We start from the raw sequence: 48,323 nt of genomic DNA on the forward strand, positions 1-48,323 counted from the left end.
TCGATCCTCCTCGCGGCGGCGTACCCGCGCGGCTGACGCAGCGAGCCTCTAGGGGGCTGGTGAACCGGCCGTCGTCAGGGTCGAAAGGTCCGCCCCCCTGAGAAGCGCCCAGATCCCGACTGCCGAACCTCAACTCGACCGGCAGACGTCGATCGAAGTCTGCCGGTCGGGTTGACGTCAACCGGTGGGCGACGGTGCCTCACCAGGCCTCAGAGGCTCGTCGACTTCGATACGCTCCTTCGTCGCTACTCAGCCCAGCGGCTTGCGCTCCTCGCACATCAGGGAGCAGAGGCGACGCCCTCACCATGACGCCCCGCGCCACCGGCGAAACGGGTGGCTCCCGCGACGGTGTCGGAGGCCAACGACTTCATCCCGTGGCGCAGTTCGTTGCTCATCGCGGCGACGAGGTCCTGGCCGTGTTGCTCGAGAACAGACATCCGGTCCTGGCGTAGGCACGTTTGCGGGAACTGGGCGATCTGAGTCGCGAGTTCGACGGCAGCCTCGAGCGCGGTCCCCGATGGCACAACGCGATTCGCGAGTCCGATCTGCAACGCCTCGTCGGCTGCGACCGCACGACCGGTGAGGATCAGGTCCATCGCGCGACTCTCCCCGATCAACCGCGGAAGCCGCACGGTTCCACCGTCGATCAGCGGTACACCCCAGCGCCGGCAGAAGACGCCGAACACGGCATCCTCCTCGACGACGCGCATGTCCGCCCAGAGGGCGAGTTCGAGTCCGCCGGCGACGGCGTGACCGGAGATCGCCGCGATCACCGGCTTGGACAGTTGCATCCGGCTCGGGCCCATCGGGCCGTCACCGTCGGCCTCCACCCGATTCGGGGTGCCGTCGGCGATGGCCTTGAGATCGGCTCCGGCGCAGAACGTCCCACCCTCGCCGTAGAGCACCGCCACCGACGCCGACTCGTCGGCCTCGAACCGACGGAACGCATCGGCCAGGGCGTCGGCGGTCGCGCGGTCGACGGCGTTGCGACGGTCGGGACGATCGATCCCGATGATCCGCACCGGTCCCTGCGACCGTTCGATCACTCCCGACACGCCCATCGCCCCCGATCAGTCGTCGAACACCTACGTGTTGAAGTACTTGGCTTCCGGATGGTGCAGCACGAACGCATCGGTGGACTGCTCCGGATGGAGCTGCAGCTCCTCCGACAGCTGGACACCGATCCGCTCCGGCTCGAGCAACTCGATCATCTTCGCGCGGTCCTCCAGATCCGGGCAGGCGCCGTAACCGAAGGAGAAACGCGCACCACGGTATTCGAGGTCGAAGAATCCCTGGGCATGCTCGGGATCCTCGCTGTCCATCGACCGGTCGCCGAACTTCAGCTCGCTGCGCACACGCTGATGCCAGTACTCGGCGAGTGCCTCGGTCAGCTGCACACCGATGCCGTGCACCTCGAGGTAGTCGCGGTAGGCGTCCTCGGCGAACAGCTTGTTCGCGAAGTCGGCGATCGGCTGTCCCATCGTGACGAGCTGGAACGGCATGACGTCGACCCGGCCGGCGGCCTTCGCTGCCTCACGCGACTGGATGAAGTCGGCGATGCACAGGAACCTCGAGCGCTGCTGGCGCGGGAACGAGAAGCTGAACCGCACCGGCGCATCGGGATCCGGCTCGGTGAGCACGTGGACGGTGTCACCCTCGCTGACCGCCGGATAGTAGCCGTAGACCACCGCGGCGTGCTGCAGGATGTTCTCGGTCGCGAGCCGATCGATCCAGTAGCGCAGCCGCGGCCGGCCCTCGGACTCCACGAGCTCCTCGTACGACGGGCCGTCGCCGCCACGGGCGCCACGCAGGCCCCACTGGCCGAGGAACAGCGCACGCTCGTCGAGCAGCTGCAGGTAATCGGCGATCGGCACACCCTTGACGATGCGCGAACCCCAGAACGGTGGGGTCGGGATCTCGTTGTCGGCGGCCACATCCGAACGCGCCGGCACCTCGACGGGCTCCTCGGCGGCCTTGCGCTTCGCGGCGATGCGCTTGGACCGCTCGTGGCGTGCCTTGCGCTCGGCCGTCTTGGCCGCCTCGGCCTTGGCCTCGTCGCTGTCCGGGTCGGGTCCGCCGCCGCGCTTGCGGGCCATGATGTCGTCCATCAGTCGCAGTCCCTCGAAAGCGTCACGCGCATAGTGCACGTGGCCCTCGTAGACCTCCGACAGGTCGTTCTCGACGTACGAACGCGTCAGCGCCGCACCGCCGAGCAGGACCGGGTACTCCTCGGCGAGACCACGCGTGTTGATCTCCTCGAGGTTCTCCTTCATGACGACGGTCGACTTCACGAGCAGACCGGACATGCCGATGACGTCGGCCTTCTTGTCGGCGGCGACGTCGAGGATGGTCGTGATCGGCTGCTTGATGCCGATGTTGACGACCTCGTATCCGTTGTTGGACAGGATGATGTCGACGAGGTTCTTGCCGATGTCGTGCACGTCGCCCTTGACGGTCGCCAGCACGATACGGCCCTTACCGTCCTCGCCGGTCGCCTCCATGTGCGGTTCGAGGTGCGCCACAGCGGCCTTCATGACCTCGGCGGACTGCAGCACGAACGGCAGCTGCATCTGGCCCGAACCGAAGAGCTCGCCGACGGTCTTCATGCCCGACAGCAGGGTGTCGTTGATGATCGACAGCGGCGGGACCTGCGTCATCGCCTCGTCGAGATCGTCGGTCAGACCGTTGCGCTCACCGTCGACGATGCGTCGTTCCAACCGTTCGAACAGTGGCAGCTTGGCCAGTTCCTGGGCGCGCGACTCGCGAGCCGAGGCGGCCGAGACACCCTCGAACAGCTGCATCAACTTCTGCAGCGGGTCGTAACCCTCACTCCGGCGGTCGTAGACCAGGTCCAGCGCGACCTGCCGATGCTCCTCCGGGATGCGCGCCATCGGCAGGATCTTCGACGCGTGCACGATCGCGGTGTCGAGACCGGCCTGTACGCACTCGTGCAGGAACACCGAGTTCAGCACCTGCCGGGCGGCCGGGTTCAGGCCGAACGAGATGTTCGAGATGCCGAGCGTGAAGTGCACATCGGGATGCGACTCGTGCAGCCGGCGGATGGCCTCGATCGTCTCGATGCCGTCGCGGCGGACCTCCTCCTGACCCGTCGAGATCGGGAAGGTCAGGGTGTCGAGGATGATGTCCTCTTCGGCGAGACCCCAGTTGCCGGTGATGTCGTCGATCAGACGCTCGGCGACCCGGACCTTCCAGTCCGCAGTACGCGCCTGCCCCTCCTCGTCGATGGTCAGGGCGACAACGGCCGCACCGTGTTCGACGACGAGACGCATGATCTTGTTGAACCGCGAGTCCGGCCCGTCGCCGTCCTCGTAGTTCACCGAGTTGACCGCGCACCGACCGCCGAGCGCCTCGAGACCCGCGCGGATGACCTCCGGCTCGGTCGAGTCGAGCATGATCGGCAGCGTCGACGACGTCGCGAAGCGGCTCGCGAGCGCAGTCATGTCTGCGGCGCCGTCACGACCGACGTAGTCGACGTTCAGGTCGAGCATGTGCGCACCGTCGCGGGTCTGGTCCTTGGCGATGTCGAGGCACCTCTGGTAGTCCTCGGCGATCATCGCCTCACGGAATGCCTTGGAGCCGTTGGTGTTCGTGCGCTCACCGATGACCAGGAAGCTCGCATCCTGATCGAAGGGCACCGCGGTGTAGAGCGACGACGTCTCCGGCTCGTGCTGGGGCGCGCGCGTCGCGGGGGTGACCTGCGCGACGGCCTCGGCGACCTGGCGGATGTGCTCCGGCGTGGTACCGCAGCAACCGCCGACGAAGGAGAGCCCGAACTCGCCGACGAACTGGGCCATCGACTCGGCCAGTTCCTCCGGCGTCAGCGGGTACTCGGCACCCTTCGCGCCGAGAACGGGCAGACCGGCGTTCGGCATGACCGACACCGGGATGCGCGCATGCTTCGACAGGTAGCGCAGGTGCTCGCTCATCTCCGCCGGGCCGGTGGCGCAGTTCAGGCCGATGAGGTCGACACCCAACGGCTCGATCGCCGCCAGCGCGGCACCGATCTCCGAACCGAGCAGCATCGTGCCGGTCGTCTCGACCGTGACGTGGCTGATGATCGGGATGCGCCGGCCCACCTGGTCCATGGCGCGCTGCGCCGCAATCACCGCGGCCTTCACCTGCAGAAGGTCCTGCGACGTCTCGACGAGCACCGCGTCGGCGCCGCCCTCGAGCATGCCGATGACGCATTCCTGGTAGGCGTCGCGGATCGCGGCGAACGTCGTGTGCCCGAGGCTGGGCAGCTTGGTGCCGGGACCCATCGAGCCGAGGACGTACCGGTCGGTGCCGTCGGCGGACGGACCCATCTCATCGGCCACACCGCGTGCGATCGCCGTGCCCTTGAAGGCCAGCTCACGGATGCGGTCGGCGATGTCGTAGTCGCCGAGGTTCGACAGGTTGCAGCCGAAGGTGTTGGTCTCCACGGCGTCGGCGCCGGCCTCGAAGTAGGCACGATGGATGCCCTCGAGGACGTCGGGGCGGGTGTCGTTGAGGATCTCGTTGCAGCCCTCGAGCTGGTTGAAGTCGTCGAGGGTCAGGTCCGCGGCCTGGAGCATCGTGCCCATCGCCCCGTCGCCGATCAGGACGCGTCGCGACATCGACGACATGAAGGTCGTGTCGAAGTCGCTCGGTCGATGGCCGGAGTTTTCGAAGGACATGGTTGACAGCGTAGTTCGCCCTCTCTAGGTGTTCGGTCGTAGGCTGGTTCGGTGAACGCTGAGCAGATGTCGAACCTTCCCCAGCTGCGCAGACCCATTCTGCTCGCGGCCTTCGAGGGATGGAACGACGCCGGGGACGCCGCCAGCAGCGCCGTCGAGCACCTCGCCCTCGAATGGGACGCTCGTCCGCTCGCCGACATCGACTCTGACGAATACTACGACTTCCAGGTCAACCGGCCCACTGTCAAGCAGGTCGACGGCGTCACCCGGCGTATCGAGTGGCCCACGACGTCGATTTCGTACTGCAGTCCGCGCGGCGCCGACCGCGACATCGTGCTGGTCCGCGGCATCGAACCGAACATGCGGTGGCGTGCGTTCTGCGCCGAGATCGTCGAACTGGCCCAGGAGCTCGAGGTCGAGACCACCGTCATGCTCGGCGCACTGCTCGCCGACACCCCGCACACCCGGCCGGTGCCGGTCACCGGGACGGCCTACAGCAGCGAGTCGGCGGCCCGGTACAACCTCGCGGAGAGCCGCTACGAGGGCCCCACGGGCATCACCGGCGTGCTGCAGGACCTCTTCGTGCAGGCGGGCCTGCCCGCGGTGTCCTTCTGGGCCGCGGTGCCGCACTACGTGTCGACCCCGCCCAACCCGAAGGCCACCGTCGCACTGCTGACGCGCGTCGAGGAGGTGCTCGACATCGAGGTCCCGCTCGGCACCCTGCCCGAACAGGCCGAGGAGTGGGAACGAGCGGTCACCGAGATGACCGAGGATGACGAGGAGATCGCCGACTACGTCCGCGGGCTCGAGGAGCGCGGCGACGCCGAGTTGGATCCCGACGAGGTGATGGCGAAGATCGACGGCGATGCCCTCGCCGCCGAGTTCGAGCGTTATCTCAAGCGTCGCGGCCAGGGGCCGTTCGGCGGGTGAGCAGCCACCGGTCGACGTTGGCGCAACGCGCCGGCGCCGGGATCGCGGCGAGTATTGCCGCGGTGGGGGCCGGTACGGCGGCGTACGTCGCGCGCAATCTCACCTACGACACCCGCGAGGCTGCCCGGCTCGCGTCAAGCGGGATGCGCCCGCGGGCGGTCACGACCCCCGACGGTGCCGTCATCACCTACGGCGAGGGACCCCGACACGGCCCTCCCCTGCTGCTGATCCCCGGCCAGCAGGTCTCGTGGACGGATTACGCAGCCGTACTGGGCGCACTCACCCGTGACTGGCACGTCTTCGCCGTCGACGCCTTCGGACACGGGGGTTCGGCCAAGACGCCGTCGCTGTATCCGGCCCTGCCGCAGACCGAGGCCCTCGCCTGGTTCGTCGAGGACGTCGTCGGCGCCCCCGTCGTCGTGGCGGGACATTCCTCCGGCGGCCTCCTGGCCGTGCGGCTGGCCGCCGACTTCGGAGACCGGGTGCGGGCCGTGCTCATCGAGGACGCACCGTTCTTCGGCACGGAACCCGACCGCGCACACGCGACCTACGCCTGGCTCGACACGTTCCGGAACATCCACCGCTATCTCGAGGCCGGCGCATCGGCGGATGCGGCCAACTGGACCCGGTTCTGGGTCCAGCACAGTCACCTGCGGACGATGTTCGGCGACCGCGCGTGGGAGGCGCTGGTCCAGGGTCCGCTCGAGCGCCGGCTCGACCGGGATCCGCACGTGATCCCGAAGCTGTGGTGGCTGCCGCCGACCCTCAACCGCGCGATCGCCCTCACGGCGTGCCTGCAGGACGGCACCGGCGACTACGACCTGCGCTACGGGGAGATGTTCTACGACGGCTCGTGGCTAGCCGGATATGACCAGGCCGAGACCCTCAGCCGGGTGCTCGTACCCACGACGCTGTTGCACACGACGACCCATGAGCAGGACGGCGTCCTGTTGGGCGCGATGACCTCCGACGACGCGGTCCGGGCGCACACGCTCATGCCGGACTGCCTGCTGATCGACCGCATCCCGTCGGGACACGACATCCACCGGCAGCGGCCGCCCCTGTATGTCGACGCCCTGAACGCGCTACGGGATCGGATTCGCGGCTAGCTCAGCCGATCTTCTCGATCGACACGACCGGCGTGGTGATCCGCCACGTGCGGACGTCGGGATCGTCGGCGGCCCGTACCCAGAACTGCGCGGACTCGCCGAGCCGGCAGGACTTGACCCCGAGCAGCGGGATGTCCTCGGAATCACGGCGCAGCCGACTGACGGTCCAGTCCTCGCTGTCCGTGCCGCCGACACCGGGGGCGCGCAGCAGCGTCATCTCCCCGAAGTCGAGCAGGTAGGTGGATGTCCGGGTGACCACGGTGAACACCCCGGAGTCGGTGTCTGGTCTGATCTCTTGCACGCGCGCCACGAGAGCACTGTACCCAGAGCGGTCACTCACCGTTCGTCCCGCACAACCCGGAGGGATCAGTTCTGCCGGGTCGCCGGGATACCGAGCAGCGCGTCCACCGCGGCCGCGAGTGCCGCGGGTGCCTCCGCCGACGAGCCGATCCCGCTGCGGACGTCGGCGCACCAGGCGTCCACTGCGGCAAGTGCTTTCGGGGTGTCGAGATCGTCGGCGAGATGCTGCCGGACGCGCGCGATCACATCTGTCGCGTCGGGACCGGTGGATGCGGCGAAGGCGGTGCGCCAGCGGTCGAGGCGTTCGACGGCGGTGTCGAGCACCGACTGGGTCCACATGCGGTCCCCGCGGTAGTGGTCGGCGAGCAGGGCGAGACGGATCGCGGCCGGGTCGACGCCCTCGCGACGCAGCACCGACACGAACACCAGGTTGCCGCGGCTCTTCGACATCTTCTCGCCGTCGAGGCCGACCATGCCGGTGTGCACGTAGTGTCGGGCGAAGCGCCGCGAATCCGTGAGCGCCTCGCCGTGGGCGGCCGAGAACTCGTGGTGCGGGAAGATCAGGTCGTTGCCGCCGCCCTGGATGTCGAACTCGATGCCGAGCCGGTTCAGTGCGATGGCCGAACACTCGATGTGCCAGCCCGGACGTCCGGGACCGAAGGGCGAGTCCCACGACGGCTCGCCGTCTCGCTTCGCGCGCCACAGCAGGGCGTCGAGGGGGTCACGCTTGCCCGCACGGTCGGGGTCGCCGCCGCGTTCGGCGAAGAACCGGGCCATGGTCTCGCGGTCGTAGCCGGACTCGTAGCCGAACTGCTCGGTGGCGTCGGTCCGGAAGTAGACATCCGGGTACTCGGCGTCGTCGACGGTGTAAGCGGCGCCCGAGGCGAGCAGCTTCTCGACGACCTCGATGACCTCACCGATCGACTCGACGGCACCGATGTAGTCGCGCGGCGGCAGCACGCGCAGGGCCGTCATGTCGTCGCGGAAGAGCTGCGTCTCGCGCGCACCGAGGTCGCGCCAGTCGACCCCGTCGCGGTCGGCGCGCTCGAACAGCGGGTCGTCGACGTCGGTCACGTTCTGCACGTAGTGGACGTCGTGTCCCTGGTCCCGCAGGACGCGGTTGACCTGATCGAAGGTCAGATACGTGGCGGCGTGGCCGAGATGTGTCGCGTCGTACGGGGTGATCCCGCAGACGTACATGGTGGCGGTCTGTCCGGGGGTCACCGGACGGACCGCACGGTCGGCGGTGTCATAGAGGCGAAGGGCAGGTCCCTCGCCGGGTACCTCCGGAAGTTCCACATCGGGCCACGACTGCATGGCGTCCACTGTATTGCCCACGGACCGCGAGGTGTTCACGGCCCGGTCGGAGCGGCGTCGTCCGGCGACGCGGATCACAGTGGGGCGTCAGAAGGGGGGCCACGGGATGGGCCGGTGGCCCGGCGGGAGCGGCATGGTCTCGCTCTCGGCGACCACGATCGCCCGGACCGTGAGTGCGTCGACCTCGTCGGCGGTGATGTGACGCAGCAGTTCGTCCCGCAGCGCACACCCGTCGGTCTCCAACTTCTCGGCCAGTTCGGCGACGTCGGCGACCAGGTGGCCGGGCACCTGCTCCCCCGCCCAACCCCACAGGACGGTGCGGAGTTTGTCTTCGGAGTGCAGGCAGATGCCGTGGTCGATGCCGTAGACCCCGCCGTCGAGGCCCTCGAGCACGTGGCCGCCCTTCCGGTCGGCGTTGTTCAGGACGACGTCGAGCACGGAGAGTCGCTGGAGTCGTGGGTCGTCGGCGTGGACGAGCACGACGGGTTCGCCGTACGGGTCGTAGGCCTGCAGGACGGCGAAGAAGCCGGTCGGCACCCGGTCGACCGGGCACAGGTCGACGAGGTCGACGCGGGGCTGGTTCTCGACGGGCGGGTGTTCGGTGTTGTCGGGCGTCTCGATCCAGCGCTGGACCATCCCCGGGCCGACCGGGCCGTCGCGGTGGATCGTCGTCGGGATGGCACCCCAGCCGAGTGCCTCCGAGATCAGGTACGACGCGACCTCGCGGCCGGCCAGCGTGCCGTCCGGGAAGTCCCACAGGGGGACCTCGCCGCGGACCGGCTTGTACACGCAGCGGACCGTCTGTTCGTCGAGCACTGCGTCGCACACGAGGGTGGCGTTGCTCGCCGACGGAATCCGACCGAGGATCGTCAGCTCACCGTCGCGGAGGATCTCGAGCGTCGACACCTCAGTCGGCACCGGGTCCGAGGGCTCGGGTTGCGGGCTCGCGGCCTCCGATGTCAACGACCGTGCCCCTGTCTCACGCCTGGGAGGGTCCGGACGCGCCCGGATCCTCGTCATCGGGTCCCTCCGGGTCGTCGTCGTCCTCGTCGACGAGGAAGCTCGGATCGGTCTGCGCCGCAAGGCTGTTGAAGACCTCAGGGTCGATGAAGTCGATCGACTTGCTCAACTCCGCATCGCGCTTGTAGCCGTTGGTGCGCACGCACAGGTGACCTTCGGGGTCGAGCGGTTCGCTGCACAGCGGGCACGGCTGGCGGCCGGCGGAGATGACCTTCGACGAGCGGGCGGCGAATTCCCGTGCGGCCGCGGTGGTCAGGAACACCCGCACCGCATCGGGTCCCTCGTCGGTGTCGTCGAGCACGACGCTCTCGTCGAACTCACCCTCGGTGATGGCGAGGAGTTCGACGACGACGGCCTCGGACTCGGCGTCCCAGCCCAATCCCATGGTGCCGACCCGGAACTCGGCGTCGACGGGCATGACGAGCGGGCTCAGGTCGCCGACCCGATCGGTGGCCGGCGGGATCGGGGTCCCGAAGCGGCGATGGATCTCGTCGAGGAGCGCACCGATCCGGTCCGCGAGGATCTGGACCTGCTGCTTCTCGAGCATCACGCTGATGATGCGGGTCTCGTGGACGGCCTGGAGGTAGAACGTGCGGTCACCGGGTTGCCCGATCGTGCCGGCGACGAACCGGTCCGGGCTGCGGAACACGTGGATCGCTCGGGACATCACACCTCCTTGATTGTTGTGTTCATTATCCCGATGTCGCCGGGACCGTCGCAGTCGCACCGGTGTCCCCGCCCACGACCGCGTCGTCGGAGGCCTGTTGGTCGTCTCCGGCGGGCGGGCGCGGGGTCGGTATCGAGAGTTTCTGAGTGTTGTTGACGGTGTGCACGTACGGGCGCGACGAGGCGTAGCGGATGACGCTGATCGACGCCGGCTCGACGACGATGCGCTGGAAGGCGTCGAGGTGGCTGCCCATGGCGTCGGCGACGATCGACTTGATGACGTCGCCGTGCGAACACGCGACCCACACCCCGGAACCGTCCGGCCCGCCGTAGATGCGGTCGAGGTCGCGGATGGCGCGCACCGCCCGGGCCTGGACGTCGGCGAGCCCCTCGCCGTCGGGGAAGACCGCCGCCGAGGGCTGCTGCTGCACGACCTTCCACAGCGGCTCCTTGAGCAGCTCGGAGATCGATCGTCCGGTCCAGCCGCCGTAGTCGACCTCGGCGAGATCGTCGACGACGACCTCCGGCGGGCGGTCGCCGTTGGTGCCGAGTGCGGCGAGCAACGGTGCGACGGTCTCCGCGCAGCGGTCGAGCGGCGAACGCACCACCGCCTTGATCTCGGCGAGGTGGTCGCCCAGACGGCTCACGAGGTCGTCGGCCTGTTCGCGGCCCCGGTCGTCGAGGTGGACTCCGGGGCTACGACCGGCGAGCACACCCGAGGTGTTCGCCGTCGAACGGCCGTGCCGGAGAAGGATCACGGTCATGCCACAACCATAAGCATGAGCGCGGGCGACCCGCACACGACGAGGACCGTCGGGAGCGTCAGGTCGCGGAGATGGCGCCGGTCGACAGCAGGATGATCAGCAGGACGCCGAGGATCACGCGGTAGGCGCCGAACCAGTTCATCGAGTGGTTGCTGACGAACTTCAGCAGCCAGGCGATGGCCGCATATCCGACGATGAAGGCGACGATCGTCGCGACGAGCAGCTGGGGCCCGGTGGCCTCCATGCCCTCGCCGCTGGGATTGAACGCATCCGGCAGGCTGAACAGGCCGGAGGCCGTCACCGCCGGGATGGCCAGCAGGAACGAGAACCGGAAGGCGGCCTCGCGTTCGAGACCGAGGAACAGGCCCGCACTGGCGGTCGCACCCGATCGGGAGACGCCGGGGACCAGCGCCAGGCACTGTGCGCCGCCCATCACCAGGCCATCGCGCAGCGTCAGCTTCTCCAGCGGACGCTGCTTCTTTCCGTAGCGCTCGGCCAGCCAGAACACACCCGCGAAGACGATCAGCATGATCGCCACCAGCCACAGATTCCGGCCGGTCGTGCGAATCTGGTCCTTGAGGACGAAGCCGATGATGCCGATCGGGATGGTCGCGAAGATCACATACCATCCGATCCGGTAGTCGAGGCTCCGCTCCTCTGCGTGGAACAGGCCACGGAACCACGCCGCGATGATGCGGACGATGTCCTTGGCGAAGAACAGCAGCACGGCCGCCTCGGTACCGAGCTGGGTGACCGCGGTGAACGACGCGCCGGCGTCCTCCCCGAACATGAGTTCCGAGGCGATACGGAGATGCCCGGACGACGAGATCGGCAGGAACTCGGTGAGACCCTGCAGCGCCCCGAGGACGATCGACTGGGTCCAGCTCATGGTGTCGGTCACGGCGCCCGATGCTACGCGGAGCCCCGACCGCCGACCCGGCTCGGTGACACGCGTCGACCCGCCTGAGCGTCGCACGCGAGCGGTCACGCAAGATGGGTCCATGCACTCGTCTCGACGACCGCGCCCCCGTCACCAGCCCCCGAGAGGTCTCGCACGGTTGCGGCGGCCGGTTGCCGCGGCGGCGACTCTCGCCGTGGGTGTGGCGATGATCACGGCGTGCGGGTCCGACGACTCGGGCACCCCTGACGTCGCGACCGTCGCCCCGGCGACCGCGGTCGAGGCACCCGCGACCTCCGAGCCCGCCGGTCTCACCGTCCCCACACCCACCGGCTCGCGGGCACTCGCCTCCTCCGGCCGCACGGTCGCCGTCGTCTCGCCGGACGGCAACCAACTGCTCCGCTTCGACGCCGCCACGATGACCGCGCCGCCTACCCCCGTCCCGGTGCCGGGCCTGACCGCGCTCGCCCCGGACACCGACGGCGGCTACCTCGGCGTCGGACCGGGATCGCTGGTCGTCGTCGACGCCGAGGGCCGCACCCGTACCGCCGAACTCGACACCGACGAACCGACCGCGGTCGTGCGTGCCGCGTCCGGCCGGATCGTCGTGGGAACCGCCGACGGTCGGGTCCTGATCTACGAAGCCCGGTCCGAGAACGGGGAGTTCGAGAAGAAGCACGACCTGCGCGAGTTCGTCCGCGTGGACTCCCTCACCGCGGCCCCGACCTCCGCCGAGGACCTCGACGGCCAGGTCGTCGTCCTCGACCGCGCGCAGTCGTCGGTGACCCCGATCGACCCGGAGTCCGGCGAGCCCGGTCCCGCGCTGCGGGCCGGCAACGGCGCCACGAACTCGACGGTCGACCGTTTCGGGCGCATCCTGGTCGCGAACACCCGCGACGGCGAGATCCTCGGATTCTTCGGGTCGCCGCTGGTCATGCGATTCCGCTACCCGGTGGCCGACGGCCCGTACGCCGTAGACTACGACGACACCCGCAACCTGCTCTGGGTGTCGACAACCGGGAACAACGAGGTGGTTGCGTATGACCTGGCCGACGGTGAACCCACCGAGGAGCAGCGGTTCGCGTCTGTCGTCCAGCCCGACACCATCACCGTCGACGACGCGGGCACCGTCTACGTCCTGTCTGCGCGCGACGGCAAGCTCCAGGTGGTCCCGCCGCCCGGCACTCCTCTGGGTGTCACGGCGGTCGAGCCGGGTCGGTGATCGATGAGCACTGACCGACGACCCCACACGCGGCATTCGCGGACCTTCGCCCGCGTCGGCGCCAAGTACCCCGCCGGCTGGGAGGTCACCTCGGAGGACGTCGAGTACATCCTGCTGAAGCTGCCGCCGGACGTCACCCGGGTGACCGCGTCGATGCGCCTCGCACTCGAGGCCGAGTTCGGCGGCTGGGAGCTGTCGCGGGTCCGCCTCTACTCCGACGGCACACGCAAGGTCCTGCTGAAGCGCAAGCGTCCGCCCCGCGGGGCCCGCGCACTCGACGAGAACCGTTCCACCGACCACGATCCCCGGAGCGCCCAGGCATGCTGACCGCACGAACCGCCACGAAGGTGCTGATCGCACTCAACCGGCGGTGCTATCCCCTGCTGCTCAAATTGATGTTCCTGCTGCCGCCGGAACGCATCCATCACATCGTCTTCGTGCTGCTGCGTGCGGTGAGCCGGTTCTCGGTGATCTCGTTCCCGGTGGCGAAACTGCTGGCCCACCACGATCCGGTCCTGCGCAGCCGGGTGTTCGGTGTGGATTTCCCGGCGCCCATCGGCCTGGCGGCCGGTTTCGATAAGACCGCCGGAGCCGTGAACGCGTGGGGGCAGATCGGTTTCGGCTTCGCCGAGATCGGCACCATCACCGGCCAGGGGCAACCCGGCAACCCGCAGCCGCGCCTGTTCCGCCTGCCCGCCGACCGTGCCCTGATCAACCGGATGGGCTTCAACAACCCGGGCGCGCACGTCGCCGCCGAACATCTCACAGAGGTTCGTCACGGGCCGGTGTCCGCACCGGTCGGAGCCAACATCGGCAAGACCAAGGTGGTCCCGCTCGACGAGGCCATCGACGACTACCGGCTCTCGGCAGGCCTTCTCGGGCCGCTCGCCGACTTCGTCGTGGTCAACGTGAGCTCACCCAACACCCCCGGCCTGCGTGACCTGCAAGCCGTCGACTCGCTGCGGCCGATCCTCGCCGCGGTGCAGGCCGAGGTCCACGTCCCGGTCCTGGTGAAGATCGCACCCGATCTCGTCGACGACGACATTGACGCGGTCGCCGACCTCGCCGTCGAGCTCGGTCTGGCCGGCATCGTCGCCACCAACACCACCATCGGCCGGGAAGGCCTGCGCACACCGGACGCCGAGGTGCGCGAGATCGGCGCGGGCGGACTGTCCGGTGCCCCGCTCGCCGACCGGTCGCTGGCCGTCCTCAAACGGCTCTACAACCGCGTGGGCGGGAAGATCGCCATCGTCAGCGTCGGCGGCATCGAGACCGTCGATCAGGCCTGGGAGCGCATCTGTGCCGGCGCCGATCTGCTGCAGGTCTACACCGGCTTCATCTACGGCGGACCGCTGTGGCTGTACGAGCTGCACTCCGGTCTCGCCGAACGGGTGCGTGCCGGCGGGTTCGCGTCGATCTCCGACGCGGTCGGCTGCGCCGCCACCCGGCAGCCCTAGCGAATCGCCCTGACGACAAAGGCGTCCCGACCTCCAGGGGTCGGGACGCCTTTGTCGGCGTGGGCTGCGTCAGACGTTCTCGCCGGGCTGCTCGTAGGTGCCCACCAGGGTCGCGCGGGCGATCGCGTGGGAGAACAGGTTGAAGCCGAGGTAGGCCGGGGTGGCCGCCTCGGGCAGGTTCAGCGACTCGGTGTCGACGGCGTGCACGACGACGAAGTAGCGGTGCGGTCCGTGGCCGGGAGGCGGCGCGGCGCCGATGTAGCGCCGCAGCGAGGCGTCGTTGGTGAGGGTCATGGCGCCGTCGGGCAGACCGGTGCCGTCCTCGTCACCGGCGCCCTCGGGCAGGCTCGTGACCGACACCGGGATGTCGGCGACGGCCCAGTGCCAGAAGCCGGACGCGGTGGGTGCATCGGGGTCGTACACGGTGACCGCGAAAGACTTGGTCTCCGCGGGGAATCCGGACCAGCTCAGCTGGGGTGACAGGTCTTCTCCACCCGCACCCATGATCCCGCTCACCTGACCGTTGGCCAGCGGCGAACCGTCCGTGAGGCTTTCCGAGGTCAGCGTGAAACCGGGCAGGCTCGGTAGCGGGGAGTACGGGTCGAAGGACGACATGTGTTCACCTTTCTGACGTTTCGCGCATCGGGACGATCTGGTTGTCACTCTATGTGAGCGTTCAGCTGTGGAGCAGGAAGTGTTCGAACACCTTGGTGCCGAACAGAACCGCGTCGACCGGGACGCGCTCGTCGACGCCGTGGAAGAGCGCCGCGAAGTCCAGGTCGGGCGGCAACTGCAGCGGTGCGAAGCCGAAGCAGCGGATGCCCAGTTTGGCGAACGCCTTGGCGTCGGTGCCCGCGGAGAGCATGTACGGCACGGTCTTTCCGTGCTCGTCGTGCGCGAGGATGGCGTCGTTCATGGCGTCGACGAGGTGGCCGTCGAAGCTCGTCTCGTAGGAGTCGAGGTGGGTGATCCACTCGCGGGTCACGTTGGGCCCGATGAGTTCGTCGATCTCCTTCTCGAACGCCTTCTGCCGTCCGGGCAGCACCCGGCAGTCGATGACGGCCTCGGCCTTCTGCGGGATGACGTTGGCCTTGTATCCGGCCTTGAGCATGGTCGGGTTGGCGGTGTCGCGCAGTGTCGCACCGATGATCCGGGCGAGGTTGCCCAGCTTGAACAGCGAGGTCTCCAAGTCCGGCGCCTCGGGATTGAAGTCCAGACCGGTCTCGGCGCTGACCTCGGCGAGGAACTGGCTGACCGAGTCGGTCATCACGAGCGGGAAGGTGTGCCGGCCGATGCGGGCCACCGCCTCGGCGACCTCGGTGACGGCGTTGTCCGAGTGCAGGAACGACCCGTGACCGGCCTGCGCGTCGGCGGTGAGCCGCATCCAGCCCAGGCCCTTCTCCGCCGTCTCGACGAGGTACAGGCGCTTCTGGGTGCCGTCGGGCCGGTCGACGGTCAGGGAGAACCCGCCGACCTCGCCGACCGCCTCGGTGATCCCCTCGAAGAGGTCCGGCCGGTGCTCGACGAGCCAGTGGGCACCCCAGGCGCCGCCGGCCTCCTCGTCGGCGAGGAAGGCGAAGACGATCTCGCGAGGCGGAACGGTGCCGTCGCGCTTGAACTGGCGCGCCAGCGCGAGCGCCATCCCGGCCATGTCCTTCATGTCGACCGCGCCGCGTCCCCAGATGTAGCCGTCCTTGACGGCACCGGAGAAGGGGTGGACGCTCCAGTCCGCCGGTTCGGCGGGCACCACGTCGAGATGGGCGTGGATCAGAAGGGCGCCGCGGTCGGAATCGGGCGGTCCGGCGAGCCGTGCGAAGACGTTCCCGCGGCCCGGACGACCCGATTCGACGTACTGTGTGGTGTATCCCACTTCTTCGAGTTGCTGCGCCACCCATTTGGCGCACTCTTCCTCGCCTTTCGTGGTTTCCGGCTCCCCCGTGTTGGAGGTGTCGAACCGGATCAACTGGCTGACGAGATCGACTACTTCAGTGGTCGCAGACTGTGAAGACACCCCTCACTCCTACGGGATTTGGGATACACGGGCAACCTCGGTTAGTGTTATCCCGCTGCCGCGAGATGGCGAGGAGAAATCCCCGCCGGAGCAACGCAGCAGAGTAAGTCCGAGTGGCGGAATGGCAGACGCGCTAGCTTGAGGTGCTAGTGTCCTATTAACGGACGTGGGGGTTCAAGTCCCCCCTCGGACACCGCAGAACGACGAGAAAACCCCCGGCTCCAGCCGGGGGTTTTCTCGTTGTCGGACCTCGATACCCCGGGCTCAGGTACCGGCGGTCTCCAGCAGTGATCCCCAGCGCGAGTACGGCAGAGCGATGTTGTTCTCCACGAAGGCCTGAAGGATCGCGCGTCGCAGCCGGCGCTGCACGGCCCACTGCCCGTTCGGCTTCGTCTTGACCGTCAGGCGCAGGACCACCTGCTCCGAGGACACCTCCTGGACCCCGAGCATCTCGATCGCTCCGAGGATGTCGGTGTCGTCCTCTTCGACGGCCCGACGTGCCGCCTCGGCCGCGACCTTCTGCGCCTTGTCGATGTCGGCGCCCGGTGCGACCGGGGTGTCGACGCGGGCGACCGCGAACTCCTGGCTCATGTTGCCGACGCGGGCGATCTCACCGTTGCGGACGTACCAGAGGGTGCCGTCGATGTCGCGGAGCGTGGTGACCCGCAAGCCCACGGTCTCGACCTCACCGATGGCCTCGCCGAGGTCGACGATGTCGCCGACCCCGTATTGGTCCTCGAGCAGCATGAAGACGCCGGTGACGAAGTCGCGCACCAGGTTCTGTGCACCGAAGCCGATCGCCAGACCGACGATGCCTGCGGAGGCGATGAACGGCGCGATGTTCACACCGAGAACGCTCAGCACCGACAGCACCACCCACACGAGCAGCACGATCGACACTGTCGACTTCAGCACCGAACCGATCGTCGCCGCCCGCTGGGCGCGCCTGGCGGCGATCTGGGCGCTGCGCTCGGTGGTCACCGTCTTGGGCCGCAGACCGCGCATGAGGGTCGCTCCGCGCGACTTCTCGCCGTCTCGGGACCGCGGACGGGTCGCCCGGTCGATGGTGCGGTGAATGGCGAAACGCACGATGAGCGCGACCAGGATGTAGGCCACGATCCGGATCGGATTCTCGATGATCCATTCGCGATTCGTCTCGGTCCATTCGAAGGCCAGGTTCTGAATGGTCATGACCCCGACCGTACGGACGATGAGAACGTTGTCCAGTCGTGATCGCCCCGAGATCGGGGCGGTCTACGCCGAAAACCGTTGTCAGCCTGCGCGGAACGTGACGACGTTCTGATCGAGGATCATCCGGTCCTGCTGTGTGGAGACGGTCACACCGGGCGCCATCTCGAGCGGGACGCCGGTGCTCTCCGAGGCGTCGAACGCCTCCGTGTCGTCGACCCGGCCGGTGATCATGAACAGGTCGGTGACACTCGGCACGCCTTGGGACATCAGGAACGAGGGCCCGTTCATGACGTGGACATGGAGATGGGGCGCGACCGAGTTGCCGGTGTTGCCGACCTTGCCGATGACCTCGCCGCGTCGTACCCGGTCCCCCGGCTCGAACCGCACCGAACCGGGTTGCATGTGGGCGTAGTTCACGAAGAACCCGTCGCCGATGTCGAGGACGAGGTTGTTGCCGTCGGCGTCGGCGATCGGCAGATTCGCGGGGAACTCCCCCGGCACCTGCTCGGGCAGGTCGTTGCGACTGGCGACGACGGTGCCGTCGGCGACGGCGAGCACGTCGTCGCCGTAGATCCGGTAGCTCGCCGGGTTCTTGGCGTCGCCGACGAAGATCTTCCCGTCCGGTCCGGCCTGTTCCCAGTCGACCGCGTACCGCTGGGCGACGACGGGGGTGCCGTCCAGCGGCAGGATCGCGCGTGTGTGACGAACCGCGTCGCAGCAGGCGTCGGCGGCGATGTAGTCCTCACCGATCAGGGGCGGACCGAGGACCGGGACGACGGCGTCGTTCACCTCGACCTCGGCGATCCGCTCGGTGGTCTCCCGCATCTGCGGCGGGGCCCCGTCGGCACGGACCGAGATCTCGTGAACGAGCTTCTTCGGGGCCTCCCCCTCGAACTGCAGATGCAGGAACAGCACCCCGTTCTGTCCCGGTGCTAGGACCTCGGAATAGCCCTCGGGCACATCGGGTCTCGGCGGGGCGGAGACCGCACCGGTGGGCTTGAGCCGTCCCGCGACCCCGGCCTGGTCGAGGCCGTTCAGCTCGGGCGTGCCCGCAGCCCCGGCGTCGAGGGTCTTGACCCCGGTGATCGTGACCGGGGTACGCATGAAGTTGGTCAGCGACACCTCGTAGACGAGGTGCTCGGACCCGTCCGAACCGGCGAACGGCGTCGGCGCGAACAACACCGACCCCACCACCGGGGTCAGGACCGGGTCGGGCGGCACCGGTACGGACGTACCACCTCCGTCGTCCTCGCCGCCACACGCCGACAGCAGGAGCGCCGCGCACACACCGAGGACTGCCCGTGGACGTCGTGGTCTGTGCATCGCTTCCTCCGCGCCCGCGCCGAAGGCGGTCCGCCCGGCTCTGCGTCGGATTCTAGGGATTCCCGGGGCGACATACGGGCCCTCGCCGCACACCCGGCACAATTGTGACGTGACCCAGCGCCTGTTCTTCGACTGCGACACCGGCATCGACGACTCGGTCGCGCTGCTCTACCTACTGGCACGCGCCGACGTCGACCTCGTCGGCATCGCCTCGACCGCCGGCAACGTCCCGGTCGACGTGGTCACCACCAACAATCTCGCCTGGCTCGAACTCTGCGGCCGTGCGGAGATCCCTGTGCACGTCGGGCCGATCGCTCCACTCGTCGCCGAACTCATGACCACAGAGGACACGCACGGGCCGCTGGGCGTCGGTCACGCCGAGCTGCCCACGCCGACCATCACGCCGAGCAACCTGGACGCGCCGGATGCGTGGATCGAGGCGTCGCGAACGCACGACGGAGAACTGGTCGGGTTGGTCACCGGGCCGCTCACGACGCTGGCCACCGCAGTCCGCCGTGACCCGGCCCTGCCCTCCCGTCTCCGACGCCTGGTGATCATGGGCGGGGCCTTCCACACCCACGGCAACACGACGCCGACCTCGGAATGGAACGTCGCCGTCGACCCGGAGGCCGCCGCAGAGGTCTTCGCCGCATTCGGAACCGCCGGCGCGCCGGAACCCATCGTGTGCGCACTGGACCTCACCGAGCAGGTCGTGCTGACCCCCGACCACGTGGTGCGCTTGGCAGCCGCATCGGGGAGCTCACCGCTGGAGTGCCCGGACCCGGGCGACGAACGGGGTCTGCGCTCGGTCGCGGACAACGAGATCATCCGGCATCTCACCGACGCCCTGCGCTTCTACTTCGAGTTCCACCACGACCACGACGAGGGCTACATCGCCCACCTCCACGACCCGTTCGCGGCGATGGTGGCCCTGAACCCCGATCTCGTCACGACCATCCCGGCACGGGTCGACGTCGAGCTCGTCGGCACCCTCACCCGCGGTATGACGGTCGCCGACGAACGCTGGATGTCGCCGCTGGGCCCCAACGCGCGGATCGCCACCGCCACCGACCTCGACGTCGTGTTCGACGACCTGATCGACACGATCGGCGCCTTCGCCCGTACCTTCGTCCGGATCTGAGGCGCGTGCCCGCCTAGGGTTGAACCGTGACCCGACTCGGATACCAGATCGCCAACTTCACCTACCCGGACGTTCCCGCGGATCAGCTGTTCCCCACCGTCGTCGCGCAGGCGCAGGAGGCGGAGAACTCCGGTTTCGACACGGTTTTCGCGATGGACCACTTCTATCAGCTGCCGATGCTCGGCGAGCCGCACGATCCGATGTTCGAGTGCTACACGCTGCTGTCGGCCCTCGCCCAGCACACCTCGACCGTGCGACTCTCGTCGCTCGTCACCGGCAACACCTACCGGAACCCCACCCTGCTCGCCAAGACGGTCACCGCACTGGACATCGTGTCCGGCGGACGGGGGCAGCTCGGGATCGGCGCGGGATGGTACGAGCTCGAACATGATTCGCTCGGCTTCGAGTTCGGCACCTTCACCGACCGGTTCGAGCGTCTCGAAGAAGCACTGCAGATCATCCGCGGCATGCTCGCGGGCGAGCGACCGAGCCTCGACGGCAAGCGCTACCAGGTGTCCGAGGCGCTGAATGTGCCTGCGCCGCTGTCGAGGATCCCGGTGATGATCGGCGGGGCCGGCGAACAGAAGACCCTGCGGATGGTCGCACAGTACGCCGACGAGTCGAACCTGTTGTGCCCGCCGAGCCACATCGCGCGCAAGCTCGACGTCCTCGCCGAACACTGCGACCGGCTCGGTCGGGACCGCTCGGAGATCACCGCGAGCATCCAGACCTACGTCTGCATGGCGCCCACGCACGACCAGGCGGTTGCCGAGTACGAGGCGTATGTCGAGCGAACGCCGGCAGCCGAGGCGCGGCGCCGGATGACCATCATCGGCGACCCCGACGAGGTCGCGGCGCGCTACGCGGACATGCTGGCGGCCGGTGTCGACGGTTTCACCGTCAACGCCGCGGCCAACGGCCATGTGCCGGGACGGGTCTCGCTGCTCGGCGAGACACTCGCCCCACTGATCGGCTGAGGGGGACGCCTCAGCGGTTGTCGAAGGCGTCGACGATGCGCTGTGCGGCGAGGGCCGGCGTCAGCACACCCTCGCGCAGCTCGTCCTCGACCTCGTCGCGGATGTCGCGCACGCCGGGCGACTCCGCGAGCCGGCTGAGCACGATGTCGTGGACCATCGACCACGTCCAGTCGATCTGCTGCTGGTTGCGGCGGGCGGTGAACTCGCCTGCCTCCCTGAGGGTCTGGTTGTGCTTGACGACCGTGTTCCAGAACTCGTCGACGCCGGTCCGCTCGATCGCGCTCATCGTCAGGACCGGCGGGGTCCACAGGGCGTCGTGCGGATAGATCAACCCGAGTGCGTTGCGCAGCTCGCGCGCCGCGCCCTTCGCCTCGTTGAGGTGCTTGCCGTCGGCTTTGTTCACCACGACCACGTCGGCGAGTTCCAGGACACCCTTCTTGATGCCCTGCAACGAATCCCCGGTGCGGGCCAGCGTCAGGAAGGTGAAGGTGTCGACCATGTTGGCGACGGTCACCTCGGACTGCCCGACGCCGACGGTCTCCACGAGCACGACGTCGAAACCGGCGGCCTCGACCAGCACGATCGACTCACGGGTGGCCTTGGCCACCCCGCCGAGCGTGCCGGAGGTCGGCGAGGGACGGATGTAGGCGTTCTTCTCCGTCGACAACCGGCCCATACGGGTTTTGTCGCCCAGGATGGAGCCGCGGGTGCGCGTCGAACTGGGGTCGACGGCGAGGACCGCCACCTTGTGCCCGAGTTCGACCAGGTGCATGCCGAGCGCCTCGATGGTCGTCGACTTGCCCACACCCGGGACGCCGGTGATGCCGACCCGGAACGATTTGCCCGCGTGCGGCGTCAGCTTCAGCAGCAGTTCCTGCGCCGCGGCCCGGTGATCGGGACGCTTGGACTCCACCAGGGTGATCGCACGCGCCAGGTCCGCGCGGCGATCGGCGAGAACCGCATCGGCCAGCGCGTCGACGTCGACCCGACGCCGAGTACCGTCCGCCATCAGTTCGCGGCCACCCCGGGCAGTTCCAGGCCGAGGGTGTCGGCCAGCTTGCCGATGAGCTCCACGGCCGAGTCGGCGATGACCGATCCGGGCGGGAAGATCGCGGCGGCGCCGGCCTCGTACAGCTCGGGGAAGTCACCCGGCGGGATGACGCCGCCGACGACGATCATGATGTCCTCGCGCCCGACCTCCTTGAGCGCCTCCCGCAGCGCGGGAACCAGGGTGAGGTGACCGGCGGCCAGCGAGGACACACCCACCACGTGCACGTCGTTGTCGGCGGCCTGCGCGGCCACCTCCTCCGGCGTGGCGAACAGCGGGCCCACGTCGACGTCGAAGCCGAGGTCGGCGAAGGCCGTCGCAATGACCTTCTGGCCGCGGTCGTGGCCGTCCTGGCCCATCTTGGCGACCAGCACACGCGGCTGGCGGCCCTCGGCCTCGGCGAACTGGCGCACTGCCTCGAGCGCCGCGTCGATGTTGCTCACCTCGCCCGCCTCATTTCGGTAGACGCCGCTGATCGTCTTGATCTCGGCCTGGTGACGACCGTAGACCTTCTCGAGCGCCTCGGAGATCTCCCCGACCGTCGCCTGATGACGCGCGGCCTCGATGGCCAGGGCCATCAGGTTGTTCTCCAGGCCACCCTCCGACGACGCCGCGGCGCGGGTCAGGTCGGCCAGGGCCGCCTCGACTGCAGCGGAATCACGCTGCGCCCGAAGGGTGTTGAGCTTCTCCAGCTGCTCGGCGCGCACCTTGGAGTTCTCGACCTTGAGGACCTCGATCTCCTCGTCGTCGGCCACCTGGTACTTGTTGACGCCGATCAGCGGCTGCTGCCCCGAGTCGATGCGGGCCTGCGTGCGGGCCGCGGCCTCCTCGATGCGCAGCTTCGGCAGGCCCTCGTTGATGGCCTGCGTCATGCCGCCGGCCTCTTCGACCTCGCGGATGTGCTTGCGCGCCTTCTGCGCCAGCTGGTGGGTCAGCGTCTCGACGTAATTCGATCCGGCCCATGGGTCGATCGGGCGGGTGGTGCCCGACTCCTGCTGCAGTAGCAGCTGCGTGTTGCGGGCGATGCGGGCCGAGAAGTCGGTCGGCAGGGCGATCGCCTCGTCGAGCGCGTTGGTGTGCAGCGACTGGGTGTGGCCCTGGGTCGCCGCCATCGCCTCGACACAGGTGCGCGCCACGTTGTTGAACACGTCCTGCGCGGTCAGCGACCAGCCCGAGGTCTGCGAATGTGTGCGCAGCGACAGCGATTTGGCGTTCTTCGGAGCGAACTCGGCGACGAGCTCGCTCCACAGGAGACGCGCCGCGCGCAGCTTGGCGACCTCCATGAAGAAGTTCATGCCGATGCCCCAGAAGAAGGACAGACGCGGCGCGAACTTGTCGATGTCCAGGCCGGCCTCGAGGCCCGCGCGGATGTACTCGACACCGTCGGCGAGGGTGTACGCCAGCTCCAGGTCGGCGGTCGCGCCCGCTTCCTGGATGTGGTAGCCGGAGATCGAGATCGAGTTGAACTTCGGCATCTTCTGGCTGGTGTACTCGAAGATGTTCGAGATGATCCGCATCGACGGCTTCGGCGGATAGATGTAGGTGTTGCGGACCATGAACTCTTTGAGGATGTCGTTCTGGATGGTCCCCGCCAGCTTCTCCGGCGGCACACCCTGCTCCTCGGCCGCCACGACGTAGAGCGCCAGGATCGGCAGCACCGCGCCGTTCATCGTCATCGACACCGAGACGTTGCCCAGGTCGATGCCGTCGAAGAGCTGACGCATGTCGAGGATCGAGTCGATCGCCACACCGGCCATGCCGACGTCGCCGGCGACGCGCGGGTGGTCGGAGTCGTAGCCGCGGTGGGTCGCGAGGTCGAAGGCCACCGACAGACCCTTCTGACCGGCCGCGAGGTTGCGGCGGTAGAAGGCGTTGGACTCGGCGGCGGTCGAGAAGCCCGCGTACTGGCGGATCGTCCACGGCTGGTTCACGTACATCGTGGGGTACGGGCCGCGGATGAACGGCGCAGCACCCGGGACCGAGTCGAGCGGGTACGGGTGCTCGGCGTCGTCGAGGATCGTGTTGCGGTCGGTGCGGGTGTACACCGGGGCCACGTCGATCTGCTCGGGGGTGTTCCAGGTGACCTGGTCGACCGAGTAGCCGTGCGCCGACGCCAGTTCCTCGGTGACGGGTGCGCCGGGACCGGCGGCCGCAGCGGTCGTCCCGTCGGTGAGCTCGACCCCGGCGAAGCTCGGGATCGACTGTGTCGGATTGGGTTCGGTCTGGGTCATGCCGTCGCTCCCGAGGTTGAGAGAAGCTGATCGAGGAGTTCGGAGAGCGTGCTCACCGCGTCGATGCCGACCCGCAGCGAACCGTCCGGACGATCGTCGGACTCGGGCCATTCCTTGTCGGGACCGGCGAGCAGGACCTTCGACAGACCGGCCGCACGGGCGGCGGCGAGGGCTGCCGGACCTTCCTCCGCGTAGCGGGCCTTGGTGCCGCAGATGACCGCGATCCGGGTGTTCGCACCGGCGACCGCGTCGCCGATCTCGTCCGCGGTCAGCGGGCCGGGGTTGACCACGGTGATGCCGCCGGCACCCAGCAGGTTGGCCACGAAGGTGGTGCGCCCGTTGTGTTCGGCGACGCTGCCCAGCGGGATGAGCAGGATCGACGGGCGCGCACCCTTCTCGGACAGCGCCACGTCGGAGCGATCGCGCAGCTCCTCGAAGGCACGGCCGACACGGGCCAGCTTCGGGGTTCCGGTGACCACGTCGGTCACGCCGGACGCCGAGGCGCCCTGAGCGTCGGACAGGGCCCGCTCGTCGATGTTCGGGAACTCGTTGACACCGGTGACCGAGATGCGACGGTGCGCGACCTCGGCATCGCGGCGGGCCAGCGAGGCGTCGACCTTCTCGGCGATCCAGCCGCTGTCGAGGGCGGCGCGGTAGCCACCGGCGGCCTCGACCTCGGTGAAGACGGTCCAGGCGTTCGCGGCGAGGTCGTCGGTCAGCGACTCGACGAACCACGAACCGCCGGCCGGGTCGAGGACGCGCCCGATGTTGGACTCCTCGAGCAGCAGCAGCTGGGTGTTGCGGGCGATGCGGCGCGAGAAGGACGCACTCGAAGTGCGTTTGTCGGCCGGGATCGTCGCGTCGTAGGACAGAACCGTCAGCTGGTCGGCGCCGCCGACACCCGCACCGAAGGCGGCGATGGTGCTGCGCAGCATGTTGACCCACGGGTCGCGCTGCGAGTACATCGACAGGTCGGTCACACCGTGGGTCAGTGCGCCACCGGCGTCGGGTGCACCGACGACCTCGGCCACGCGGGCCCAGATCTTGCGCAGCGCACGGAACTTGGCGATCGTCGCGAACTGGTCGTCGTCGGCGGACACCCCGAAGGTGATCTGGCCCAGGGCCGCCTCGGCGGACAGACCGGCGGCGGTCAGGTCACGCAGGTGTGCGACGGCCGCGGCCACCACGAGGGCGAGCTCGAGGCCGTTGTCGGCGCCGGCGGTCGCGAAGTCGCTGCCGTCGACGCGGAAGGTGCGGACCCCTGCGGGCAGGTTCGATGCGGCGAGGCCGGTGGCCTCGTCGGCGTCGACGGTGGCCCGTCCGGAGAACGCCGCGGTCAGCGGCGAGAGACCGAAGGAATGGGTGGTCGCGGCGGTGGGCGGCGCGGCGACCGGTGCGGCCTGCGCCTTCTCCTTGAGCGACAGCAGTTCCCGGGCGGCGGCGATGCCCTCGGTACCGGCGTCGAGCGTCACCGGCACGAGGTCGAGGTAGACGCCGCGCAGGACGGTGGCGAGGTCGGCGACACCGAGACCGCCACCGGGCTTGCCGACGGACAGCCAGAGCCCGCTGGTGCCGTTGGCCATCGCCTCGAGAACGAGTTCGTTGACGTCCTCGGCCGGGGTCTCGTCGTCGCCGAACCGCTCGGTGACGCGCCACCCGGTGGTGACATCACGGGCGGGGTCGGCACCGCGGACGAACGGGAACCGGCCGGGCAGGCCGGGTTCGGTCGTCTCGTCGCGACGTGTGTACAGCGGCCGGATGGTCAGCCCGTCGGCGGTGTCGGTCGAGAGCAGGGCCTCCGGTGTATCCGGGAGCTCGTCGACGTCGACCCGACGTGATTTTGCCAGAACGGCCGCGGCGGCCTTCGACCACGCCTGGTAGGCCTGATCGAGTTCTGTACGGCCGAGATCTGACTCGGGTTTGGGCTGGTCAGTTTGCTGTGGCATGTGGGGAAGCACACCTCCGTGAATGCTCTGTGCGAGCGCGTACACGACCTTAGCCGATCGCTCGCTCGGCCCATCAACGAGGTCGGGGTGAGCTGCGCCACCCGACGGGGTGCGTGCTGGTCGCGACGTGGAGGGGTCCGGTGAACTCCAGAGTAGAGTGTCCGGGTGCCCGAGCCAGCCCCCGTCACCGAGGTGACACCAGCCGTGACGGGCAGTCGACGCCGGGTCACCTTCGATCGCCGGGTCGTCCGCCGCGCGCTCATCGCCGCCGCGGTCGTGGCAGTGGTCCTGCTCGGTTCCTATTTCATCCCGCTCCCCTCGATCGGCAGCGTTCGAGCATGGGGCGACGACCTCGGCCCGGCCTTCCCGTGGCTGTTCTTCGCGGCGTATGCCGTCGTCACGATCGCACCGATCCCCCGCTCGACCTTCACGGTGATGTCCGGGATCTTCTTCGGCCCCCTCGTCGGGTTCGTCGGCGCGATGGTCGCCTCGTCGATCGCCGCGGTCGCCGCCTTCGGACTCGTGCGGGTCCTCGGCCGCGATCGGGTGCGACCATTCCTCAAGAAGCCGGTCGTCAAGGCCGTCGAGTACCGCCTGGAACGGCGCGGCTGGCTGGCCGTCGGCTCGCTCCGCCTGATCGCGGCCTGCCCGTTCTCGGTCGCGAACTACTGCTCGGCCTTGTCCTCGGTACGGCCGTTGCCGTTCACGGTCGCGAGCATCATCGGCATGGCTCCCGGAACCGCGGCCGTGGTGATGCTCGGCGATTCGCTGACCGGCGGCGCCAACCCCGCCCAGCTACTGGTCAGCGGAGCACTCTTCGCGGTCGGGATCGCCGGGTTGATCCTCGACGCCCGGTTGCCGGTGACCACCGAAAGCCCTCAAACCTCCGGACTTGATCACGGCGAATCAAGTTCAGAAGGTTGATCAATCCAGCCACAAGACTTGATCGAGGTCGATCAAGCCCGTAGGCTTGTGTGATGTTCGTCATGACCGTCGACCAACGCGGCAGCCGCACCGACGTCGACCGCGTCGAAGCAGTCCTGGAGCGACTCCGCGACATCGACACGGTCCGACCCTTCGAGCGCACCGCAGGCGACGAGATCCAAGGCGTCCTCGATGATCCGCACACCCTGGCACGCCTCGCCGTCGAACTGACCGCCGACGGACACTGGAGCGTCGGCATCGGCACCGGCGATGTCGAGCAGCCTCTCCCCTCGTCCACCCGCGCAGGCCGTGGAGCCGCCTTCGTCCACGCCCGGGACGCGGTGGAGGCGGCCAAGCGCCAGCGCATACCGCTGTGCGTACGCGGTCCCGATGCCCGATGGTGCCGCCACGCTCAAACCGCCGGCCGCCTGATCAGCGACATCGTCGCCACCCGAAGTGCGGCCGGGATCGAGGCGGTGGCCCTCATGCGACGCGGACTCACCCAGGCGGACGCGGCGGGCGTCCTCGACATCACACCCCAGGCGATGAGCCAACGACTCCGCGCCGCCGGCTGGGACCTGGAACCCGATTCCCTGGAGCTGCTCGCCGATGCACTCGCCGAGGCCAACCGCCGGCATGTCGGCGAGCAGGCCCCGGATGCGACGGTGGTGCGATGACCGGGATCGCGCTCGCCCTCCTCGTGCTGACCGCCGTCGCACCCGTGCTGTGGCTCGGGGTGGAGCAGCTGCCACGTGACCGCGCAGTCGACGGCCCGACCGCGCCGCGGTCGGCGACCATCGTGCACGCGATCGGCCTGACGGTCCTGCTGGGGCTCGCCACCGCGACGGCGATCGTCGCCGCCACCGCCGGACCCGCAACCGGGTTCCCGGCCGCCGCGGCGACCGTGATCGCAGCGGTCGCGGCAGTCACCGGTGGCGGCCCGGTGGTGCGCGCAGTACTGAAACTGGGCGGCGTCCGAAGGGAACCGTCGCCGACGCCCGCCCCGGAGAACCCCTCTGACACCGAAACCCCCGACGACACCGAGACCCCCGACGACGCGGACACCGCACCGTCCGACCCGAACGAGGTCGGGCCGCTCCGCGGCGGTCGCGTCATCGGTTATCTCGAGCGCCTGGCCGTCGTCACGGCGCTGATGGCCGGGTGGCCGGAAGGCCTCGCGATCATCCTGGCGGTGAAGAGCCTCGCGCGTTATCCCGAACTACGTGCGCCGCAGGCGTCCGAGCAGTTCATCATGGGCACCTTCGCCTCGGTGCTGTGGGCGATCGGCCTCGCCGGCATCGAACACCTCATCACCACCTGAGGTCGGCCTAACCGGGCGTGGTGCCGGTCTCCTCGACCGCGGCGTCAAGCGACGCGGGACGTGACGACCGGCCCACGCCGGTGCCGATCTCGGGGGCGACGGGCTTGCGGGCCACCGCCTCGGCCTCGGCGACGGCCTGCGCCACCTTCGGATCGGACGCCAGCGAGAACCAGTCCTCGGTCTCCGACTCGTCGATCTGCGAGGGCGGCGAGTCGGTCGGCTCGTACCGGAACACGCCGTCGTCGCCCTGGATGCCGAAGGACTTCGCGAAACCCTGGAGCGCCGAACCGAAGTCGGACGGCACCACCCAGACCTTGCTGCCCTCGCCCTTCGCCATCTCCGGCAACTGCTGGAGGTATTGGTAGGCAAGCAGTTCCGGAGTCGGCTTGGCCGCCTTGATCGCCGCGAACGTCTTCTCGATGGCCTTCGCCTCGCCCTGTGCGTTCAGGTAGGCCGCCGCGCGATCACCCTGGGCACGCAGGATGCGAGACTGCCGCTCCGCCTCGGCGGCCAGGATCGCGGCCTGCTTGGCACCCTCGGCCGCGAGGATCTGCGACTGCTTGTTGCCCTCGGCGGTCTTGATCGCGGACTCGCGCTGACCCTCTGCGGTGAGAATCGTCGCGCGCTTCTCACGATCGGCCTTCATCTGCTTCTCCATCGACTCCTGGATCGACGGCGGCGGCATGATCGACTTGAGTTCGACGCGGGCGACGCGCAGGCCCCAGCGGCCGGTCGCCTCGTCGAGCACGCCGCGCAGCTGCCCGTTGATGGAGTCACGGGAGGTCAGCGTTTCTTCAAGGGTCATACCGCCGACCACGTTGCGCAGCGTGGTGATGGTGAGTTGCTCGACGCCGGCGATGTAGTTGTCGATCTCGTAGACGGCCGAACGCGGATTCGTCACCTGGAAGTAGACGACGGTGTCGATGGACAGCGTGAGGTTGTCCTCGGTGATCACCGGCTGCGGCGGGAAGGACACAACCCGCTCGCGGATGTCGACCCGCGCACGGATCCGGTCGATGAACGGCAGCAGCAGCGTCAGCTGGCCGGACACGGTGCGGGTGTAGCGGCCGAGACGCTCGATGACCGCGGCCTCCGCCTGCGGGATGAGCGCCACCGATTTGGCCAGCACCACCGCCACGAACACGACCAGCAGTACCACCACCACCAAGCCGAAGATCTGTAAGTCGTCCACAATTCACCTTTCTCGCGGAATGTCGAGCAGGTCGGGTCGAGCGATCAGGCGCGCCACACCACTGCGGTCGCACCGTCGATCTCGACGACGGTCACATGGGTTCCGGGTTCGAGCACCACTGCGGGGTCGACCGACCGCGCCGACCAGATGTCGCCGCCGATCTTCACGCGACCGTCGTCTCCGTCGACCGTCTCGGTGACGACCGCCGGCTGCCCCTCCAGGGCCTCGGTGTTCATGAGCACGGCGGGGCGATTGAGCATGTGGCGCTTGGCAACCGGACGAACGGCGACGAGCAGCAGAACCGACACCGCCGCGAACACCAGGCCATCCACCCAGAGGGGCGGCTCCCACACGAAATCCACACCGGCCGCGGCGAAGGCACCACCGGCCAGCATGAGCAGCACCAATTCGCCACCGAACATCTCCGCGACCGCCAAGACGATCGCGGCCGCCAACCACAGCAGGGCGCTCATGTGTCCAGTCTGCCAGAGATGTCCGAGCACCCGCGGTTCGTCGACGGCGCGGGCGAGCGGGCCGTCGCTATCCGGCCTCTTCGGCAGCGGTGACGAAGTCGATGAGTTCCTCCACCGACCGGAGGAGGGGCACCTCGAGATCGCGGAAGCTGCTGACCCCGCTCAGCACCCGGCGCCAGCCGTCCCGCGGGTCACCCCATCCCAGCTGGGCGCACACCCCGGTCTTCCAGTCGGTGCCGCGTGGAATCCTCGGCCAGGCCGAGATCTTGACCGAGGCGGGCTTCACCGCCTCCCAGACGTCGATGTAGGGGTGGCCGCACACCAGCACGTGCTCTCCGACCTCGGCGGTGAGGTGGGCCTCCTTCGAACCGGCCACGAGATGGTCGACGAGAACACCCGCACGCCGATGCGGCGCGGGCTGGAACTCGGCGAGCGCCGCATCGAGGTTGTCGAGACCGTCGAGACTGACCACGACAACCCCCTCGGCCCGTAGGTCGTCACCCCACACCCGTTCGAGCAATGTCGCATCGTGCACGCCCTCGACGAAGATCCGGCTGGCCCGTGCGGTGCGCGCGCGGGTGCGCGGCGCGGCCCGCGAACCCGATGCCGTCGTCGCCGGTTTCTGGGGTCCGCGCGTGCGCGGCCTGACGAGGGTCACGGTGCGACCGTCGATCAGGAAGGCGCCGGGGTTCATCAGGAAGACGCGGGTCTGGCCGTGCCGGTCCTCGAGTCGGACCAGGTCACCGGCGTAGCTCTTCTCGAGCCCGACGACGGCACCGCAGAAACCGGTGGCGGCGTCCTCCACGACCAGGTCACGTTCGGCCGCGACCTCCACCGGACGCGGCTTGGCCCGGCGTGGCTGAGACAGCACATCGCGCCCGTACCGGTCATCCATCGCGTTCCACCTCTTCGTCCCTGGACATCTGCGCCCAACACCGTAAGCGCCCGTGCCCCCGGCGGCGGGTTGCCACGCCCGGCGACCGTTCCGGGGCCGGCGGTATCCTTGTTCCTTGATGAATCGCAGCGACATCCTCCCCTCCATCGTCGCGTGGCCGACCTGCGCCCTGGGCGCGTGGTCGGCCGCGTGGCTCACCGGGCGCTGCTCCCCCGACGACGTGATCGAGGCGCTCGCCGAATCCGCCGACCGGCATGAGGTGTCGACCGAACAGCCCACGACCCCAACGGGATCCGGGAACGGCGTACTGGACCTGCTGGGTTTGCTGAAACCGGCGCGTCGCCTGGCGGTGCGCCTGCCGTCCACCGGCGACCCGCAGGGTCTGCCGCCGAACCCCGCGACGTCGAAGGCCCTCACCGCCGGCGAGGTTCTCCTGGTCGACGATTCGGACACGGCGGGCACCCTCGCACTCGTCCCCGAGTTCTCCACTCTCGGTGTCGATCCCCCGTACGTGACCTGCTGGTGGACCACCTTCCGCTACGCGGACCGGCTCGACCTCGACCATCTGGTGTCGTCCGGCCCGTCCGCGGGTGACCTGGAATACGACCTGCGCCAGGCGGTCCGCGATGCGGCGTCGATCATCGGCGGTCTCGGCGGACGCCGGTCGGTCGATGCGGGCGATCTGCGCAAAGAGCTCGCGGGCCTCACCGCCCGGCATCGCGTCGCACTGCCCCCGCACGCGCTCGACGCCCGCTCCACGCGGCTCATCGACACCGCCGCCCAGGTGGAGGCCATCGTCGATCTGGCCGGGGCCCGTCGGGTCGAGATCGGCGACACCGCGGGGCAATGGGATTCGGGCGACTCCGCCCTACGCGGGCTGCAGACGCTCACCCGGACCGCACGCGCGGCCGCGGTCAACGCCACGATCGGTGAGCTGCTCCGCCGCTGATTCAGGTGCGACTCGGGAACGCGTCAGGCCGGACCGGACTCCGTTCGGCGTCGTGGCGGCCGGTCGGAGACGAGGCCGTACATCGTGATGCCGTTCCAGCACTCGACTGCGAACTCGCTGGCGCCCCAGACCTCCGCGTAGTAGCGACGCAGAGTCTCCGAACCCGTCCATGCGTAGTACGGACGCGATGCTGCCGTGCAGAACTGTTCGATCTCGCACATCATGCCGATGAGCGCTCGACCGCCGCGCTCTTCGGGCGAGACCAACGCGAGCCGGAGACTCACCGCGTCGTCAACGGGCGGCTCGAGCTGCGAACTGGTCAGGAGTTCGGCGAACCGCTCACGCAGGCCCGGTATCGACGCCACACGCGTCACGTCGACCGGCACCAGCGGCGGTTCACCGTCGTGCGACAGGTCGGCATCGTGTGGCTGAAAGATCAGGACACCGACCAGACGACCGTCTCGCCGCGAACCGAGGACACATCCCGCTTTCAGTAGCGGCCGGACGAGAATCTCGGCCAACCATTTCCGTAGGTCGATATCGGAAATATGCTCGCCGAGCAGCCACCGGTACAGGGGAATCTCGTCGACGTGACGGGTCAACAATTCGATCGCGCACCCGAGATCATCGTAGGTGAGCGTCGACGTCTCCACTTCCCCGAATTGTCGTGGTCGCGTTTCCATCTCACACCCGTCCTCAGCAGCGAAAATACTTCACCTTTTCCATAAACCGCGGGTGGGCCGCGTCATCACGACGCGGCCCACCCGGAATGACTGCCTACGAAGACGACCCTGCGTCGTCGCTACCGCTGGTGGAACCGGTGAAGATCGCTTCGAGGAGAGGGCCGAGCACGTCGATCTCGAGCCGGATGGGTCCTTCAGCCATTGGAAAATCCTCTCTGAACATTCGCTGCCCGGTCGGGCCGCGCAATGGACAGAATCACACCACAATTCGGCAATCCCACTCAGATTCGAATTCTTCGTTACTCATTTGTTATATCAAATAAACGGATCGCTGATATGGACAAACGACCAGAAATTCACGGAAGAAAATAAACTACAGGCGATAGGTTGAATTGGTCATCCGACCCATTGCGCCAACCGCAGAATGGTCAAGCGTCCAGGTCGCCCTTTCAGCAGCGCAGCGTTCCCCTAAAGCGCACGCCGGGATCGCGGCGCCCCGTCGGAAACGAGTCCGTACATCGTGATGCCGTTCCAGTTCTCGCTCGAGAACTCGGTGGCACCCCAGACCTCTGTGTAGTAGCGACGCAGGGTCTCCGAACCTGTCCACGCATAGAACGGGCGAGCTGCGGCCGCACAGAACCGCTCCAGCTCGCGCATCATGGCAACCGTTGCCAGGCCGCCGCGTTCGGTGTGCGCCACGACTCCGATCCGGAGGTTGATCGCGTCGTCCGCCGGAGGTGGCAGCTTCGAACCCGTCAGCAGATCTGCGACGCGTTCCCGCATTCCGGGTACGGTCGCGACCGCGGCGAAGTCGGCCGGGGCCAGCGGTGGCTTGCCACCGACCGAGAGATCGGCGTCGTGCGGCTGGAAGACCAGCAAACCGACGAGACGATCGCCCCGTCGGGCGCCGATGACGTATCCCGCGTTCAACAATGGTCGTACGAGGATTTCCGCCAACCATTTTCGCAGCGAGCGATCAGCGATGTGTTCGCCGAGCAACCAGGAGTACAGCGGTATCTCGTCCAAGCGGTCTGCGAGCAATTCGATGGCCAGATCGAGGTCGGCACCGCCGAGGGTGACCGTTTCGATCGATTCGTACTGTTCAACAGTCATCGCAGTTCACATTTCGGTGCAGACATGAAAACAGACCCCAAAAAAGACAGGTGGGCCGCGTCGTCGACGCGGCCCACCTGTAAAGACTTCTCACGCAGGCGGCGTGTCTTCGTCCAGCGATCCGGTGAGAATGGTGTCCATGATCGACCCGAGAACCGAGTCGTCCAGATCGATAAGCTTATCTGCCATTACAGATTCCTCTCTGAGATCGCCACCCGGGGGGAGGTAGCGTATCCACAGAATGTCACCTGACAAAGAACAAGGCCACACGTGCCCTCTCCTGTTATTCGATTGTTATCTACGCAAACGATCAGGGCGCCCGCGCAGAAACGATCGTTAACAATGGGCGTGCGATCGACCGCCGCTAGGTGGCATCGGCCGCGGGGGCCGATGGCCGCGATGGCCGTGCGGCGGGCACGCAGCACCGGTCCCGGCACACGCGACCGTTGTCCCCGCAACCCATCGCGGTGAGATCTCCGAGGCCACCGGCGTAGGTCTCCACGTACTCCCCGATCATTTCGACAAATCGAGGATCGGTGCCGACGGTGTCGGCCCGAACGTAATCCATCCCGAGTCGCTGCGCCGTCTCGGCCGCTTCGTTGTCGAGGTCCCAGATCACCTCGAGGTGATCGGAGATGAAACCGACGGGATAGACCACTACCCGGCGAACACCTTGCGCCGCAAGACCTTCGAGATGATCACAGATGTCCGGTTCGAGCCACGGGATCTGCGGGGGTCCCGACCTCGACTGCCAGACCTGGTCGAAGTCGTCGACGCCGAGGGCGTCGGCAACGGCCTGCGACGCGGCCATCACCTGGCGCGAGTAGAGACCCCCGCCCTCGGCGGCCGGTCCGGACGCGGCATCGGCCGAGCTCGGCACGGAATGTGCGGTGAACACCAGGCGGACCGGGTCCTCGGACTCACCGAGCTTCTCGATCCCGCGACGGACGGCGTCTGCGCCGGCCGCGGTGAATGCCGGATGCGACCAGTACTGCGGTAGTTTGCGGAGCACCACGGCACCCTCTGGTGTCGTGGACGCGGGTTCACGCTCGGCCAGCGCCTTCAACGACCGGTCGATGTCCTCGTGGTACTGACGGCACCCCGAATACCCACCCCAGGCGGAGGTCGGGAAGACCAGAATGCGGCGATGCCCGGCCCGGTACATCTCGGCCAGGGTGTCCTCGGCCATCGGGTGCCAGTTGCGGTTGCCGAAGTACACCGGAATGTCGACGCCCCGCCGTGCCAGGTCTGCGCGGAGGCCGTCGATCATGTCAAGGTTCAGCCTGTTGATCGGCGACACCCCACCGAAGTGCAGATAGTGCTCCGCCACCGATTCCAGGCGTTCCCGCGGGATACCACGGCCCCGGGTCACGTTCTCCAGGAACGGCATGACCTCGTCGGGGCCCTCGGGACCACCGAAGGACAGGAACAGGACGGAATCGAAGGCGGTCTCCACGGCGTCTCTTCCCGGGCTCACGACCCGGAGGTCATGCCCTCCGGGAACCAGGTGTTGTGGCTGGCGCCGCCGTCGACGTAGACGATCGAGCCGGTGGTGCCGGGCAGCCAGTCGCTCAGCAGCGCACAGACCGACTTGGCGACCACGGTCGGGTCGTCGACGTCCCAGCCGATGGGCGACGCGCCGTCCCAGTACTCGTTGAGCATGTTCAGCTGCTTGGCGTCGTCGGTTGCGGTGCCGGCGATGGCCTTGGCCGCGAGCGTCTTGATGGGACCGGCGGCGACCAGGTTGGAGCGGATCTTCTTGGCGTTGCCCACTTCTCGCGCCACGTAGCGGTTCACCGACTCGAGCGCCGCCTTGGCGACGCCCATCCAGTTGTAGTACGGCATGGCGGTGCGGGGGTCGAAGTCCATACCCACGATGGACCCGCCCTCGTTCATGACGGGCAGTACGGCGCGGGCCAGCGACGCGTAGCTCCAGGCCGAGATCTCGAACGCCTTGGCGGCGTCGGGGCCGGGGCCCTCGAGGAACGGCTTGGCCTCCGGGCCCATCAGGGTGCGCGGTGCGAACGCGATCGAATGCATGACACCGTCGATGCCCTGCGGGGCGATCTCACGGATCTTGCCGGCGAGCGACTCGAGGTCCTCCTCGTTGGTGACGTCGAGACCGATGGCCGGCGGCACCTCCTTCGGCAGACGCTTGGCGATCCGGTCGATCAGCCGCAGCCGCTCCGGGATGCCGGTGATGATCACCGTCGCGCCCTGCTCCTGCGCCATGGCGGCCGCGTGGAAGGCAATCGACGCATCGGTGATGATGCCCGTGATGAGGACGGTCTTCCCGTCCAGGATTCCGCTCACGAAAGTGTGCTCCTGATATCGACGTTGATTGAGATGTGGTGTGGCCGTCGGCCGGTGGTGACCCGCAGGGTCAGTGACCCATGCCCATGCCGCCGTCGACCGGGATGACCGCGCCGGAGATGTAACCGCCCTCGTCGGAGGCGAGGAAGCTGATCGCGGCGGCGACGTCCTCCGGCTTGCCGGTACGACCCAGCGGGATGGCCTGCTTGGCCATCTCGATGTAGCGATCCTCCATGGCCGCGGTCATGTCGGTCTCGATGAAGCCGGGCGCGACGACGTTCGAGGTGATGTTGCGCGATCCGATCTCACGGGCGATGGAACGCGACATGCCGATGAGGCCGGCCTTGGACGCCGCGTAGTTGACCTGGCCGGGGATACCCGACATCGCGACGACCGAGCCGAGGAAGATCATGCGGCCCCACTTGGCGCGCTGCATTCCCTTGGTGGCCCGCTTCGCGCAGCGGAAGGCGCCGGTGAGGTTGGCGTCGAGGACCTTTTCGAAGGACTCCTCGGACAGACGCATGAGCAGCATGTTGTCGGTGATGCCCGCGTTGGCCACAAGGATCTCCACCGGACCCTGGTGGGCCTCGACCTCGGCGAAGGCCGCGTCGACCGACTCGGAGTCGGTGACGTCGCACTTCACGCCGAACAGACCCTCGGGGGCACCGGAGCCGCGGTGAGTGACCGCGACCTTGTGGCCGTCGGCCGCGAGGCGCTGGGCCACGGCAAGGCCGATCCCGCGGTTGCCGCCGGTCACCAGGACCGAACGGGAGGGGTTCTGCGCTTCGTTGCTGGATGCCGTCATGGGTGTCTAACCTATCCGTTCTGTTTGGGTCGGCGTCGCGGTGGTCGTCGGACGTGGCTAGCCGGCCGGCCGGGCCCGGGGTCGGGTCAGGGCAGCCTGCGATTGATCGCGAGCGCTGCGAACGCCGAGACCAGCGCGAACAACGTACCCGCGATCAGCCACGGCTTCGAGTTGTCCCCGCGTCGTGTCTCGTAACCGATCTCGTTCTGCAGTTTCTCGTAGACCTTGTTGAGCTCGTCGAGGCTCGCGGCGGTGAAGAAGTCGCCGCCGGAGAGGTTCGCGATCTTGCGCAGCGAATCGTCGTCGACGGGGACCGGGACGCGATCACCCTCGAGTTCGACGGTGCCCGTCCGGGTGCCGAAAGAGATCGTCGAGACCGGGATCTTCTCCTCCTTGGCCTTCCGGGCCGCGGTGAAGGCACCGCGCGGGTCGTCGGGGTCGTCGGGCACGGTCTCCTTGCCGTCCGACAGCAGCACGATCCGCGCCGGCGGGGCCGCCTCGCCCCCGCCGAGAACGGCGTTGAGTGTGCTGATCTGCTGCAACGCCGCGAAGATGCCCTCGCCGGTCGCCGTCTTGTCGTCGAGCCTCAGTTTGTCCACGGCAACCTTGGTCGCGTTGTGGTCCGGGGTCGGCGAGACCAGGCTCGCCGCGGTGCCGGCGAAGGAGATCAGGCCGAGGTTGATGCCCTCGGTCAGCTCGTCGGCGAACTTCTTCGCAGCCTCCTGTGCGGCCTTGATGCGCGACGGCGAGACGTCGGTCGCGTTCATCGACCGCGAAACGTCCATCACGAGGATCACCGTCGCCTTGTTGCGGGGGACCTTGCGGTCGGCCTGCGGGCCGGACAAGGCGACCGTCAGCAGGATCAGCGAGATGATCAGCAACGCGATCGGCACGTGGCGCAGCCGGTTGCGGTCGGCGGGTGCGACGGACTTCAGGAGATCGAGGTTCGCGAACGTCAGCGCCCGTTGCTTGCGGCGACGCAGCATGTACACGTACGCGGCACCGAGCAGGGCCACGACGAGCAGCAGCAACAACCAGAAGGGACTGGACAGCATCGGCTACCCCACCCCGGCGGCCAGGCCGCGTCGTCGCTGGGCGATGAACTTGACGGTGTCGGTGATCCACTCGCGGTCGGTGCGGAGGGAGAGGGTGGCTCCCCCGCAGCTGCGCAGCGTCCGGTGCACGCGCTGCTGATGGGCGCGGGCGGCGGCGGCGAAGTCGCGCTGCAGCTCCTCGGTGACGGTGACGTCGTGGATCTCCCCCGACTCGGCGTCGGCCAGGGTGACCTCGCCGATCGCGGGCAGTTCCAGGTCGCGAGGGTCGAGGACCTCGACCGCGAGCAGTTCGTGATGGGCGCCGATGGCACGCAACGAGCGCTCCCAGTCGATCGGTCCGAGGAAGTCGCTGATGACGACAGCGAGCCCGCGGCGGCGCTGCGGCCGGCGCAGTGCCTCGATACCGGCCTTGAGGTCGCCGCGGACACCGGGGGCGCTGCGCCGGGTCGTCGCGATGGCCTTGAGGAGGTTCTGGGCATGGGCGCGGCCGGCTCGCGCGGGCACCCGTACGACGTCGTCGCCGGTCACCACGAGGGCGCCGTGCCGGTTGCCGCCACCGGTGGTGAGATGCACGATCGCGGCGGCCGCGGCCACCGCCAGGTCGCGCTTGGTGCACCCGACCGTGCCGAAGTCGAGGCTCGCCGACGCATCGACGACGAGCCAGGTCTCGAGCTCGCGGTCGGCGATCATCTGGCGCACATGCGGCTGGGTGGTGCGGGCGGTGACCGACCACTCCATCCGACGGACGTCGTCACCGGGCTGGTAGGCACGTGCCTCCCCCGGTTCCGAACCCGGGCCGGGGATGAGTCCGAGATGCTCGCCCTGCAACACGCCGTCGAGCTTGCGACGGACGGTGAGCTCCAACATCTTCAGAGCCGCCGTCAGCTGGGGCTCCTCGAGCAGCCCGGCACCGAGGCTGGGTAGGTCGCGATTAGCCGCCATACCGCGCATTCGGGTTTACCGGACCGGAGCCCTGCGGAACCTGCTGTCCGGCATAGCCGTTGGCGCCCTGCTGAGGCTGGGGCGCGCCGGCCTGGCCCTGTCCCTGGGGTGCCGCCGGGTACGACGGCGACTGCACCGGCTGCGCACCGACCTGCGGGAGTCCCACGGTCTGCAGCACCCGGGTGATGACCTGATCGGCGTCGATCTCGTCGGCCAGCGCGTCGTAGGACAGCACCAGGCGGTGCCGGAGGACGTCGGGCATGATCTCGACGATGTCCTGCGGGATGACGTAGTCGCGTCCCCGGACCAGTGCGAGGGCTCGGGCCGCGGCCACGATGCCGAGCGTCGCTCGCGGCGAGGCGCCGTAGGACAGCCACGACGCGACGTCGTTGAGACCGAGCTCGGCCGGACGACGCGTCGCGTTGATGACACGGACGACGTAGTCGACGAGCGCGTGGTGGACGAAGACGTTCGCGGCGGTCTTCTGCAGACGCAGCATCGCCGCGGGGTCGAGGACCTGCGAGGCCGTCGGCGGGACGTTGCCCATCCGGTAGACGATCTCGCGCTCCTCCTCCACCGACGGGTAGTCGACGAGAACCTTGAACAGGAAGCGGTCTCGCTGGGCCTCCGGCAGCGGGTAGACACCCTCGTTCTCGATGGGGTTCTGGGTCGCCATCACGAGGAACGGGTCGGGCATCGGGTAGGTCTTGCCGCCGATCGACACATGCCGTTCGGCCATGACCTCGAGGAGCGCGGACTGCACCTTGGCCGGCGCACGGTTGATCTCGTCGGCGAGCAGGAAGTTCGCGACGACCGGGCCGAGCTCGGTGTCGAATTCCTCGCGGCCCTGGCGGTAGATACGCGTACCGATGAGGTCGGTGGGCACCAGGTCGGGGGTGAACTGCACGCGGGAGAAGGATCCGCCGACGACCTTGGCGAAGGTCTCCACCGCGAGCGTCTTGGCGACGCCCGGCACACCTTCGAGGAGGATGTGGCCGCGGGCGAGCAGACCTACGAGAATCCGTTCGACGAGCTGGTCCTGACCGACGATGACGCGCTTGACCTCGTAGATGGCCCGCTCGAGCAGGGCGACGTCGGCGTCGCTCAGCACCGACGAGTCGGCGCCTGCCGCGGCCGGGTCCCCCGTGGCCGCCTTGTCGAGGGAGTGCGATTCGGTCAACCCGTGCTCCTGTTCGTCTGAACTCTGCTGCTCACTGGTGTGGCCACGTCGGGGCCGAAGACACCCCCGCGTGTTTGTGCCAGCCTAGCCGTGCGAACTGAAAAGGCGCCAAGAAGATGTGCGGCCCGTCGTTCGGACGTTCTCAGAGGAGGCGGACCACGTTGGGCATCGCACCGCTGGTGCGCAGCGGCGACACCTTGACGACGGAGCCGGACTGCGGGGCCTCGACCATCTTGTTGTCGCCCAGGTACAGCGCGACGTGCTGGCTCGCGTTCGGGCCGTAGAAGATCATGTCGCCGCGACGCATCTGCGACAGCGGGAAGTGCGGACCCGACGTGTACTGGTAGCCCGTGTAGTGCGGCAGTTCGATGCCGACACCGGCGAAGGCGTAGATCATCAGACCGGAGCAGTCGAAGCCGACCTTGCGGTAGTCGCCGTAGCTGTCGGCGACGCCGCCGTCGCGGATGCCCTGCGTCGGACCGTTGACGTCGCCGCCGCCCCATGCGTAGGTGACACCCAGCTGCGACAGTGCCCGGTTGACGACGATCTCGACCGCCTGCGGGCCGCGCAGACCCGGCCGCATGATGCCACCCGATCCGCCGCCGCCGCCGGAGCCGCCGAACAGGGAACCGAGGCTTCCCGATCCGAGGCGGGAGCTCAGGCTGTCGTTGCCACTGCTGCCGGTGAGGTCCATGCCGCCGAGACCGAGCTCGTTGAGGAGTTCGGACTGCGGCAGTCGCTGCTCGCCGATGATGCCCTTGAGCATCTGCGAACCGACGTCGAGGCCCATGCCGAGGGCCGCGGAACCCACGTCGACGGCGATCTGGGCAGCGGCACGCGCGGCGATCGAGAGCAGTTCGTTGTCGGAGACGTTGGTCGTCGGCAGGTCCGGGAGGGTCGGGGCCGCCGGGAAGATGTTCTTGAGCAGGTCGCGGGTCGACGGTCCGGCGGCCTGCTTCTTGGGCACATATCCGCGGATCGAGTCGATCTTCTTCTGCACGCGGTCACGCTTGGCGACCAGCGAGGCCTTGCGCTCCGACTGTTCGGCGATGGCGGTCTTGGCCTCGGACACCGCGGCCAGGGCGTCCCGCTTGCGCTGGTCGGCGCTCTTCGCGGCGAACGCCGCCTGCCGGCGGGTCGCCTCGACGGCGGCCAGACGGTTGGCCTTCTGGTTACGGGCGACCTGGAGACGTCGGATGGTCTCCTGCTGCTTCTTGCCGACCTGGTCGAGCAGCTTCATCCGGTCGAGGACCGCCTGGGGGTCCGGGGACGCGACATAGTTCGACATCGAACCCTGTTCGGCGCCCTGCTGGTACGCGAGTCGCACGAAGTTGTCGAACGTCTTCTGCGCCTCGGTGACGGCCTGACCGGCGCGGTCGAGTTCGGTGCGCGCGCCGCGGGCGGCGACGGTCGCCAGACGCCGCTGGGCGAGCGAGTTCTGGAAGTCGACGATCGCGCGGTTGACGTTCTCCTGCCGGACCGCGAGGGCCTCGTCGAGGTCGGCGATGTCCTGGTTCACCGAGGCGATCTCGTTGATCAGTCCGGTCACCGGCGACTCGGGCGCCTTCTTCGGGGTCGCGACGGCATGACCGGCGCCGACCGCACAGATGAGAACGGCGGCCATGGCCGCCGTGACGCGCGCCGGCCAGGACGCACCTGTTCTAACTCGCCTCACCTGAACTCCTCGCGGTTCCTTCCGGGGACCTGTCCGATCCCCGGATCTCGATCGAACGGCCACTGTGGGCCGCCCCGACCACACACTGCACATTCGTCGCATCCGCCCCTGCAGGGAACACAAGTCACACATGCGACATCAGAACCGTACGTCACATCAACCACACGAGAAAACCGAAAGTTGTGAATTACAAAGGCGTGATTACCTGGGAAAATGCTGTGAACTGCAGATAGTTCACCACCGTGGCTCAGGTCTCGAATTCGCAACAAACCGGTACACGAACCGGATCGGGCGCGCGCACGACGACGCCGGCGCCACCGGACCGCGGGAAACGGTCGTCAGGAACGCCGGCGAGAGACGTGGTGTGGGGTCAGGAAGAGGCCGACGACTCGGCCCGGGTCCCGTCGCGAGGGGTGTCCACATCATCGGACGACGCAGCATCTGCCCCGACTGGGGCCACGGGGCCCAGCGGACCGTTCGCCGCCTTCGCACGCGCCCGCCGGGTGCGGAATCGCGCGCCGACCGCACCGAGGACGACGACGAGGATGAGGAGCAGACCGACCACGGTCCAGTCGATGTGCGAATCCGTCATCGAGTCGACCATCTGCCGGGCCGCGCCGGGCGGGTCGGTGAGGGTCAGGTTCTGTGTCGCCTGCTCCTGGATGACCCGGCTGAACTCCGGGGAGGAACTGCCCACCGAGTTGGGGCCGAGGACGATCACGGTGCCGCCGACCTGCTCCTGCAGCTGGTTGGCGATGTCGCGATAGAGGCTGAACCGCGGCTGCACCTGGTCGACGACCACGAAGCTGAAGTCCTGGCCCTTGCTCTTGGCGTACTCGATGACCTCGAGCATCGCCGGGACCTGTTCGGGGGTGGCGCCGGCGACCCCGTCGTCGGCGATGTCGCGCGACAGTTCGGCCATGTCGACGCCGACGAGCCCGGTGAGTTCGGTGTTCTCCTCCGGCGCGGCCAGCATCAGCATCGTCGGCTCGGGACCCATCTGTCCTCACCCCTGTCTGTCGGTACAACCCCGCGACGAGCAAAGGTGACGCTCGCCGGACTTCGACCTGCACGGTACGACACAATGGACTCGTCCGGGTATTCGCCCACGGCGTGAGTCGTCGGCGGCGTGTCGCCGACACCCCGCTTGGTAACAGTACGCTCGTACTGTTAGAGTGGACGGTGTTGTCGCGGGTTGTCTCGCGGACATCCGATGGCACCGGTGCAGCCCCGCCGGGTTCAGAATTTCATCGAGCATCGCCGACGCAGCCCGTCGGTAAACGAGGAGAGTGGATTTAGACGTGAGTATCAATTCCTTCGGCGCCCGCGGCACGCTGGACGTCGGCGACAACAGCTACGAGATCTACCGCCTGAACGCCGTCAAGGGCGCCGAGAAGCTCCCCTACGCCCTCAAGGTGCTGACCGAGAACCTCCTCCGCACCGAGGACGGCGCGAACATCACGAAGGAGCACATCGAGGCCCTGGCCAACTGGGACCCGAGTGCCGAGCCGAGCATCGAGATCCAGTTCACGCCGGCCCGCGTGATCATGCAGGACTTCACCGGTGTGCCGTGCATCGTCGACCTCACCACCATGCGTGACGCCGTCAAGGAACTCGGCGGCGACCCGGACAAGGTCAACCCCCTCGCCCCCGCCGAGATGGTCATCGACCACTCCGTCATCATCGAGGCCTTCGGCAACGCCCAGGCCTTCGAGCGCAACGTCGAGATCGAGTACCAGCGCAACGAAGAGCGCTACAAGTTCCTCCGCTGGGGCCAGGGCGCCTTCGACGACTTCCGCGTCGTCCCGCCGGGCACCGGCATCGTCCACCAGGTCAACATCGAGCACCTTGCGCGTTCGGTCATGGTCCGTGACGGCGTCGCCTACCCCGACACCTGCATCGGCACCGACTCGCACACCACGATGGAGAACGGCCTCGGCGTCCTGGGCTGGGGCGTCGGCGGTATCGAGGCCGAGGCCGCGATGCTCGGCCAGCCGGTCTCGATGCTCATCCCCCGCGTCGTCGGCTTCAAGCTGACCGGTTCCACCAAGCCGGGCGTGACTGCCACCGACGTCGTGCTCACCATCACCGAGATGCTGCGCAAGCACGGTGTGGTCGGCAAGTTCGTCGAGTTCTACGGCAACGGCGTCGCCGAGGTGCCACTCGCCAACCGCGCCACCATCGGCAACATGAGCCCCGAGTTCGGTTCGACCTGCGCGATGTTCCCCATCGACGAGGAGACCGTGAAGTACCTGCGCCTCACCGGTCGCAGCGAAGAGACGCTCGCCCTCGTCGAGGCCTACGCCAAGGAACAGGGCATGTGGCTGGAGAAGGACGCCGAGGAGGCCGTGTACTCGGAGTACCTCGAGCTCGATCTCGCCGACGTCGTCCCGTCGATCGCCGGCCCGAAGCGTCCGCAGGACCGCATCGAGCTGTGGGACGCGAAGAACGCGTTCCGCAAGGACATCCACAACTACGTCGAGAACGGCAACAGCCCGGCTCACACCCAGCTCGACGAGGCCGTCGAGGAGACCTTCCCGGCTTCCGACCCGGCCACGCTGACCTTCGCCGACGATGACGCGGAGCCCCTGCACTCGGCCGCCAACGGCGCCGAGGGCCGCCCGACCAACCCGGTGCGCGTGGACTCCGAAGAGCGCGGCTCGATGATCCTCGACCACGGCATCGTGACCATCGCGTCGATCACCAGTTGCACCAACACCTCCAACCCGTCGGTCATGCTCGGCGCAGCGCTGCTCGCCAAGAAGGCGGTCGAGAAGGGTCTGACCTCCAAGCCGTGGGTCAAGACCTCGATGGCTCCGGGTTCGCAGGTCGTCACCGGCTACTACGAGAAGGCCGGCCTGTGGCCGTACCTGGAGAAGCTGGGCTTCTACCTCGTCGGCTACGGCTGCACCACCTGTATCGGCAACTCGGGCCCGCTGCCCGAGGAGATCTCGAAGGCGATCAACGACAACGATCTGACCGCCACCGCGGTGCTCTCGGGCAACCGTAACTTCGAGGGTCGTATCAACCCCGACGTGAAGATGAACTACCTGGCCTCGCCGCCGCTGGTCATCGCCTACGCCCTCGCCGGCACCATGGACTTCGACTTCGAGTCCGACCCGCTGGGCAAGGACACCGACGGCAACGACGTCTTCCTCAAGGACATCTGGCCGACCAACGAGGAGATCGAGGCGACCATCGCCTCGTCGATCTCCCCGGAGCAGTACGCCGCCGACTACGCCGACGTCTTCAAGGGCGACGAGCGTTGGCAGAACCTGCCCACCCCGTCGGGCAAGACCTTCGAGTGGGACGACAAGTCCACCTACGTGCGGAAGCCTCCGTACTTCGAGGGCATGCAGCTCGAGCCGGCACCCGTCTCCGACATCAAGGGCGCCCGCGTCCTCGCGAAGCTCGGCGACTCGGTGACCACCGACCACATCTCCCCCGCGTCGACGATCAAGCCCGGCACCCCCGCCGCGCAGTACCTCGACGCCAACGGTGTGGCCCGCAAGGACTACAACTCGCTGGGCGCCCGTCGTGGCAACCACGAGGTGATGATCCGCTCGACCTTCGGCAACATCCGCCTGCAGAACCAGCTGCTCGACGGTGTCACCGGTGGTTACACCCGCGACTTCACCCAGGAGGGTGCGCCGCAGTCGTTCATCTACGACGCCGCGCAGAACTACGCCGAGCAGAACATCCCGCTCGTCGTCCTCGGCGGCAAGGAGTACGGCACCGGTTCGTCGCGTGACTGGGCGGCCAAGGGCACCAGCCTGCTGGGCGTCAAGGCAGTCATCACCGAGAGCTTCGAGCGCATCCACCGCTCGAACCTGATCGGCATGGGCGTCATCCCGCTGCAGTTCCCCGAGGGTGAGTCGCACAAGTCGCTGGGCCTCGACGGCACGGAGACCTTCGACATCTCCGGTATCGAGGAGCTCAACGAGGGCAAGACCCCGAAGACCGTGCACGTCACCGCCACCAAGGAGGACGGCTCGAAGGTGGAGTTCGATGCCAAGGTTCGCATCGACACCCCCGGCGAAGCCGATTACTACCGCAACGGAGGCATCCTGCAGTACGTGCTGCGGAACATGATCAACGGCTGACAAGGAGCACGCGACGTGCCCAAGGTCAGTGATGACCGCCTTGCCGCGCGTCGTCGGGAGATTCTCGACGGCGCGCGGCATTGCTTCGCGGAGTACGGATACGACGGTGCGACCGTCAAGAGGATCGAGGAGTCCACGGGCCTGTCCCGGGGCGCGATCTTCCACCATTACCGGGACAAGGAAGCGCTCTTCCTCGCGCTCGCGCACGAGGATGCCGAGCGCATGGCCGATGTCGCCGCCGAAGAGGGCCTCGTGCAGGTCATGCGCGACATGCTCACGCGACCGGAGGACTTCGACTGGCTCGGCACCCGGCTCGAGATCGCACGAAAGCTACGGACCGACAACAGCTTTCGTGCGGAGTGGATGGCCCGCTCGGCCGAGCTCGAACAGGCCACCCTCCGCCGTCTCGAACGCGGTCGCCAGGCCGGCCGGCTCCGCGACGACGTCCCCACCGAGGTCCTGGTGAAGTACCTCGACCTCGTTCTCGACGGCCTGATCACCCGGTTGGCGTCGGGCCAGCCCACCGACGATCTGCACGCGGTCCTCGACCTCGTCGAGGAATCGGTGCGGGCCCGGGACTGACCCACCAGCACCACCGCTCGACCACACCCGGCGAGTCGTCCGAACTGTCGTTCGGCGGCTCGCCGGTGGTGTTTTGTGGGCCGTCCTGACAGCAGGCGGTGAGGTCAGCCGCGAAGGCTAGGGTACTGTGACACACGACACCCCGAACGATCGTTAGATAACGGACGTTCCGGGTGAACGTCCCCCTTCGTCAGAGGAGAGCACCCTTGTTCCCTGGAGTCTTCGCCAAGTCCACTCCGGACAAGCCCGCCGTCATCCGTGCCGCCACCGGCGAGCAGTTGACCTACCGTCAGCTCGACGAGAACTCGACCCGGCTCGCCAACTATCTGGAGTCGCTGGGCCTGAAGCGCGGAGACAGCATCGCGGTGGTGTCCGCCAACGATCTCCACGTCTTCGAGGTGTACTGGGCGGCACTGCGCAGCGGACTGTACGTGACCGCGGTCAATCACCACCTGACGGCGGCCGAGACCAACTACATCCTCACCGACTGCAACGCCCGGGTGCTGTTCGCCGGCGCGTCGGTCGCCGACGCCGTGTCGCGGTCCGGCGAGATCGAGGCCCTCACCGGCACCGGCCGCCGGGTGGTGTGGGGCGGGGACCTCGAGGGCTTCGACAGCTACGACAAGGTGCTCGCCAACGCCTCGGCCGAACCACGCACCGACCAGCCGCGCGGTACCGACATGCTCTACTCGTCGGGCACCACCGGCCGTCCGAAGGGCATCAAGACCCCCATGCCCGACGGCCAGGTCGACCAGATCCCCGACGCCTACACCGCGATCTTCGCACCCATGTACGGCTTCGACGAGAACGCCGTCTACCTCTCCCCCGCGCCGCTGTATCACGCTGCGCCGCTGCGCTACTGCGGCGTGACCAATTCGGTCGGCGGCACCGTGATCATGCTCGACCGGTTCGAGCCCGAGGCCGCCCTGGCAGCGATCCAGAACCACAAGGTGACGCACAGCCAGTGGGTGCCCACCATGTTCATCCGGATGCTCAAACTGCCCGAGGAGGTTCGCAACTCCTACGACGTCAGCAGTCTGAAGATCGCCATCCACGCCGCGGCACCGTGCCCGGTCGAGGTGAAGCGGGCGATGATCGAGTGGTGGGGACCGGTCATCCACGAGTACTACGCGTCCACCGAGGCGGCGGGTGCGACGTTCATCGGTCCGCAGGAGGCGCTCGACCACCCCGGGTCGGTCGGCAGGCCGCTGCTCGGAGTCGTCCACATCTGCGACGAGGACGGCAAGGAACTCCCGGTGGGCGAGGTCGGTCAGGTCTTCTTCGAGCGCGAAGACGTTGCCTTCCAGTACCACAACGATCCGGAGAAGACCCGCAAGGCCCAGCACCCGGAACACGAGAACTGGTCCACGACAGGTGATGTCGGCTACGTCGACGAGGAGGGATACCTCTACCTCACCGACCGCAAGGCCTTCATGATCATCTCCGGCGGCGTGAACATCTACCCGCAGGAGGCGGAGAACGTCCTGATCAACCATCCGGCGGTCTTCGACGTCGCCGTGATCGGTGTTCCCGACTCGGATCTCGGTGAGGTCGTCAAGGCCTGCGTCCAGCTCGCCGACGGTCGTGAGCCCTCCGACGAACTGGCCGATGAACTCATCGCATTCACCAAGGAGAGCATCGCCGCCTACAAGGCACCGCGGTCGGTGGACTTCGTCGACGAGCTACCGCGCACACCCACCGGCAAGCTGGTCAAGGGTGAACTGCGCAAGAAGTACTGGCCCGCGAGTTAGCATCTCGCTCCCTGAGGTGCGGGCGCGGCAGCCCGGCCCCGCTCCCTGAGGTGCGAGCGCAGCAGCCCGCCCTCGCTCCCTGAGGTGCGAGCGCAGCAGCCCACCCTCGATCCCTGAGGTGCGAGCGCAGCGAGCCTCGA

The 48,323-nt window shown here is 68.1% G+C and carries 42 protein-coding genes and 1 tRNA gene; 15 read left to right on the plus strand and 28 right to left on the minus strand.

From position 1 onward, the window contains the following. Positions 1-278: 278 nt before the first annotated feature. Both OK17_RS07660 and metH read right to left on the minus strand, forming a co-directional pair. The gene (locus OK17_RS07660; RefSeq protein ID WP_461417108.1) at positions 279-1,061 is read right to left on the minus strand and encodes a crotonase/enoyl-CoA hydratase family protein; all 783 of its coding nucleotides are present in this window, start codon (positions 1,059-1,061) and stop codon (positions 279-281) included. A gap of 24 nt (positions 1,062-1,085) precedes the next feature. Then, a complete protein-coding gene (metH, locus tag OK17_RS07665) occupies positions 1,086-4,676 on the minus strand; it encodes a methionine synthase (RefSeq protein WP_461417109.1) in 3,591 nt (1,196 codons plus the stop codon). A 51-nt stretch (positions 4,677-4,727) separates the two neighbouring features. Here metH and OK17_RS07670 point away from each other — a divergent pair, with 51 nt between their 5' ends. Both OK17_RS07670 and OK17_RS07675 read left to right on the plus strand, forming a co-directional pair. Next, positions 4,728-5,606: a PAC2 family protein gene (locus OK17_RS07670; RefSeq protein WP_232715144.1), complete on the plus strand. Its 879-nt coding sequence runs from the start codon at positions 4,728-4,730 to the stop codon at positions 5,604-5,606. Beyond that, the gene (locus tag OK17_RS07675) at positions 5,603-6,715 is read left to right on the plus strand and encodes an alpha/beta fold hydrolase (RefSeq protein ID WP_461417110.1); all 1,113 of its coding nucleotides are present in this window, start codon (positions 5,603-5,605) and stop codon (positions 6,713-6,715) included. The genes OK17_RS07670 and OK17_RS07675 overlap by 4 nt, the downstream gene beginning before the upstream one ends. A 1-nt stretch (position 6,716) precedes the next feature. Here OK17_RS07675 and OK17_RS07680 read toward each other — a convergent pair whose 3' ends face one another. The 6 genes from OK17_RS07680 to OK17_RS07705 all read right to left on the minus strand — a co-directional run bounded on the left by OK17_RS07680 (position 6,717) and on the right by OK17_RS07705 (position 11,683). After that, complete coding sequence (locus tag OK17_RS07680; protein WP_006360419.1) at positions 6,717-7,025, minus strand: hypothetical protein; 309 nt, start codon at positions 7,023-7,025, stop codon at positions 6,717-6,719. A gap of 56 nt (positions 7,026-7,081) precedes the next feature. Further along, a complete protein-coding gene (gene mshC, locus OK17_RS07685; protein WP_232715142.1) occupies positions 7,082-8,332 on the minus strand; it encodes a cysteine--1-D-myo-inosityl 2-amino-2-deoxy-alpha-D-glucopyranoside ligase in 1,251 nt (416 codons plus the stop codon). An 87-nt stretch (positions 8,333-8,419) separates the two neighbouring features. Beyond that, entirely contained in the window at positions 8,420-9,295 is an 876-nt protein-coding gene (locus OK17_RS07690; protein ID WP_232715141.1) for an SCO1664 family protein, read from the minus strand. A gap of 16 nt (positions 9,296-9,311) precedes the next feature. Further along, positions 9,312-10,019, minus strand: a complete 708-nt coding sequence (locus OK17_RS07695; protein ID WP_232715140.1) for a DUF3090 domain-containing protein — start codon at positions 10,017-10,019, stop codon at positions 9,312-9,314. Positions 10,020-10,044: 25 nt separating this feature from the next. Then, positions 10,045-10,782 carry an MSMEG_4193 family putative phosphomutase gene (locus tag OK17_RS07700; RefSeq protein ID WP_461417111.1) on the minus strand — a complete coding sequence of 246 codons (738 nt, stop codon included), beginning with the start codon at positions 10,780-10,782 and terminating at the stop codon, positions 10,045-10,047. Positions 10,783-10,840: 58 nt separating this feature from the next. After that, complete coding sequence (locus OK17_RS07705) at positions 10,841-11,683, minus strand: undecaprenyl-diphosphate phosphatase (RefSeq protein WP_006868261.1); 843 nt, start codon at positions 11,681-11,683, stop codon at positions 10,841-10,843. A gap of 157 nt (positions 11,684-11,840) precedes the next feature. Here OK17_RS07705 and OK17_RS07710 point away from each other — a divergent pair, with 157 nt between their 5' ends. Genes OK17_RS07710 through OK17_RS07720 form a run of 3 tightly spaced genes read left to right on the plus strand, consistent with a single transcriptional unit; the run spans position 11,841 to position 14,359 of the window. Next, entirely contained in the window at positions 11,841-12,902 is a 1,062-nt protein-coding gene (locus OK17_RS07710; protein ID WP_232715137.1) for a hypothetical protein, read from the plus strand. Positions 12,903-12,905: 3 nt separating this feature from the next. Next, complete coding sequence (locus OK17_RS07715) at positions 12,906-13,229, plus strand: DUF5703 family protein (protein WP_232715136.1); 324 nt, start codon at positions 12,906-12,908, stop codon at positions 13,227-13,229. Next, the gene (locus OK17_RS07720) at positions 13,223-14,359 is read left to right on the plus strand and encodes a quinone-dependent dihydroorotate dehydrogenase (RefSeq protein WP_232715135.1); all 1,137 of its coding nucleotides are present in this window, start codon (positions 13,223-13,225) and stop codon (positions 14,357-14,359) included. The genes OK17_RS07715 and OK17_RS07720 overlap by 7 nt, the downstream gene beginning before the upstream one ends. A 69-nt stretch (positions 14,360-14,428) precedes the next feature. Here the strand turns inward: OK17_RS07720 and OK17_RS07725 are convergent, their stop codons facing one another. Next, the gene (locus tag OK17_RS07725; RefSeq protein WP_232715134.1) at positions 14,429-14,974 is read right to left on the minus strand and encodes a YbhB/YbcL family Raf kinase inhibitor-like protein; all 546 of its coding nucleotides are present in this window, start codon (positions 14,972-14,974) and stop codon (positions 14,429-14,431) included. Positions 14,975-15,035: 61 nt separating this feature from the next. Continuing rightward, positions 15,036-16,370, minus strand: a complete 1,335-nt coding sequence (locus OK17_RS07730) for a M20/M25/M40 family metallo-hydrolase (RefSeq protein WP_232715133.1) — start codon at positions 16,368-16,370, stop codon at positions 15,036-15,038. A 107-nt stretch (positions 16,371-16,477) separates the two neighbouring features. On the opposite strand from OK17_RS07730, the gene OK17_RS07735 reads away from it, so the two are divergent. Continuing rightward, positions 16,478-16,563 (plus strand) — tRNA-Leu (locus OK17_RS07735). Positions 16,564-16,634: 71 nt separating this feature from the next. Here the strand turns inward: OK17_RS07735 and OK17_RS07740 are convergent. Both OK17_RS07740 and OK17_RS07745 read right to left on the minus strand, forming a co-directional pair. Then, complete coding sequence (locus tag OK17_RS07740) at positions 16,635-17,561, minus strand: mechanosensitive ion channel family protein (protein ID WP_232715132.1); 927 nt, start codon at positions 17,559-17,561, stop codon at positions 16,635-16,637. Between the two features lie 81 nt (positions 17,562-17,642). After that, positions 17,643-18,884: a M23 family metallopeptidase gene (locus tag OK17_RS07745; RefSeq protein ID WP_461417112.1), complete on the minus strand. Its 1,242-nt coding sequence runs from the start codon at positions 18,882-18,884 to the stop codon at positions 17,643-17,645. A 109-nt stretch (positions 18,885-18,993) separates the two neighbouring features. On the opposite strand from OK17_RS07745, the gene OK17_RS07750 reads away from it, so the two are divergent. Further along, on the plus strand, positions 18,994-20,025 hold the full coding sequence (locus OK17_RS07750; RefSeq protein WP_461417113.1) for a nucleoside hydrolase: 1,032 nt from the start codon (positions 18,994-18,996) through the stop codon (positions 20,023-20,025). 26 nt (positions 20,026-20,051) lie between these two features. Further along, the gene (locus OK17_RS07755; RefSeq protein ID WP_461417114.1) at positions 20,052-21,002 is read left to right on the plus strand and encodes an LLM class F420-dependent oxidoreductase; all 951 of its coding nucleotides are present in this window, start codon (positions 20,052-20,054) and stop codon (positions 21,000-21,002) included. Between the two features lie 10 nt (positions 21,003-21,012). Here OK17_RS07755 and meaB read toward each other — a convergent pair whose 3' ends face one another. Genes meaB through OK17_RS07770 form a run of 3 tightly spaced genes read right to left on the minus strand, consistent with a single transcriptional unit; the run spans position 21,013 to position 26,227 of the window. Beyond that, a complete protein-coding gene (gene meaB / locus OK17_RS07760) occupies positions 21,013-22,011 on the minus strand; it encodes a methylmalonyl Co-A mutase-associated GTPase MeaB (protein WP_461417115.1) in 999 nt (332 codons plus the stop codon). Next, complete coding sequence (scpA, locus tag OK17_RS07765) at positions 22,011-24,281, minus strand: methylmalonyl-CoA mutase (RefSeq protein ID WP_461417116.1); 2,271 nt, start codon at positions 24,279-24,281, stop codon at positions 22,011-22,013. Before scpA ends, meaB begins: the two co-directional genes overlap by 1 nt. Further along, complete coding sequence (locus tag OK17_RS07770; protein WP_461417117.1) at positions 24,278-26,227, minus strand: methylmalonyl-CoA mutase family protein; 1,950 nt, start codon at positions 26,225-26,227, stop codon at positions 24,278-24,280. The genes scpA and OK17_RS07770 overlap by 4 nt, the downstream gene beginning before the upstream one ends. A gap of 165 nt (positions 26,228-26,392) precedes the next feature. Here OK17_RS07770 and OK17_RS07775 point away from each other — a divergent pair, with 165 nt between their 5' ends. From OK17_RS07775 to OK17_RS07785, 3 genes are read left to right on the plus strand one after another with little or no spacing between them, the layout of a single operon-like run. Further along, a complete protein-coding gene (locus OK17_RS07775) occupies positions 26,393-27,151 on the plus strand; it encodes a TVP38/TMEM64 family protein (protein ID WP_232715125.1) in 759 nt (252 codons plus the stop codon). 53 nt (positions 27,152-27,204) lie between these two features. After that, the gene (locus tag OK17_RS07780) at positions 27,205-27,828 is read left to right on the plus strand and encodes a hypothetical protein (protein WP_232715124.1); all 624 of its coding nucleotides are present in this window, start codon (positions 27,205-27,207) and stop codon (positions 27,826-27,828) included. Beyond that, positions 27,825-28,472 (plus strand): hypothetical protein, encoded by a 648-nt coding sequence (locus OK17_RS07785; RefSeq protein WP_461417118.1) that lies wholly within the window; start codon positions 27,825-27,827, stop codon positions 28,470-28,472. The genes OK17_RS07780 and OK17_RS07785 overlap by 4 nt, the downstream gene beginning before the upstream one ends. Before the next feature lie 7 nt (positions 28,473-28,479). On the opposite strand, the gene OK17_RS07790 is transcribed toward OK17_RS07785, so the two are convergent. From OK17_RS07790 to OK17_RS07800, 3 genes are all read right to left on the minus strand, one after another. Beyond that, positions 28,480-29,664, minus strand: coding sequence for an SPFH domain-containing protein (locus OK17_RS07790; RefSeq protein ID WP_232715122.1), 1,185 nt, complete (start codon positions 29,662-29,664; stop codon positions 28,480-28,482). Positions 29,665-29,708: 44 nt separating this feature from the next. Beyond that, positions 29,709-30,137, minus strand: a complete 429-nt coding sequence (locus tag OK17_RS07795) for an NfeD family protein (RefSeq protein ID WP_232715121.1) — start codon at positions 30,135-30,137, stop codon at positions 29,709-29,711. Positions 30,138-30,204: 67 nt separating this feature from the next. Further along, positions 30,205-31,032, minus strand: a complete 828-nt coding sequence (locus OK17_RS07800; RefSeq protein ID WP_232715120.1) for a DUF3097 domain-containing protein — start codon at positions 31,030-31,032, stop codon at positions 30,205-30,207. Between the two features lie 118 nt (positions 31,033-31,150). Here OK17_RS07800 and OK17_RS07805 point away from each other — a divergent pair, with 118 nt between their 5' ends. Next, positions 31,151-31,981: a serine/threonine protein kinase gene (locus OK17_RS07805; protein ID WP_461417122.1), complete on the plus strand. Its 831-nt coding sequence runs from the start codon at positions 31,151-31,153 to the stop codon at positions 31,979-31,981. A gap of 23 nt (positions 31,982-32,004) precedes the next feature. Here the strand turns inward: OK17_RS07805 and OK17_RS07810 are convergent, their stop codons facing one another. The 10 genes from OK17_RS07810 to OK17_RS07855 all read right to left on the minus strand — a co-directional run bounded on the left by OK17_RS07810 (position 32,005) and on the right by OK17_RS07855 (position 42,747). Further along, on the minus strand, positions 32,005-32,664 hold the full coding sequence (locus OK17_RS07810; RefSeq protein WP_232715119.1) for a hypothetical protein: 660 nt from the start codon (positions 32,662-32,664) through the stop codon (positions 32,005-32,007). A gap of 468 nt (positions 32,665-33,132) precedes the next feature. Then, positions 33,133-33,777: a hypothetical protein gene (locus OK17_RS07815; protein ID WP_232715118.1), complete on the minus strand. Its 645-nt coding sequence runs from the start codon at positions 33,775-33,777 to the stop codon at positions 33,133-33,135. 364 nt (positions 33,778-34,141) lie between these two features. Beyond that, complete coding sequence (locus OK17_RS07820; protein WP_232715410.1) at positions 34,142-35,233, minus strand: ferrochelatase; 1,092 nt, start codon at positions 35,231-35,233, stop codon at positions 34,142-34,144. 17 nt (positions 35,234-35,250) lie between these two features. Continuing rightward, on the minus strand, positions 35,251-36,090 hold the full coding sequence (gene inhA / locus OK17_RS07825) for an NADH-dependent enoyl-ACP reductase InhA (protein ID WP_232715117.1): 840 nt from the start codon (positions 36,088-36,090) through the stop codon (positions 35,251-35,253). Positions 36,091-36,160: 70 nt separating this feature from the next. Then, complete coding sequence (fabG1, locus tag OK17_RS07830; RefSeq protein WP_232715115.1) at positions 36,161-36,895, minus strand: 3-oxoacyl-ACP reductase FabG1; 735 nt, start codon at positions 36,893-36,895, stop codon at positions 36,161-36,163. Between the two features lie 86 nt (positions 36,896-36,981). After that, positions 36,982-37,950 (minus strand): VWA domain-containing protein, encoded by a 969-nt coding sequence (locus OK17_RS07835; RefSeq protein WP_006868235.1) that lies wholly within the window; start codon positions 37,948-37,950, stop codon positions 36,982-36,984. 3 nt (positions 37,951-37,953) lie between these two features. After that, the gene (locus OK17_RS07840; RefSeq protein ID WP_154883834.1) at positions 37,954-38,892 is read right to left on the minus strand and encodes a DUF58 domain-containing protein; all 939 of its coding nucleotides are present in this window, start codon (positions 38,890-38,892) and stop codon (positions 37,954-37,956) included. Beyond that, positions 38,882-40,072: an AAA family ATPase gene (locus OK17_RS07845; RefSeq protein ID WP_232715113.1), complete on the minus strand. Its 1,191-nt coding sequence runs from the start codon at positions 40,070-40,072 to the stop codon at positions 38,882-38,884. The genes OK17_RS07840 and OK17_RS07845 overlap by 11 nt, the downstream gene beginning before the upstream one ends. 142 nt (positions 40,073-40,214) lie before the next feature. Then, on the minus strand, positions 40,215-41,747 hold the full coding sequence (locus OK17_RS07850; protein WP_040536897.1) for an NlpC/P60 family protein: 1,533 nt from the start codon (positions 41,745-41,747) through the stop codon (positions 40,215-40,217). A gap of 370 nt (positions 41,748-42,117) precedes the next feature. Further along, on the minus strand, positions 42,118-42,747 hold the full coding sequence (locus OK17_RS07855) for an Rv1476 family membrane protein (RefSeq protein ID WP_461417119.1): 630 nt from the start codon (positions 42,745-42,747) through the stop codon (positions 42,118-42,120). 301 nt (positions 42,748-43,048) lie between these two features. On the opposite strand from OK17_RS07855, the gene OK17_RS07860 reads away from it, so the two are divergent. The 3 genes from OK17_RS07860 to OK17_RS07870 all read left to right on the plus strand — a co-directional run bounded on the left by OK17_RS07860 (position 43,049) and on the right by OK17_RS07870 (position 48,183). Then, a complete protein-coding gene (locus tag OK17_RS07860; protein WP_461417120.1) occupies positions 43,049-45,850 on the plus strand; it encodes an aconitate hydratase in 2,802 nt (933 codons plus the stop codon). A gap of 15 nt (positions 45,851-45,865) precedes the next feature. After that, the gene (locus OK17_RS07865; protein ID WP_461417121.1) at positions 45,866-46,432 is read left to right on the plus strand and encodes a TetR/AcrR family transcriptional regulator; all 567 of its coding nucleotides are present in this window, start codon (positions 45,866-45,868) and stop codon (positions 46,430-46,432) included. A 206-nt stretch (positions 46,433-46,638) separates the two neighbouring features. Beyond that, positions 46,639-48,183: an AMP-binding protein gene (locus OK17_RS07870; RefSeq protein ID WP_232715105.1), complete on the plus strand. Its 1,545-nt coding sequence runs from the start codon at positions 46,639-46,641 to the stop codon at positions 48,181-48,183. The last annotated feature ends 140 nt before the right edge of the window (positions 48,184-48,323 follow it).

The sequence above is a fragment of the Gordonia sp. GN26 genome (assembly GCF_054823965.1).

Bases quoted from the DNA above. Each gene is read 5' to 3' on its own strand.
- OK17_RS07795 (WP_232715121.1), bottom strand. From the start codon at position 30,137: ATGAGCGCCCTGCTGTGGTTGGCGGCCGCGATCGTCTTGGCGGTCGCG.
- metH (WP_461417109.1), bottom strand. From the start codon at position 4,676: ATGTCCTTCGAAAACTCCGGCCATCGACCGAGCGACTTCGACACGACC.
- OK17_RS07715 (WP_232715136.1), top strand. From the start codon at position 12,906: ATGAGCACTGACCGACGACCCCACACGCGGCATTCGCGGACCTTCGCC.
- OK17_RS07800 (WP_232715120.1), bottom strand. From the start codon at position 31,032: ATGGATGACCGGTACGGGCGCGATGTGCTGTCTCAGCCACGCCGGGCC.
- OK17_RS07815 (WP_232715118.1), bottom strand. From the start codon at position 33,777: ATGACTGTTGAACAGTACGAATCGATCGAAACGGTCACCCTCGGCGGT.
- scpA (WP_461417116.1), bottom strand. From the start codon at position 24,281: ATGACCCAGACCGAACCCAATCCGACACAGTCGATCCCGAGCTTCGCC.
- OK17_RS07780 (WP_232715124.1), top strand. From the start codon at position 27,205: ATGTTCGTCATGACCGTCGACCAACGCGGCAGCCGCACCGACGTCGAC.
- OK17_RS07695 (WP_232715140.1), bottom strand. From the start codon at position 10,019: ATGTCCCGAGCGATCCACGTGTTCCGCAGCCCGGACCGGTTCGTCGCC.
- OK17_RS07785 (WP_461417118.1), top strand. From the start codon at position 27,825: ATGACCGGGATCGCGCTCGCCCTCCTCGTGCTGACCGCCGTCGCACCC.
- OK17_RS07725 (WP_232715134.1), bottom strand. From the start codon at position 14,974: ATGTCGTCCTTCGACCCGTACTCCCCGCTACCGAGCCTGCCCGGTTTC.
- OK17_RS07835 (WP_006868235.1), bottom strand. From the start codon at position 37,950: ATGCTGTCCAGTCCCTTCTGGTTGTTGCTGCTGCTCGTCGTGGCCCTG.
- OK17_RS07660 (WP_461417108.1), bottom strand. From the start codon at position 1,061: ATGGGCGTGTCGGGAGTGATCGAACGGTCGCAGGGACCGGTGCGGATC.
- OK17_RS07770 (WP_461417117.1), bottom strand. From the start codon at position 26,227: ATGCCACAGCAAACTGACCAGCCCAAACCCGAGTCAGATCTCGGCCGT.
- OK17_RS07720 (WP_232715135.1), top strand. From the start codon at position 13,223: ATGCTGACCGCACGAACCGCCACGAAGGTGCTGATCGCACTCAACCGG.
- OK17_RS07700 (WP_461417111.1), bottom strand. From the start codon at position 10,782: ATGACCGTGATCCTTCTCCGGCACGGCCGTTCGACGGCGAACACCTCG.
- fabG1 (WP_232715115.1), bottom strand. From the start codon at position 36,895: ATGACGGCATCCAGCAACGAAGCGCAGAACCCCTCCCGTTCGGTCCTG.
- mshC (WP_232715142.1), bottom strand. From the start codon at position 8,332: ATGCAGTCGTGGCCCGATGTGGAACTTCCGGAGGTACCCGGCGAGGGA.
- OK17_RS07840 (WP_154883834.1), bottom strand. From the start codon at position 38,892: ATGGCGGCTAATCGCGACCTACCCAGCCTCGGTGCCGGGCTGCTCGAG.
- OK17_RS07855 (WP_461417119.1), bottom strand. From the start codon at position 42,747: ATGGGTCCCGAGCCGACGATGCTGATGCTGGCCGCGCCGGAGGAGAAC.
- OK17_RS07745 (WP_461417112.1), bottom strand. From the start codon at position 18,884: ATGCACAGACCACGACGTCCACGGGCAGTCCTCGGTGTGTGCGCGGCG.
- OK17_RS07805 (WP_461417122.1), top strand. From the start codon at position 31,151: ATGAATCGCAGCGACATCCTCCCCTCCATCGTCGCGTGGCCGACCTGC.
- meaB (WP_461417115.1), bottom strand. From the start codon at position 22,011: ATGGCGGACGGTACTCGGCGTCGGGTCGACGTCGACGCGCTGGCCGAT.
- OK17_RS07740 (WP_232715132.1), bottom strand. From the start codon at position 17,561: ATGACCATTCAGAACCTGGCCTTCGAATGGACCGAGACGAATCGCGAA.
- OK17_RS07810 (WP_232715119.1), bottom strand. From the start codon at position 32,664: ATGGAAACGCGACCACGACAATTCGGGGAAGTGGAGACGTCGACGCTC.